We start from the raw sequence: 55,791 nt of genomic DNA on the forward strand, positions 1-55,791 counted from the left end.
TTCGACTTCAAGCCGGTACGCACCGACGGCATCGACGGGGTCTGGGAGTCCGCGAAGAACTGCATGCGCAACTACCTCATCCTCAAGGAACGCGCGGCCGCCTTCCGCGCCGACCCCGCCGTCCAGGAAGCCCTCACCGCCTCCCGCCTGGACGAACTCGCACAGCCCACCGCCGACGACGGCCTCAAGGCCCTCCTCGCCGACAGGTCCGCCTACGAGGACTTCGACGCGAACGCCGCCGCCGAACGCTCCATGGCCTTCGAAGCCCTCGACCAGCTCGCCATGGAACACCTCCTCAACGTCCGCTGACCCACCCACCGGGGCGCCCACCCGACCACCGGGCGCCCCGGGGCACCACCAGGGCCCGCCGTCAGGAGTCCACCGGCGCCGGCAGGGCGTACGCCGCGGGGTCGGCCAGTACGTCCTGCATCACCAGCGCCGCCGCGCCCCGCGCCGCGTCGCCCGCGACGGACGAGGCGCGCAGCCTGTCGCCGCCCCGGGACCAGAGGCCGGACACCACCCGGCCCGTCAGCTCCTTGTCGGCGGGCGGCGACAGCCACGGCATCAGGCCGCGGTAGATCCCGCCGAGCACCACCGCGTCCGGGTCGAACAGATTGACCGCGCCGGAGAGCACCTGCCCCAGCATCCGGCCCGCTTCCGCCACGGCGGCCAGCGTCACCGGGTCACCCGCCTGCGCCCGCCGCTCCAGCTCCATCACTCCCGCGGCGCCGCCCGCGGACTCGTCGATGCCGGCCGCCCGGAGCAGAGCCGACTGGCCCGCGTACTGCTCCAGGCAGCCACGCGAGCCGCACCGGCACTCCGGGCCCGCCGGGTCCACCACCACATGGCCGATCTCCCCGGCGAACCCGTGCGCGCCGCGCAGCAGTTCACCGTCGAGGACCAGGGCGCCGCCCACACCGATCTCGCCCGTCAGATAGAGGAAGCTGCGGACCGCGTCGAGTCCGCCGAACCACAGCTCGGCCAGCGCCGCGAGATTCGCCTCGTTCTCCGAGCGGACGGGCAGCGGTGCGGTGCCGGGACGCAGACCGGCGAGGGCCTGCGCGAACAGTTCCTCGGCCGCGACCTGGTTCCAGCCCAGGTTCGGGGCCTGGCGCACCGCACCGCCCGAGACGAGTCCTGGCAGCGCCAGCGCCGTACCGACCGGGTACAGATCCTGCTCGCGCGCCGAGTCCAGGGTGCGCGCGGCGATCCCAGCCGCCCGCGCCAGGACCTCCCCGGGCGGTGCGCCACGGTTGTCCAGGTGCTCGGTCTGCCGCACGCGTCCGGTGCCCGCCAGATCCACCACGCACACCGACACGTAGTCGATGTTGATCTCCACGCCGAACCCGGCGGGCCCCGTGCGCGCCACCTTCAGTGCCGTACCCGGGCGCCCGGCCTGACCGCTGAAGGTCTTGCCGGTCTCGGTGACGAAGCCGCTCTCCAGCAGCTGCTCGACCAGCGAGGACACCGCGGCCCTGGTGAGTCCGACGCGTGCCGACACTCCGGCCCTGGTCGCCTCACCGGCCTCACCCTCGTCCCGCACGGCGCGCAGCACGAGGCTCAGGTTGTGGCGGCGCACGGTGTCCTTGTCGGCCTTGGACCCCAGGGGTGCGAGGTAGCTCTTCATATCGGCGACGAGCCTATGCGATGCCTGTCGCGGACCACGCGCCACAGGGGCTCAGGGCTTCGCGCCCCGGGCCTTCAGCATGTCCGCCATCAGCGAGATCTCCGACTTCTGGGCGCGTACCATCCCCGCAGCCAGACCCCTGATCTCGTCCGTGCCCGCGGAGCCCGCCGCAGCCTGCGCCATCTCGGCCCCGGCCCGGTGGTGGACGGTCATCAGCCGCAGGAACAGCACATCGGCGTCCCTGCCAACGGCGGCGCGCAACCGGTCCAGCTGGGTGTCCGTCGCCATGCCCGGCATGAGGGAACCGTCGGACGGGACGACCGGGTGGCCCATCCACTCCATCGGCGGCCGGTCCGAGCTCCTGGGCCTGCCCCAGGTCTCCAGCCAGCCCAGCATCATGCCCCGCTGGTTGGCCTGGGTGTTGATGACGTCGTACGCGAGCCGGCGCACGTCCTCGTCCTTCGTACGGTCCCGGACGATGAAGGACATCTCCACCGCCTGCTGATGGTGGACCGACATGTCCCGGGCGAACCCCACATCGGCGGAGCTCTCGGCAGGTGCGGCGGGCACCGCTGCCGCCGACGGCCGCAGGACCATCAGCAGTACGAGTCCCACGGCCACTGTGGACACCGCGGCCCCCGCCCACACCAGTGAACGGGGCCCGCGCGTGGCCGAAGTCATTCGGCGACCCCGCCGGAGCAGGCGGCACCGAGCTCAGGGGTCTGCGGACCCTGGACGTACTTGGTGAAGAGCTGCGCGACGCGGGCATCGGTGGCGCTCTTCACGGTGAGCTGCTTGCCCCAGGCGCTGAGCATCAGCGGCTCCTTCTGGTCGGCCACGGGGCTCATCAGGGAGTAGGGCGTCCTGCCGACGCGCTCGGAGAGCGCATCGACGTCGGCGGCCTTCGCCTTGTCGTTGTACGTGACCCAGACGGCGCCGTGCTCCAGGGAATGGACGGCGTTCTCGTTCGGTATCGCCTCGGTGTGGACATCGGCGTCGCAGTTCATCCAGACCGGGTCGTGGTCACCGCCGACGGGCGGGTTCATCGGGTAGTCCACGGGCGTCCCGACGTGGTCCTGGGTCAGGTCGTCCCAGGACTTCTCACCGGTGACGGGCGAGGTCCTGGCCTGTTCATCGGCCTTGTCCTTCTTGTCGGTGGCCGACATCAGATAGCCGCCACCGGCGACGAGGCCGGCGACCACGGCGACGGCCGCCGCGATGGTGATCACGCGGTTGCGGCGCTCGCGGGCCCGTTCCTTGCGGCGGGCGTCCTCCAGCTTGGCGCGGCGCGTGGCGGCAGGGTTGTTCTGCTTCTTGGCGGAGGGCATGACAGGTCCTCGGGTTCAGCGGATCGGGAAGAGGGCATACGGGTGTGCCGCCTCCCGCGCATCGGCGGCGCGAAGGGCGGATCCGGCATGTCCTAGATCCGTTGGACCTGGAGAAGCAGTTGGTCGACTGCGCCCACGCTGTCGTTCGACGGGCCCCTGATGGCCGAGGCGCCGGTGAGCGGGGCGGTCCTGACTGCCACCGAAGGGCAGGGCGGGGACACGGGCGCGGGATGACCGGGGAGCACGACGGCCGTTGAGTGGTCCACCGTTCCATGACAGGAAGTGCCGCCCATGCCCCGTTCATCCGGGGAGTCCACGACGACGACCGAAACGGTGGCCGCGGGCGCCGGGGCGAATGCCGTCGTGGCCGTCGTGGACGGGGCCTCGTGGGGTGCGGCCGTGGCCGCCGGTGACCAGCAGAAGAACGCCGCCACGAGCAGCAGTGCCCAGACCGGGGCGACGAGCGGACCGTTGCCGCTCCGTCGCCGGTGGGTCCATCCGCTCGCGCTGCTCATCCCCGTCATCGTAAGGGGTGGATGAACTTTCAAGGAGTTCGGCCCACAGGTCGGCGCGATACTCTGCCCCGGTGACGACGCAATCGAACGTACCAGCGGGCTGGCATCCGGACCCCCACGGCGCGCCTCAGCTGCTGCGCTACTGGGACGGCTCCCGGTGGACCGAGCACACGCACCCCGCCCAGGGACAGGCACCGGCTCAGGGGCAGGCCCCCGCCCAGGGGCAGGCCCCCGCGCAGGCCGGCCGGCCGAACTCCGCCGTGCCGCCGCAGCAGTTCGCCCCTCAGCAGGCGGCTCCGCAGCAGGCGCCCGCCCAGCAGTTCGCGCCCCAGCAGGCCCAGCAGCCCCAGCAGGGCGTGCCCAGCGGCGGCTCGCTGTTCAACCAGCAGGTCCTGGTCGTGAACCAGAAGGCCAAGCTGATCGAGGTCACGAACGAGTACAGCGTCTTCGACCAGCAGGGCAACACCATCGGTACGGTCGTCGAGGTCGGCCAGAGCAGCATGCGCAAGGTGCTGCGGTTCGTCTCCAGCGTCGACCAGTACCTCACGCACCGCCTGGAGATCCGCGACGCCTACGGGCAGCCGCAGCTGCTCCTGACCCGCCCGGCGAAGTTCATCAAGTCCAAGGTGATCGTCCAGCGCCCCGACGGGCAGCCCGTGGGCGAGATCGTCCAGCAGAACGCCATCGGCAAGATCAACTTCGCGATGATGGTCAACGGCCAGCAGGTCGGCGCGATCAAGGCCGAGAACTGGCGCGCGTGGAACTTCGCCATCGTCGACCACAACGACGCCGAGGTCGCCAGGATCACCAAGACCTGGGAGGGCCTGGCCAAGACCATGTTCACCACGGCGGACAACTACGTGCTGCAGATCCACTACCAGCTCCCTGAGCCGCTGCTGAGCCTCGTCGTGGCGACGGCGCTCACCGTGGACACCGCACTCAAGCAGGACTCCCGCGGCCTCGGCTGAGCCGCCACGGAGATGACGGGAGGGCGCCCGGCCGGGACCGGGCGCGCCCCGGGGTACTTCCGGGTGCCGGAGTAGGCCGGGCGGTCACCCGGGCGCGCCCGCCGGCCTGAGGTGGTGGGCCCTCAGGGGGTGTGGATGCCGAACCTCGCACCCTGGGCATCGCGGAGCTTCGCGACCCAGGGCCCGCCCGGGATGTGCGTCGGGGGCGCGAGCGGCTCGCCGCCCGCCGTCAGGGCCCGTGCGGTGGTCCTCTCGGTGTCGCTCACCGTGAAGTACGGCAGCCAGTGCGGGGGCGTCTCGGCCCGTTCGTCGTCGTCCTGCTCCTTCATGCCGCCGAAGTCGGCGCCGTCCACCCCCCAGTGGGTGAAGTGCTCGGACGCGCTGACCGTCCAGCCGAACACCGCGGGATAGAAGGCGAGCGCGCTCTGCGGGTCGGGGGTGTGCAGCTCGGCCCAGCCGAGGGTTCCCGGGGCGTTGAAGCGCCCCGCGCCCGGGAAGGCGCGGGCCTGCCAGAGGGAGAAGACCGCGCCGGACGGGTCGGCGACCACCGTGAATCTGCCCTGGTCGAACACGTCCATCGGTCCCATCAGTACCGTGCCGCCCGCCGATCGCACGGCGTCGGCCGATGCGTCGGCGTCCTCGGTGGCGAAGGAGACGGTCCAGGCCGGCTCCTGCTCCGGCCGGTAGAGGGGGCTGAAGGCGGCGACGGCGTCCTCCCCGACGCTCGCCATCGTGTAGCCGCCCGCTTCGGGCCGCGGATCGGTCCGGGAGCGCCAGCCGAAGAGCCCCGCGTAGAACGCCTGCGCCGCCTGCACGTCCGAGGTGCTCAGCTCGACCCAGCAGGGTCCGCCCGGTACCGGTTCGGTGAGCTTCATACGGTTTCCTCCCGAGGCGCACCAGCTGTCACATTCCTAGGCTGTTGTGCAGCACGCTAGGACGGTGCATGGGTGGCGGCTACCGGAGCGCCGGACGGGACCGCGGAAAGTAATTTACGTGTGTAACACCTGCTAAAGTAAATGAGTGAGTGATACAGCCATGCGACCCCGGAAGCCATCCGTCCACAAACTGCCGGTCACCGGTGTCCTGCGGCTGAACAGCCCCGCGGAGATCTGGTACAAGCCCGCGCTGAGCGTGGTGGTCGCCTCGGCCGTCCCGAATCTGCTGCTGTACTCCCTCGACCGCCTCGACCTCGTCATGTATACGATGGCGGGTTCACTCTGTGCGCTCTACGGGCACAACCTGCCTTATGCCCGCAGGGTCCACACCGTCCTCCGCGTGGTCCTGGGTATGGCGGCGGGCTTCGCCGTCGCGCTGGTCACCGCCTCGCTCACCGACTCGACCCCGGTGCTGATCGCGGTCGGCGCATTGCTCGCGGCCGTGCAGAAGACCTTCTGCGACGCCACGCGCATCGGCCCGCCCGGCAACGTGATCTTCACCTTCGTCACCTCGGCCGCGCTCTTCGCGCCACAGGAGATCGGGCAGGTGCCCGGCCATCTGGCCCTGATGCTGGCCGCCGGTGCCTTCTCCTGGCTGGTCAGCACCGGACCGGCCCTGTGGCGCAGGGAAGGGCCCGAGCGCCTCGCCACCGCCCGCGCGCTCGACGCCGCCGCGGCGTACGCGACGGCTCCCGACGCCCGGACCCGGCACGCGGTCGCCACCGCGGTCCAGGCCGCCTGGCAGTCTCTGCTGGCCGCCGGGCGCCCCACCCCCGTACGCCAGGAACTCGAACGGCTCGTCGTCCACGCCGAGCGGACCCTCGCCACCGTCACCACCGACAGCCACTTCCCCGGCGGCGGCCACGTCCCCGGCGCCGGCCCGGACGAGCTGCGCCGGTGGGCGGCGGACACCCGCTCCCGCGGCCCCGTCCCCAGCCCGCCCCTCGCACCCGGCACCGTCGAGCAGCTCTTCGGGATCGACGCCGAGCGGGCCGGGCAGCGCATGCGCAGGGGGCGGCGTGAGGCCCGGCGCAGGCTCCTGCGCGCCCTCGGCCCCGGTTCCCCCGTGCTGCCGGTCGCCTTCCGCACGCTCCTCGGCTGCGCACTGGCCGGCTACGTGTCCGCCGCGCTCGGGGTGGGCCACCCGTACTGGGCCATCGTCACGGCGGCCGCCGTCTACCAGCCCAACCTCGCCCTCTCCTGGAGCAGGGCCGTGCAGCGGACCGTAGGCAACCTTCTCGGTGTGCTGGCCTTCGCCGCGGTCATCCCGCTCGCCCGGGTCAGCTCGCTGGCGCTCGTCCTGTGTGTCCTGTTCTTCAACTTCGCCGCCGAGGCTCTGATCACCCGCAACTACTGGCTCGGCTCCATCGCCGTCACCCCGATGGCCCTGCTGATCCTCGAATTCGGCGGGTTCCAGCCGGCGGGTCAGCTCATCGCCGACCGCACCCTGGACACCCTCGTGGGCGTCGCGGTCGGCTTCCTCGTCGCGATCGCCGTCACCAACCGCCGGGCGTCCGGACGCGTCGAACTGGCCATCGCCGCGGCAGCGGACGCCCGGAGCCGGGCCGAGCGTGCGGTCGCCGACCCGGCGGCCGACGCCCTGGTGCTCGAGACGGCGCGCAGGAGGCTGACCGCCTGCCTCGTCGAGCTGCGCGACGCCAGTGACGTCGCATCGGGCGAGTGGTGGCAGCGCGCCCTGCCCGAGCAGGAGCTGCTGGCCGCCGAGCAGGCAGGACACCGTACGCTCGCGGCGACAGCACAGCGGCAGGGGCTGATCACCCTGCCCCCGACGAGCGGAGCGGTGTGACCGACGACATCGTGGCCTCGGTGGTACGGCAGTGGCAGGCCGTCAGCCCGGGGCTCGACACGGAGCCGATGGCACTCATCGGCCGTATCAACCGGTGCTCGGCCCTTCTTCAGCAGGCCGAGGACGCCCCGCTGCGGGCCGCCGGACTCACCCGTGCCGAATTCGACCTGCTCGGCGCGATGCGGCGCACCGACCGCGAGCTCACCCCGGGCGAGCTGGCCCGCGAGACCTTCTCGTCCGGGGCCGCCGTCACGAAGCGGCTGCGCGCCCTCCAGGAGTCCGGTCTGATCGCCCGCCGCAGCGACGCCAGGGACCGCAGGGTCGCCCATGTCGGACTGACCGAGGCGGGGCGCGGGCTGGTCGACCGACTGCTGCCCGAACAGCTCGCCTACGAGCGGTCGGTGCTCTCCGGGCTCGACCAGGAGACCCGGAGCGAGCTCAGCGAACAGCTCGGCGAGCTGCTGGTCCAGCTGGAGGGCCGGCTCGGCGGCCGCCTCTGACGTCTCCACGGCTCCTGCCGTCACCGTCGTCACCGCTCCTGTCGTCCTCACCGACCGTGAGGACGACAGGGTGGGTCATTCCCACGCGCTGCCCGCCGGTGCCGGCCGGCGCGAACTTCGCGCCGCATCGGTCGCACACCCGTCCGTCGCTCAGGAATCTGCGAATTTCGATCCGATTCGATCACATGTGCCCTCGTCCCGTTCTGAGGTGCAGATTGAATCGTATGAAGCGGCGGCACTCGCTCGTATGTGCGTACTATTTCGTATTCCTGCTGGGAATTCACCGGCCGTCATGAGTGACCACGGAGAACGACTGTCCCGCAGAGCCGGACAGGCGGGTCTGCTTTCTCCCGATTTCCGCATCACGTCACTCCCCGCGCACGTCCGACGGCGCTGAGTGCGAAAACTGGCGAGTGTATTACCGCCGGCGTGCTCGCGCAGGTGGTTGGGCGAATATGCCGAGGCACTGTTCTGATCTGGTTAGGCTCACGCGCAGTGAAGTCGAGTTGAGAAGAATCCGAGCACTTGTTCACAACTGTGCGCACAAGTGCGTGTACCTCCCGAATACCTTCCCGAATCAACCGCCAGAGGGTTTAGATGGTCCGTGTTGAATCACCGCCGACCAACAGAGACATCCCCGTAGTGCGCGCCGCGCTCCCGCCCGTTGTGCTGATGGCCGCCGCGACCGCCGCCGGTGCGGTGCCGGTCGCCGGAGCCGCACGGGTGGCAGTCATCTGGTGCGGGGCGATCGCCACAGTCGTGGTCGCCACGCTCGCCGTCGTGCTGAACCGCCGTCGCCGTGCGACGCGTGTCCAGCGCGCCGAGTACGAACGGCGCATCGCCTACCTGGAACACCGCATCGCGTCGTACGACCAGGAGACCGAACGGCTCAGCAAGGAACTCCTGCCCACCGCGATCCGCAGGCTGCGCGCCAGCAACTCGCCGCAGGAGGTGATGCGTGACGTCGTCGACGCCGACGCGTCCTACCGCAACCTCCCCAAGGCGCAACGCGCCCTGGTCCTCCAGGTCCTCGACATCATCGACAACGAGGAGGCCATGCGTGACTCCGCGCAGCGCGCCTTCGTCAGCGTCGCCCGCCGGGTCCAGGCCATCGTCCACCGACAGGCCAGTGAACTCCGCGAGATGGAGGACCACCACGGTCGCAATCCCGATGTGTTCGACGACCTGCTGCGCATCGACCACGGCACCGCGCTGATCGGGCGGCTCGCCGACTCCATCGCCGTGCTCGGCGGTGCCCGGCCCAGCCGCCAGTGGCCCAAGGCCGTACCGCTGTTCAGCGTGCTGCGCGGCGCGATGTCGCGGATCCTGGAGTACCAGCGCGTCGATCTGCACTCGATCGCCAAGGTCGCCATCGTCGGCACCGCCGTCGAACCGCTCATCCACGCCTGTGCCGAACTCCTCGACAACGCCACGCGTTACTCGCCGCCCCAGACGCGGGTGCACGTCACCGCGGTCGAGGTGCAGACCGGCATCGCCATCGAGATCGAGGACGGCGGCGTCAGCCTGAGCGAGGAGGCCCGGGTGCGGGCCGAGAACATGCTCGCCCAGGCCCAGGCAGGCATCAACATGAACGACCTGGGGGAGTCCCCGCGCCTCGGCATGGCCGTGGTCGGCCGGCTCGCCCGCATGTACCAACTCCAGGTCTCCCTGCGCCAGTCCGCGTACGGAGGGGTCCGCGCCGTACTCATCGTGCCGCGCGACATGATCACCACGGGGCCCGCACCGGGCATCGCGCACGGCATCGGCGCCACCTCGCGGCCGCAGAGCTCGCTGGACATGTCGCAGATGCAGCACGTCGTGCCGCCGCGTGGCAAGCACAAGGCGCGTCCCGCCGCGACCGGCCCCGTCCCCTCGCTCGCGTCACCCGCCGCCCCGCCGGCACCCGTGCCTGCCCCGGCGCCGTCCGCCGCACGGCCCGCGCCCCCCGCCGCGGCCATGAGCGACGACGAGATCGTCGTCACCGAGTGGACCGAGGGCGGACTCCCGCAGCGCCGCAGCCGCGGGCGCGCACCCCTCGGTTCGCACAACCTCCCGCAGCAGTCGGCGCCGGCCGCTGAACCCGCCGCGCGCAACGGTCACAACGGACAGGGCGGCGGCGGTTCGGCACCTCCCGGTCTCTGGCTCGAGGCCTTCACCCAGGCCGTCAACGGTGTGCCCAGGGGACCGCAGCACGAGACAGAGTCCGATGACGCGTGGGACAAGGGAGACGAGAAGTGATCCAGCAGCGGGGAAACATGGACTGGATGCTCAAGGAACTCGCCGACGACGTACCGAGCATCCATCAGATCGTGGTGCTCTCCGCCGACGGCCTCCGCATCGCCCGGCACGGCGGCGACCCCGACGTCGCCGACCGTCTCGCCGCGGCCTGCGCGGGACTGCAGAGCCTGGCCGCTGCGGTGGCCACCGAAATCCCCTACAGCGACGGCCTGATGAAGCTCGTCGTCATCGAGGTCACCGGGGGCTTCTTCTACCTGATGGCGGCGGGCTCCGGCGCCTACCTCGCGGTCCTGGCCGGCGAGACGGTCGACGCGGGACTTGTGGGCGCGCGGATGCGTGACATGGTGGTCCGGATCGGCGCGCACCTGACGAGTCCTCCGCGCCACGACGGGCAGGCCGGATGAGTCCTCCCCGACGAGAACGCCGAAAGGCCGACCCGGAGCTGAGCGACCCGGAACGGCTGTATGTGATCACCGGGACCCCCGACGGCGAGCGAGCGGCACTGGACCTCGTCACGATGGTCGTGGCGCAGGCCGAGCCGTCGCCCACGGTCCAGCCCGAGCAGGCCGCGATCCTGCGGCTCTGCAGGGCGCCGCTGTCGGTGGCCGAGATCTCGGCCTATCTGAGCCTGCCCTTCAGCGTGGTCACCTCGCTCCTGACAGAACTCCTGGCGACCGAACTGGTCGAATCGCGCGCGCCCATCGTCCGCGCCTCGCTCCCGGACCGGTCCCTCCTCGAAGCGGTGATGCATGGACTTCAGAAGCTCTGACACGATCACGGGCCCCCGCAGTGAGGACGTCCTCCCCAGCACGGCCACGGCCGCGGTGAAGGTCGTCGTCGTCGGCGGGTTCGGGGTCGGCAAGACCACCATGGTCGGCTCGGTGAGCGAGATCCGGCCCCTGACGACCGAAGAGACCATGACCCAGGCCGGCGTCGGCGTGGACGACAACGTGGGTGTGGAGACCAAGACCGCCACCACCGTCGCCATGGACTTCGGCAGGATCAGCCTCAGCGAGGAACTGATCCTCTATCTGTTCGGCACCCCCGGCCAGGAGCGTTTCTGGTTCCTGTGGAACGGGCTCTTCGAAGGAGCGCTCGGAGCGGTCGTCCTCATCGACACCCGCCGTCTCCAGGTCAGCTTCGACGTCATCGGGAGGCTGGAGGAGCGCGGCGTACCGTTCGTCGTCGCCGTCAACACCTTCCCCGGCGCACCGCACCACCCCGTCGAGGCGCTCCGCAGCGCCATGGACCTGCCGGACGAGGTGCCGATGATCGACTGCGACGCCCGGCTGCGCACCTCGAGCCGCGATGTGCTGATGACCCTGATGCGCTACCTGCACAGCCTCGCCGTGCCGCTCGCCTGACGACGGCACGCACCTCTGCCTCTGAACGGGCCCTGTCCCCAACTGGCCCGGTCTCGGACCCGCCTTACCTGGAGCCACTGTGACAACCCCCTTCCAGCATGAACCCGGATCGGTCACCGGTCCTGTGCCGCCCCCGCAGTGCCCCGCGCACGGCATGGGGATCGGGCCCGGCGGACTGCGCCGGCTGTACGGCCCCGAGGCCGAGGCGGATCCCGAGGGCCTGTACGACAAGCTGCGCGCCGAACACGGCACGGTGGCGCCCGTCCTGCTGCACCAGGACGTCCCCGCCTGGCTGGTCCTCGGACACAGCGAGAACCTCCACATGACCCGCACCCCCTCGCAGTTCTCCCGCGACTCCCGGCGGTGGCGTGGACTGCAGGACGGCAGCGTGGCCCCTGACCACCCGCTCGCCCCGCTCTTCACCTGGCAGCCGGTGTGCTCCTTCGCGGAGGGCGCCACCCACGAGCGGCTGCGCGGCGCGGTCACCGACAGCATGGCGCGCATCGACAACCGGGGCGTGCGCCGGCATATCAACCGGTACAGCAACCGGCTCGTCAACGACTTCTGCCAGGCGGGCCGTGCCGAGCTGGTCACCCAGTTCGCCGAGCGGCTCCCCATGATGGTGATGTGCGCGATCATCGGGATGCCGGAGGAGTACAACGACCGTCTGGTGCAGGCCGCCCGTGACATGACCCGGGGCTCGGAGACCGCGGTCGCCAGCAACGCGTACGTGATCGGCGCACTCGACCGGCTGGTCCAGCGCCGCCGGGAGACCCCGGCCGAGGACTTCGCGACCTGGCTGGTCGAACACCCCGCCGACCTCACCGACAAGGAGGTCAGCGAGCATCTGCGGGTGGTCCTGATCGTCGCCTACGAGACGACCACCAACCTGATCGCCAACGTGCTGCGGATGGTCCTCACGGACCCCCGATTCCGGGCCAGGCTCAGCGGCGGGCACATGACCGTGCCCGAGGCCGTCGAGCAGACGCTGTGGGACGAGCCGCCGTTCACGTCGGTACTCGGCCGCTGGGCGGTGGGCGACACCGAGCTGGGCGGGCAGCAGATCAAGGCGGGGGACGCCCTGATCGTCGGCATCGCGCCGGCCAACACCGACCCCGCGGTGCGGCCCGACCTCTCCGTCAGTATGGAGGGCAACCGCGCTCACCTGGCGTTCAGCAGCGGCCCCCACGAGTGCCCGGGCCAGGACATCGGCCGCGCCATCGCCGACGTCGGGGTCGACGCCCTGCTGATGCGCCTGCCCGACCTGGAGCTCGGCGTCGACGAGGAGAGCCTGCACTGGGCGGGGAACTTCATGTCGAGGCACCTGGTGGACCTGCCGGTGACCTTCGCGCCCACCCCGCAGCAGGAGATCGACGCCGAGCCGCTGCCCGCGGTGTCACGGTCGAAGGCACAGGCCGACTGGCAGGTGTCGTCACCCGCCGCCCCCCGGCGCCCCGTACCCGCACCGGCGGGCCACGTCCCGGCCGGAGCCGCCGGGCCGTACACGGAACCAGGGGAGGGAGCCGCCATCCCGGCGCAGCGGAGCCGGCCGACGCTCTGGCAGGCCGTCGCGCGCTGGTGGAACGGCCACTGACTCCGTCGTCGTTCACCGTTACGGGTGCCCCGGGTCTCCGGGGCCGGGGCGCCCGGCCGTCCGCCCCGTACCATCGAGCAGCGTGAAGCTGACAATTCTTGGCGGCGGCGGATTCCGGGTCCCTCTCGTGTACGGGGCACTGCTCGGTGATCACGCCGAAGGCCGCGTCTCGCGGGTGACCCTGTACGACACGGACGCGGGCCGGCTGACCGCCGTAGCCCGGGTGCTGGCCGAGCAGGCCGCCGGTATCGACGACGCGCCCGCCGTCCTCGCCACCGGCGATCTCGACGAGGCGCTGCGGGGTGCGGACTTCGTCTTCTCCGCCATCCGGGTCGGCGGTCTGGCAGGCCGCGCCGCCGACGAACGGGTCGCGCTCGACGAAGGCGTACTCGGCCAGGAGACGGTCGGGGCCGGCGGTATCGCCTACGGGCTGCGCACCGTCCCGGTCGCCACGGACATCGCCCGTCGCATCGCCCGGCTCGCCCCCGACGCCTGGGTCATCAACTTCACCAATCCGGCGGGCCTCGTCACCGAGGCCATGGCCCGGCACCTCGGCGACCGGGTCATCGGCATCTGCGACTCGCCGGTGGGGCTCGGCCGCAGGATCGCCAGGGTCCTGGGCGCGGACCCGCAGAAGGCATGGATCGACTACGTCGGCCTCAACCACCTCGGCTGGGTCCGTGGCCTGCGCGTGGACGGCCGCGACGAACTCCCGCGGCTGCTCGCCGACCCGGCGCTGCTCGGTTCCTTCGAGGAGGGCAGGCTCTTCGGCCCCGACTGGCTGCGGTCGCTGGGCGCGATCCCCAACGAGTACCTGCACTACTACTACTTCAACCGGGAGGCGGTCCGCGCCTACCAGGACGCCGAGCAGACCCGTGGCGCCTTCCTCCGCGACCAGCAGGAGGGCTTCTACGCCCGGATGAATGACCCGGACGCACCGCCGCTGGCCACCTGGGACCGTACGCGTGCCGAACGGGAGGCGACGTACATGGCCGAGAACCGGGACGTCGCCGGAGCCGGTGAGCGCGAGGAGAGCGATCTGGAGTCCGGGGGGTACGAGCAGGTGGCGCTCGCCCTGATGCGCGCCGTCGCCCGTGACGAACGCACCTCGCTGATCCTCGACGTCCGCAACCGGGGCACCCTGCCGGTGCTCGACGAGGACGCCGTCATCGAGGTGCCCTGCCTGGTCGACGCCAACGGCGCGCATCCCGTGGCCGTCGATCCGCTCCCGTACCACGCGGTCGGCCTGGTCACCGCGGTGAAGGCCGTGGAACGGGCGGTGCTCGAAGCCGCGGAGAGCGGCTCACGGGCGGCGGCCGTGCGGGCCTTCGCGCTGCATCCGCTGGTCGACTCCGTCTCCGTGGCCCGCCGGCTGGTCGACGGCTACACGAAGGTCCACCCCGGGCTCGCCTACCTCGACCGGCTCTGACCGGGAGGTCGCCCGACAGGCTCTCAGGGGGCGGGCACGGCCCTCGGCCTGCCGGAAGGGCCCCAGGACGGCGCGACGCCGGTGACCTGGCACACCATGAGGAAGAGCGGAATGGGCGGTGTGTAGGGCGTACGGCTGTCCGGCGCGTGGATCAGCCGGGGGCGCCCCGCGGGGACGTAGGCCCCGGCGGCGTACGACGCCTGCTGCGGCCAGTCCAGGTCGAGATCCGAACCGGAGGGCACGATCCACCACCACTGGTCGGCGTCGGCGAACACGCAGCCGGCGCGCGGCAGATGAGACATCAGCCGGAAGCCGTACCGCGCGGGCACCCCCACCGCGTCGCAGCCGAGGCTCGCCGACAGCGCGGGCGGCAGCGGAAGCCTCACCCGGCCGGGTGCGAGGCCGTCACCCACCGGCCGGGGGCGGCGGGCACCGAGGAGCTGTGACAGCGCGTTCCTCAGCATGCCTGCTCCGAGCCGTACGGCAGCTCGGCCCACACGATGCGTCCCGAGTGGTTCCCGGCGTCGTGGGATCCCCAGGCGCTGCTCATGGAGTCGACGAGCAGCAGCCCGCGCCCGTGCTCGCCCTCGGCGGTCAGGGACAGCCGGGGGCCGCCGGGCTGATGTCCCTGGTCCTGCACCGATATGCGCAGCCGGCTCTCGTCGCACCGGAGTTCGCAGACGACCCGGGCACTGGCCGTGTGCACCACCGCGTTGGTCACCAGCTCGGAGACGATCAGCACCGCGGCGTCATGGGTGTCCCCGGCCTGCCGCCAGTCCGCCAGCCAGGCCCGCGTGAGACGGCGGGCGCCGGCCACCGACTCGGGGTGCGCCGGCAGCGCGAAGCAGTAACGGAGCGCTTCAGCCCCGGGGCTGAGGTCCATGAGCCGGGGGATGAGCGCACTGCCAGGTGCCACGACCAATTCCTCACAGTGGGGGCTGCGTCACGCTTCGCACCGGCCCGCATCTGGCGGGCAGGATCACGCGAACTTGGTTCGGATACCAACTCTCCCTCTGACAAGAACACTTGGCAAGGGGCACTCTGAAAAATTCAGAGTGGCTGTGTCCCTGGAGCCGTGCGCATGGCACACTGCTCGCACATAGCGCATCGGGAGGTCTGAAGTGAGCGAACCGCGGTCAGCCCCGACCGTGGGTCAGGTCGTTCTCGGTAAGCGCCTGCAGGATCTGCGGGAGCGTGTCGGCCTGAGCCGTGACCAGGCGGCGAAAGTGCTCCGTGTCGCCCCGGGCACCATACGCAGGATGGAGACCGCCGAGGTCGGGCTGAAGATCCCGTACGTCCAGCTCCTCCTCAAGGCCTACGGCATCACCGACGACGAGACCGACGCCTTCGTCGAACTGGCGGAAGAGGCCAACAAGCCGGGCTGGTGGCAGCGCTTCCACGATGTGCTGCCCGACTGGTTCAGCATGTACGTCAGCCTGGAGGGCGCCGCCGCCCTCCTGCGCATGTACGAGCCGCACTTCGTCCCCGGCCTGCTCCAGACCGAGGACTACGCGCGTTCCGTCATGCGCACCGGCGCGGTCGGCCAGACCAGGCCCGAGGACATCGAACGCCATGTGGCGCTGCGGATGGAACGCCAGTCGCTGCTCACCAGGGCGGACGCGCCGACGCTCTGGGTGGTGATGGACGAGACCGTCCTGCGCCGGCCCGTCGGCAGCCCGGACGCCATGCGGGCCCAGGTCGACCGGCTGCTCGAAGCGACCGACCTGCCCAATGTGACGCTCCAGATCGCGGAGTTCTCGACCGGGCATCACCCGGGCACGTACGGCCCGTTCGTCCTCTTCCGCTTCGCGGTCCCCGAGCTGCCCGACATGGTCTACAGCGAGTACCTGACGGGCGCCGTGTACTTCGACGCGCGCGCGGAGGTGGCCTCCTACCTCGAGGTCATGGACCGAATGGCGGCTCAGGCCGCAACTGCACAACGCACGAAGGAAATCCTCAGGGACTTCCGCAAGGAGCTGTGATGAACCACATATACAACGGCATGCCGTCCGCCGACCTCGGCACCGAAGGCTGGTACAAGCCGTGGAGCGGTGGTAACGGGGGTAACTGCATCGAGGCCATGAAGCTGGCCGACGGCAGGGTGGCGGTCCGTCAGTCCGCGGACCCCGACGGCCCCGCGCTCATCTACTCCAACCGCGAAATCGCCGCCTTCATCCAGGGCGCAAAGGCCGGACAGGCCGATTTCCTTCTCACCTGACACACGGCTCACCTATCGTCGCACCACACGCTGTTCGCCGAAGTTCCCGACCAACGGAGTGCGTTATGACCGGGCAGAACCCGAGCGACATCGAGATCGACACCAGCAAGCCGCATCCGGCACGGATGTACGACTGGTTCCTCGGTGGCAAGGACAACTACCCGGTCGACGAACAGATGGCCCAGCAGCTGCTCGCCCTGGACGCCCGGGGCCGTGACATGGCCCGGGTCAACCGCGCCTTCATGCACCGGGCGACCCGCTGGCTCGCGGAGAACGGCGTGCGCCAGTTCCTCGACATCGGCTCCGGCATACCCACCGAGCCGAATCTCCATCAGGTCGCCCAGCGGACGGCTCCCGACGCGCGCGTCGTCTACTGCGACAACGACCCCATCGTGCTCGCCCACGCCGCGGTGCTGCTGCGCTCCACGCCCGAAGGTGTCACCGAATACATCCAGGCCGACGCCCGCCGGCCCGACACCATCCTGGAAGCGGCGGGCAAGATCCTCGACTTCGACCGGCCGATCGCGCTCTCCCTCCTCGCCCTGCTGCACTTCGTGGACGACGAGGACGGGGCCGCCGAGCTGGTGGACCGGCTCGTGGAGCGGCTGCCGTCCGGCAGCTATCTGCTGCTCTCGCACACCACGGGTGACTTCGACCCCGAGGGTGCGGCCCAGGCCCGTGACATGTACAAGGCGCGGGGGATGACCCTGCGGCTCCGCTCCCGCACCGAACTGACCGCCTTCTTCCACGGCCTGGAGCTCATCGAGCCGGGTGTCGCGCTCTCGGCCGAGTGGCGTCCTGAGCTCGGCGAGGTCGTCGACGTGCCCGGCGACGAGCCGATCCCCGGCTACGCGGGCGTGGCGCGCAAGCGCTGACCGCCGCGGGTCAGCCCCCGGTGAGCAGCAGACGGTCGACGAGCTTCTCGACATGGGCGTCGTCCATGCCGCCGGCGTTGAACAGCACGCGCAGATAGACGGGCGCCAGCACCCCGTCGAGTACATCCTCCAGGGTCGGCCCGTCGCCGGGGTGACGGTCCAGCATGGCCTGGATCTCCGTGCCGCGCCGGTGCAGATGCTTCATTCCCGCGCCCTCGGACTTCCCGGTCAGATCGCACGCCGAGACGACCGCGTGCAGCAGCGCGAATCCCTCGGGTCCCTCGGTCGCCGCGAGCGTCCGTCGTGCGTAGGCGAGCAGATCCCCCCGTAGGCTGCCCGTCGCGGGCACCTCGGCGGCGGCGCCGAGCCGGTCCAGCGCCACATCGAGCACGAGGCTCACGGAACTGCCCCAGCGGCGGTAGATCGTCGAGGCGTGCACCCCGGAACGCTCGGCGACATCCGGAACCTGGACGCGAGCGGCGCCCCCCTCGGCGATGAGGGCGAGCACCGCCCCGTGGACGGCTTCGGTGGTGCGCGCCGTCCGACCCCCGGGGCGCCGCCTGGGCTCCTTGGTCGCAGTCATACATACATCTTAACGCTCCGAGGGTTGCGTTACGTGTAGCGTTAATGCGTCCAGGATTGCATTAATGGCGCGGCGGCGCTTACATTGATAATGCAACCCAGTATGCATTAGGGACTCGAGCGCTCCCCTGAAAGGCAGCCGTCATGGCTCTCACGCCCACTCTCGACACCGCTCGACCGGCAGATCAGTCGCACAGGAGCCGATGGTGGGTCCTCACCGTCATCGCCCTGGCCCAGCTGATGGTCATGCTCGACGCCACCGTCGTGAACATCGCGCTGCCGTCCGCCCAGACAGACCTGGGGTTCGCCGACAGCAGCCGGCAGTGGGTGATCACCGCCTACGCGCTCGCCTTCGGCAGCCTGCTCCTGCTCGGCGGGCGCATCTCCGACATGTTCGGCCGCCGCGCTGCCATGATGACCGGCCTGATCGGTTTCGCGGCCGCCTCCGCGCTGGGCGGCGCCGCGCACACCTTCGGCTATCTGATCGCGGCGCGCGTCCTCCAGGGAGCCTTCGCCGCCCTGCTCGCACCGGCCGCCCGCTCCCTGCTCGTCACCACCTTCACCGAACCGGCCGAGCGGGCCAAGGCGTTCGGTGTGTTCGGGGCAGTCGCCGGCGCCGGCGGAGCCATCGGCCTGCTGCTCGGCGGCGTCCTCACCCAGCAGCTCGACTGGCGCTGGACCATGTACATCAACGTGGGCTTCGCCGTCGTCGCCCTGGCCGGAGCGCTGACCCTGCTGCGCCCCGGCGTCCGCGACCGCTCGGTCCGCCTGGATGTGCCCGGAACCCTGCTCGTCTCCAGCGGCCTGTTCGGCATCGTCTACGGCCTCGGCAACGCCGACTCCCACTCCTGGGGCGCCCCCGAGACCTGGCTGCCGCTCACGGCCGGGGTCGTGCTCCTCGCCGTGTTCGCCCGGTGGCAGACCCGGGCGCGCCAGCCCCTCCTGCCGCTGCGCATCATCGTCGACCGCACGCGGGGCGCCTCGTACCTGACGATGATGGTGATCGGCGCCGGCATGTTCGGCGTGTTCCTCTTCCTCACCTACTATCTGCAACAGACCCTGGGCTACAGCCCGATCCGTACCGGGCTCGCGTTCCTGCCCATGGTCGTCGTCATGATGATCATCTCGATCGTCACCACGACCGTGCTGATGCCGCGCGTCGGCCCCCGGCCCCTGGTCCCGCTCGGCCTCGCGCTGTCATCGGCGAGCCTGATCTGGATGACCGCCCTCGGCGTCCACAGCACCTACGCCGCCGATGTGCTGCCGCCCCTGCTGCTGGCCGGACTCGGCACCGGTCTGGCCATCGCTCCCGCCATCAGCCTGCCCACCCACGGGGTGAGCGAGCGCGACGCCGGAGTGGCGTCCGCCGCCGTCAACGTCATGCAGCAGATCGGCGGTTCGGTCGGGACCGCCCTGTTCAACACCATGGCGACCACCGCTGTCAGCGCCTACCTGACGGACCACCCGGGGCCCACACCGCAGGTCCTCGCCGAAGCAGGCGTCCACGGCTACACCACCGCCTACTGGTGGGCAGCCGCCGTGTTCGCCCTCGGCGCCCTCGCCACGCTCGTCCTGTACCGCTCCGGCCAGGTCAGGGGCAAGGCACTCAGCGGCTGAGCGGATGCCTCGGAGCGGATGCCTCGGAGACGGGCGTTGAGCCGGGCGGCCTGACGCGTCAGGTGGTCGCGCTCGGCGAGGTTCGGGGCCTTGCGGGCCGCCTCGGCGTACAGACGTGCCGCCGTCGCCAGGTCGCCGTCCCGCTCATGGAGATACGCCGCCACCGCGTCGTGGCGCGGGACGGAGCTTCCCCCGCCCGAGCGGGGCCGGGCCGGGAGCCCCCGGACGCGACATCCAGCGCGTCGGTCTCCTGGGCGGTGGGTGCGTCGGCGTGGAGTGCCGCGATGGCGGCCGACCGCCGATGCCGCGGTCAGCGACGGGTGGGCGCACAGGAAGTCGAGCTGAAGCGTGTCGTCCACCGAGACCGCCTGCCCGGGAGCGGGTTCCTCCTCGAAGCGGTACTCACGCCGGCGCCGGGCGGCGTCGGCGCGCGTCGCGTCGCGTCGATGAACTTGTGCCAGGCCACGGTGATCAGCCAGCCCCTGGCATCCCTGACGGGATCCGCGGTGTCCGAGCGCGGCGCCGCGACCAGAGCGTCCTGCACGGCGTCCTCGGCCGCCGCGAAGTCGGCTCCGCGGCGGACGAGGACGGTGAGCACGCTCGGAATGAGGCTTCTGAGCATGACCACGTCCATCGACGAGGTCACTCGGTGATGGTGGGGGGCGCGGTCAGGAACGGGCGCACCTCCAGCCACTCGTGGATTGGCCTGCCGCCCGCCCCGGGGGCCGCAGACAGCTCACCGGCCAGCTCGACGGCACGCTCGTAGCTGTCGACATCGATGATCATCCAGCCGGCGATGAGGTCCTTGGTCTCCGCGAACGGTCCGTCGGTGACCGGCGGGCGCCCCTCGCCGTCGTAGCGGACCCACGCTCCCTCGGGGGCGAGCGCCTGACCGTCGACGTACTCGCCCGTATTCTCCAGCCGGGCCGCGAAGTCGTTCATGTGCTGCATGTGCGCCGAGATCTCGTCCGGGCTCCACCGGTCCATCGGCACGTCGTTGACCGCGTCCGGGGCGCCGCGGTAGTGCTTCAGCAGCAGGTACTTCGCCATCGTTCTTCTCCTCGTGCGCGTGCGGCCCATTGTGGTCGCGTTCACCCCTGGGACGGAGACGGACGGGGGTTCTCGACATCGCCGCCCGAATTTCTTTTTTGGCTTTCGTCGATCAGCCTCATCCACAATGGACGCATGTCACGACGCACCTCACGACCCCGCCGGCCTGCCGCTCCCCAGGCGGGGCCCCCGCGGATCACCCCGGAGGCACCGTGCCCGTGCGGCCTGCCCGCGGCCTACGGGGACTGCTGCGGCCGTATGCACGCCGGCACCTTCGCGGCCCCGACGTGCGAGGCGCTGATGCGCTCGCGGTACGCGGCCTTCGTGGTCGAGGACGCCGGATATCTGCTGCGCACCTGGCACCCGGCGTCCCGGCCGCCCGCCGTCGACTTCGACCCGGCGATGCGCTGGAAGGGGCTGGAGATCCTGGAGACCACCGAGGGCAGCGCATTCCACTCCACCGGTACGGTCACCTTCCGGGCCCACTACACCGACGACGGCAGGCCCGACTCGCTCCACGAGAAGAGCCGCTTCGTCCGTGAGAAGGGTGCCTGGGTGTACGAGGCCGCGGTCTTCGTCGAGTAGCGGCCGGGCCCCGACGACCGGATCAGGCCGGGGTCAACGCGTGCTCGGACGGGGCCAGCTCCTGTTGCAGGTCCTCCGCGAGCAGCCGTTTGGCGATCATGTCCACCGCGGCGCGCAGCTCACGGTCGTCGGGCCGGGCGCCGTCCTCGGCCAGCCGCTCGTCGAGCCAGCGGGCCCAGGCGGCCGAGATCGTCGCCGCCTCGCGGCTGCCCGCGGCCGTGTGGGTGAAGATCCGGCCGTCCCCGGTGAGATAGCCCTCCTCGATCATCCGGTCGAAGACGGGCACCAGCACCTCCGGTGGGATCCGGTGCCGGGCCGCGATCAGCCGGAGCCCCGCGTGGCCGACCATCCGGGTGAAGAGGTCCACCTGCATCACGGCCCAGGCCCCCGCCGTGTCGAGCCGGGTGTCGGACTCCGCGACGATCCGCCGGGCCGTATCGGGACCGGCCTGGTGCAGGATCCTGGCCACGGCGGATTCGAGCACGTTCGCCGGGTCCCCGGTCTTCGGCTGGGCGAAGCCCTCACCCATGTCCGTGGAGCCGGCCCGGGCGCTGTCGCGCAGCTTCACCTGCTTCAGGAACAGCGCGACGACGAACCCCAGCAGAGCCACCGGCACCGTCCAGAGGAAGACCGTGTGCAGGGTGTCCGCGTATGCCTGGGCCAGGGGCGCGGTCTGTCCCGCGGGCAGGGCGTGCACGGTCTTCGGGTTCTCCGCCACCCGTGCGAGCGTGGCCGGATCGCCGCCGGCCCGCGCCGCCTGTTCGACGCCCTGCGCCAGATTCGGCCGCAGGGAGTTCGCGTAGATCGTGCCGAAGACCGCCGTGCCGAACGAACTGCCCAGCGTACGGAAGAACGTCACACCGGACGTCGCGGTCCCCAGGTCCGAGTAGTCCACCGTGTTCTGCACGGCGATCGTCAGCACCTGCATCGACAGGCCGATCCCGATGCCCAGCACCAGCATGTACAGCGACTCCAGCCAGGTGCCGGTGCCCGGGCCCATCCTGGACAGGAGGTAGAGGCCCAGCGCCATCACGAGCGAACCGGCGACGGGGAAGAAGCGGTAGTGGCCGGTCTTGCTCACCACGTTGCCGCTGAAGACCGAGGCCGCCAGCAGGCCCACCACCAGGGGCAGGGTCCGCACCCCGGACAGGGTGGCCGAGTCCCCGTCGACGTACTGGAGGTAGGTCGGCAGATAGATCATCGCGCCGAGCATGGCGAAACCCACGATGAAGCTCAGGATGGAGCAGACCGCGAACACCGGATTGCGGAACAGCCGCATCGGCAGCATCGGCTCCTTCGCCCGTGTCTCCACGACGCAGAAGAGTGCCAGGGCGACGAGCCCGCCGATGAACAGACCGATGATGACCGGTGAGCCCCAGGCGTACTCGTTGCCGCCCCAGCTCGTGCCGAGGATCAGCGCGCTGGCGCCGACGGCGACGAGCGCGATGCCCAGGTAGTCGATGACGGGGCGTCCGGCCGCGCGCACGGAGGGGATGGTGCGGGCGGCCGCGATGACCACCACGATCGCGATCGGCACATTGACGTAGAACGCCCAACGCCAGGTCAGATGGTCGGTGAACAGCCCGCCCAGCAGCGGTCCGACCACCGTGGCGACACCGAAGACCGCACCGATGGCCCCCTGGTACTTGCCCCGCTCGCGGAGCGGGATGACATCGGCGATCAGCGCCATGGCGGTGACCATGAGCCCGCCCGCGCCGATGCCCTGCAGACCGCGCCAGATGATCAGCAGCAGCATGTTGGACGCGAGGCCGCAGAGGAACGAGCCGGTGATGAAGATGACCGCCGAGATCTGGAAGATCAGCTTCCGGCCGAAGAGGTCGCCGAACTTGCCGACCAGCACCGTCGCCACGGTCTCCGCCAGCAGATAGGCCGTCACGACCCACGACATGTGCTCCGCACCGCCGAGGTCCGAGACGATGGTGGGGAGCGCCGTGCCCACGATCGTCTGGTCCAGCGCGGCGAGCAGGATCCCCAGCACGATCGTGGCGAAGACGATGTTGCGGCGTCTCGGGTCGAGGACGGGTGGCGCTGCGGCACTCTGCGTGGCGGGGGCGGTCTCGCTGGCAGTGGTCACCTTCGCACCCTCACACCCCGCCCTGCCCCGCGCATGCGGGAACGAGCCGGACGGGTCAGGCCAGCAGCGCCCGCAGGGAGTCCTTCATCCGGGCCACGAACACCTCACGCACCTTCTCCGTGACGAGGTCGAGCGACAGATACGGATTGAGGTCCTCCAGCTCGACGAGCAGCAGGCCGCCCTCCGGCGTCCGGCAGGCGTCCACCCGCTGGATGCCGTGCGCCAGGGTGTTCCACTCCACGAAGCGGCGTGCGAAGTCCAGGTCCTCGGGGCTCGGCGCATACGGTTCGAGCATCCAGCGCCTGTCCGGACGCGGTGCGTGGAGTGCGTACTGGAAGTCGTGGTCGACGAAGTAGAAGGACACCTCGTAGCGGAAGTCGATCCTGGGCTGGACGAGCAGCGTGCCGTCCGCACCCTCGGGATACTCCGGCTCGTCGGTGAACCTCAGCCCCACCGAGTCCGCGCCGAGCTTGGGCTTGAGGACGTATCCCGCCGAGCGGGGGAGCAGCCCGAGATCCGCCGCGCGGTCCACGGTCGGGATCACCGGGAAGCCGGCCCGGCCGAGATCGACGAGATACTGCTTGCCGGCCATGTCCCCACGCCCGTCGAGGGAGTTGTAGACGCGTGTCCCCGACTCCCGCGCCCGGATCCGGAAGGCGTCGTACGCCTCCCGGTGGTACAGGACCGGTCCGCTGTTGCGGACGACGACCACGTCGAAACCGTCCAGCAGCGCCGCCGCGTCCCCGGGGTGGCAGAGCGCGACGTCGAAGTCCTCGCGCAGCCGCGCCGTCAGGAAGATGTCCTCGTCGCAGTAGCGCCGCCCGCGCGCCTCGTAGGCGAGATCGGTGACGAAGAGGACGGACGGACGTAGGGCGCCGGGCGTGACGGTCAAGAGATGCTCCCAGGGGGGTACGACAGCGGACGGAGGGTCAATAGCCTTGGGTGCAGTACGTCCACCATCCTGATCTCTGCCCCCACAGGAGTCACCCGTGTCCCAGGCCTCCTCACCGCCCGACATTCTCTCGCCCGCCTTCGCCGCCGATCCCTACGGGGCCTACCGGACGATGCGGGAGTCCGAACCCCTCATCCACCACGAGGCAACGGGGAGTTATCTCGTCTCCCGCTACGAGGACGTCGAGCGCGTCTTCAAGGACCGGGCCCAGGAGTTCACCACCGAGAACTACGACTGGCAGCTGGAGCCCGTCCACGGCCGGACGATCCTCCAGCTCAGCGGCCGGGAACACGCCGTACGCCGGGCCCTCGTCGCCCCGGCCTTCCGCGGTGCGGACCTCCAGGAGAAGTTCCTGCCCGTCATCGAGCGCAACGCCCGCGAGCTCATCGACACCTTCCGGCACACCGGGGAGGCCGATCTTGTCGGGGCGTTCGCGACCCGCTTCCCCGTCCTGGTCATCGCCGACATGCTCGGCCTGGACAGGGCGGACCACCAGAGCTTCCACGGCTGGTACACGAACGTCATCGCCTTCCTCGGCAACCTGGCGGGCGACCCGGCGGTCGCGGCGGCGGGGGAGCGGACCCGCCAGGAATTCGCCGAGTACATGATTCCGGTCATCCAACGGCGCCGGGACAAGCCCGGGGACGACCTGCTCTCCGTACTCTGCGCCGCCGAGGTCGACGGCGTGACCATGAGCGACGAGGACATCAAGGCGTTCTGCAGCCTGCTGCTCGCAGCCGGCGGGGAGACGACCGACAAAGCGATCGCCTCGGTCTTCGCCAATCTGCTGGCCCACCCCGAGCAGCTCGCCGCCGTCCAGCAGGACCGGTCCCTTGTCGACCGGGCCTTCGCGGAGACCCTGCGCTACACCCCGCCGGTCCATATGATCATGCGCCAGACCGCGAGCGAGGTGGTGCTGTCCGGTGGCACCGTCCCGGCCGGTGCCACCGTCACCTGTCTGATCGGCTCGGCCAACCGGGACGGCGCTCGCTACACCGACCCGGACCGCTTCGACCTGTTCCGTGACGACCTGACCAGCACCACGGCGTTCTCCGCCGCCGCCGACCATCTCGCCTTCGCCCTGGGCCGTCACTTCTGCGTGGGAGCGCTGCTGGCCCGGGCCGAGATCGAGACCGGGGTGAACCAACTGCTCGACGCGATGCCGGATCTGCGGCTCGCCGACGGCTTCAGCCCGGTCGAGGAGGGCGTCTTCACCCGGGGGCCGGTATCGCTTCCGGTCAGGTTCACGCCCGTCGGCGTCTGAAGGGCCGATCCCCGCGCGGGTGGTCGGCCACCTGACGGACTGCGGACTCCCTCCCGGCCCGTGCGGTCCGGGCTGCCGGGGCGTAGAGGAGCGCCACCGTGGGAACGCTCACGTCAGGGGGCCGGCACAGTTGGAATCCTTCCCACCGTGCGGCCCTCCGCTCCGGACCCGCCGCTGCGGCCCGGTCAGCTCGGACCGCCGTAAGTCCGTTCCGTACGGGGGCGGTTGGGGCCGTCGAGAGGGCGCCGCCGCGGTCCGTCCCGAAGCTATAGTGGCGAGGGCATCGAAAACGGGGGTTGCCTCAGTGTCGCAGGAAGAGTCTCAGGCTCGCGCGGTGAAGACGGCCTGGCAGATCCATGCCGCGCTCCATGATTCGACCCGCACGGTCGATGCCAAGGCGTCCTTCGCCCTGGCCATGGAGTCCGCGGTGCTCGCAGGCATCGCCGCGCTGTCGGGCAGTGGCCGCGCGCTCGGGCGCGTGGCCGGTTTCGCGGAGGTCGTCCTCTGGTCGGGTGTAGTCCTCATCGGTCTCTCGGCGATCCTCGCCGTACTCGTCGTCCTGCCGCGCCACAACGGTGAAGGCCGCACGCCAGGCCCCGGCCCGGACGAGTTCCTCTTCTACGGCCATCTGCGCCATTGGGCCCCCGACGACCTCGCGCGGCGGCTCGCCGACACGGACGCCCTGCCCACCCTCAGCAGACAGCTCGTCGTGATGAGCGCGATCGCCTGGACGAAGCACAGGCGGGTCCAGCAGTCGCTGGTGCTGGCCGTCGCCGGCAGTCTGCTGGTGGCCGTCGTCATCGCGTTCGCCTGAACGGCCGCTGTGGACAGGGCGCCCCTCCACCACACGCACCGGATGCCCTTCTGGTCGTTGCTCGACGACGACGCCAGGGCCCGACTGCGCGCGGTCGGGACCATGGTGGCCTTTCCGCCCAAGGAAACCCTGCTGCGGCAGTACGACCTCACCGATCACCTTCTCGTCATACGGCGCGGCTGCGCCAAGGTCGCCGCCAATTCCGCCGCGGGCTACCAGGCTGTACTCGCCATCCGCAGAGCCGGGGACCTGCTGGGCGAGCAGGCCGCACTGGACGGCGGGCCCCGCTCCGCCACACTCACCTCGCTCACCCGGGTCGAGGCCCTGATGATTCCCTCGTCAGCGTTCCGTGAAGTCGCCAGGTCCGCGCCCGCCATCGCGCTCGCGCTCCAGCAGGTGCTCTCCGCGCGCCTGCGTGAGTCGGACGGCCATCGGGCAGCCGCCGGTTCGGAAGCCGTCCAGTCCCGGCTGGCAACACTGCTGCTGGAGCTCGGCGCGGAGTACGGGCGCCCGGAGGGCAACGGAGCGGTTCTCATAGCTCTGCCACTGTCCCAGGACGACTTCGCCGGTCTCGTCCTCAGCTCGCGGCGGACGGTCAGCCGCGTCCTCGAACAGTGGCGTGGGCACGGCTGGGTGACGACAGGGCGCAACAGACTGACCATCGACCGGCCGGACGAGCTGAAACGGCTGAGCGTCTCAGGGCGTTGAGGTGCTTCGTCCGGCTCCTGGCGGGCAGGCCGGGCATGCGATCACACCTCGTCCCAGGACAACGTGGCCAGTCCGTGCTGTTCGGCCAACGGGTTCCAGGCGGCCACGAAATCCTTCTTCGCGCGTGTCGCGCGCGTGCTGGCGCGGGAGGCGTCCTGCCAGTGCGACGAGGACATCACGGCCTGGGACGTGCACCCGCCCATCGCCTCCTCGGCCAACAGCGCATAGGCGCGGTCGGCGTCGGCCGACGCCTGCCAGCCGGATCGGAGGTCCGCGGTCATGGAGGAGGACAGCAGGTCGGGATCCAAGCCCTTCAGATCCCGCACGAGCTCGTCCCGCTCGGTGGCAGCGTCCTCGAACACCTCCTTGACCTCGCGGAGTCCGGAGCTGCCCGGACAGGTGGTCATGCGGCTCACCGCCTCGCCCACATCGCCGCGGTTGCCCTCGTTGCGTTCCAGCAGGCCGCCCAGGGACCGGAGCTGATCGCCCTCGGTCTCTTCGGCGGACGGGTCCGGGCTGCTGGATCCGAGGCTGTCTTCCGAGAGGCCGGTGCTACCGGAGTCGGCGGACCGGCTCTCCTGCTTCCACGTGTCGTAGAGATCCGGACCGTAGACGACGGCCAGGACGATCAGTACCAGCGCGGTGAACCGCCGCCCGGCCTTTGACTTACCGGTTCTGGGCACAGCGGTCCTCGTGGTGGCGCCGGGAGGCACCGGAGGAGGGGTGTTGGGCACGGGAGACGGTGGCTGTTGCGGCTGCCCGGCGTTCGACGACGCCGGAGCCGTGCCCGCCGACGGCCCGAAGGGGGGCCGGGGCAGCGTCGCAGGCGCGGTGGTGACCGCAGCGGCCAGTACGCCCAGCCACTGCTCCATCACCGGCCGCCTGGCGGGATCGTCGGACAGACTCTGCTCGGCGAGCCGTCCCACTGCCTGGTCCGCGGCCCGTAGCAGTGTCACGTCCCGGCCGTCCTGCTCTCCCGCGAAGAGCCGGGCCGCGAGCAGCGCGAACTTGTACGTGTCGCCCGTCGTGGCGCCCATCCGCTCGCCCGACGGCAGGGCCCAGTTGGGCGTTTCCACGGCTGGGAGCGCCCACTTGCCGTGCAGCGACATCGCGTCACAGTCGATGAGGAAGCAACTGGCGGTTCCGTCGAGACAGAAGAGCACGTTGTTCGGTGACACGTCGCCCACGACGACACCGAGGGAATGCAGTCGCACCAGCGTGCCGGCAAGATCCAGAAGCAGCTCGAACCGCTGACGCGGCGTGATGTCGAAGCCCGCCCGCACGAAGTAGGCCGGGGGATTCAGCAGGTACTGGAAGCCGGCGGGCTGCGGTTTGTCCGGATCGAAGGCGAACCGGCGGAAGAACCGCTCGGGGATCTGCCGCATCAGGAAGCCGCTCACCCCGGCGGAGTCCGTCACCAGCACGGCCGGCCAGGCGGTGCACCCGGCCAGCCACCGGCCGACGCCGCGTGGCAGGGACGGAACGAAGCCGACCATCTCGGAGAGGACGTCCGCCTTCAGATCGGGCCGCATCCTGGCGTGGTATTCCTTGTAGGCCACCGGCCAGCACCCGTTGATGGTCCGGCCCTCGACCGCCCATACCGAGCCCTGCCCGCCGGCGTTGAACTTCTTCCCCTTCGCCACGCGGCCGACGTCCATGGCCTGCGGATCGGCCCCGGTCATCTCACTGCCCCGCCGGCTTCGTCAGGCCAGGCGGTCGCGGCTCCCGGGCTGCCGCTCTCGTCGAGCCGGTGACGTGGCCAGATGGCGAGCAGCGTCCGGTCGTCGTCGAACGTCTCGCGCGAGAAGTCGAGGAGCTGCGCGACGGCCTGGGGCTCTCGCGGCGGGCGGCCCAACTCGTACGCCATCAGTGCTCCGATCCTCCCCGTGCCGTCACCCAGCGGATCACCGAACCCGTCCGTCCCGATCAGCAGCACTCCGTCCTCCGGGAACGTGTACCAGGTCCCTTCGATCTGTGGCGGAAGCCACGGCAGCGCGGACACGGCGGAGGAGAAGATCCCGTCCGCACGCTTTTCCTTGCCGCCCACCAGGGGATGAAAGCGGTCCTTGTGGAGCATCCAGGCGCCGCTGTCCCCCACATGCACCAGATTGACCTCGAGCCGGCCGTCCACGGTCAGTCGTACGACGCCCGTCACCAGGGTCGTGGCCAGCAGGACCTGGGCCTCGCGCTGCTGTTCGGGGGTCGGCTCCGAGCCGCGGGTCACCCGCATGAAGAGCTGGTACGCCGCCGCGGCAACGGTCCGCTTCCAGTCGACCTGAGGCCGTTCCTCGTCGAGTTGTTGCAGCACGTCGGCGACGGCGGTACGGCAGGCAAGTGCCGCGCCCACGTGCGACTGGGGGGCTGACGAGACCCCGTCAGCCACCGCGAACACCACTGATCCGGTCGACTCGTGCGGCGCCACCACGATGTCGTCCTGGCGCGGCTGCCCACCGAAGCGGTGCGCGTCACCGCGTACGGAAGCGAGCCGGACGGTGAGCCCCGGTGTGGACCAGCCGTCGAACAGGGTGTCGGGGCGGTAGGGGTCCGCCGGAGGCGGCTTCGGCTCGAACCGGGCAGCCGGCCGGCCCAGGATGAAACGTGACCAGGCCGGAGTCCGCGCCCCCGGGAGCCGGGGCTCCCGCGTCTCCTGGGCGGCTACGGAGGCACCCCGGGCCTGCCGCCGCTGCGGCGGTGACGACGGCACCCGCTGTTCCCGGCCCGCCGGATCCCGATCGTCCGGTGTCCGGTCCTGTCCCGGAAGCACAGGTGCACCTGACGGCCCGGCAGAGCCCGGGGGCCCCTCCTCCTCGTCCTCCCGTCGACGCCCGAGGAATCGTGCCACGCTCACACCTCGTCAATCGCGAGCCGGAAGCCTTCCGGCCGCTCCACCACCAGCTCGGGACGTCCTGACGCCATCGCGTTGCCGGACTCCACCACACTCTTGGTCAGCGCGGTGAAGAAGCCGGCGATGGAAGCGCCAAGTTGGGCCCCCGGTACGGAGATGAAGGCGAAGTCGGAGTGTGTGGCGACGCTCACCATCGTCTCGGCCTCAGCCTGTCCGATGCCACACGCGATGATGTTGGGTGCCGCAGTGGTCACCGAGCGGTCGGTGAGCTCACGGTGCTTGTCCCGCCACGCATCACCGAAGTTGGGCTGGCCGTCGCTGAGGAAGAACACCGCAGGCCGGTGCACGCGGTAACCCTGGCCCTTGAGCGTGTCCACATCCTGCGGAATCCGGCGCAGCAGTGAGTCGAAGGCCGCCTCGTAACTCGTACCGCCGCTCGCCGACAGGCGGGGTAGTGCGTTCTCCGCCCGAAGATCGGCGAGTATCAGCCGCTCGGTCACGCTGTTGGCGAACCCCAGCACGGAGAACCGGACCTTCGCCGCGGCCATCGGCTCCCCGAGCAGGGACCGGTGGAGCGAGGCGAGTCCGGCGTTGAGGTCACCGACATACGGATGCATGGAGCCGGACTCGTCCGCAAGGACGTACACCGGCAGTAACTGCCCCTGATTTTCGGACATTTCGTCTGGGTCTCTCTACTCGACATCTTCGATGGGCCGTAGCCCCTGGGGGCGTTCCAGGTCGATCCCGGAAGAGCCCGCGACCGCGCTACGCCCCAGGCGGAGCACGGTGTTCTGGACCAGCACCGAGAACTGCGCCACCGACTCGGCGAGGCCCGCCTCCGGGCTCGCCGCTACAGCGAACTCGGCGGGGCTGGCGATCCGTGCGACCGTCCGCCGGTCGGTCGTGCCGATACCGCAGGCGACGATGTTGGGCCGGTAGCGGTGCCGCATCAGCTCCTCCCGTGCGGCCTGCCACTCGCCGCCGTCCTCCGGATCGCCCACGGCGAGGAAGAAGACGGTGGGGCGCTTGACCCGAGCCTGCTGCTTGAGCCGTTCCGTCTCCAGGGGCAGGAGCTCCAGCAGACTGCGGAAAACGGGTGCGTACCGGCAGGCGTCCCCGGTCTGGAGATCGGGGACGCCGGTCTGCCACGAGACCTGGGTCAGCGGCAGCCGGACATCGGCAGTGCCGGAGAAGGTCAGCACGGACAGCCGCACGGCCGAAGTCACATCGGGGCTGTTGGCGAGTACGGTCTGCAACGAACGCAGTGCGTCACGGAGTTCGGTGATACAGCCGGCCGTGGCCGACGAGGTGTCCAGCACCACGTAGACCGGCGCCAGGCCGGCCACCGCCGGGCCGTCCGACGGCGCGGCGGACTGAGCGTTGCCCGGCACCTGTGTGCTGTCGGGAGGCGTACCGCCCCATGGAGGGGCCGGCTGCGAGGGTGTGGAAGACGGGCCCGCAGGCTGCGCCGACGACGGCGGGATCACGTGCGCCGCCGTCGGCGCCGGCTGCGCGGACTCCCCGGTTCCCGGCGGGAGCATCCCGCCGAGGGCGACGGCCGACGACCCGAGCACGCCGTCCCGCAGGCCGGGCACGTCCACCTCCCGCACGATGCCCTTGTCGATCATGTACCGGACCATCTCGACATGGCGCTGCTCCTGGTCCAGGGCCTGTGTCTGCCGTCCCTCCTCCCAGCGCAACAGCAGTTCCATGGACTTCTCGGTGTCCTCCGGATGTTTCGCCAGGTGCTCCAGGACGAGGCCGTGGAAGTCGAACCGTACGGAGGACAGAGCGGCGCGCTCCCGCTTGTCCCGGGCTATCCGGGCGTCCTGCTCGATGTCCTTGACCGCCTCCTGATGACGAGTGCTCCCAAGGGCCGCGTGGTGACGCAGCCGGCCCATCTCCGAGGCTCGGCCCGCCTTGGTGCGGCTGCGGATGAAATCCCGCGCAGCCTCGTCGGGTTCCAGCTGCACATCGCAGTAGTAGAGCGTCATGCCCTCGGAGAGCGGCATGGGCAGCACCAGAGCGCCGTTGATCCTGGCCTGCGCCTCGAACGCCTCGTCGATCGCGAACCGCGCCGCAAGCGGCCGGATCTTGCTGATCAGATATGGATAGACGGCGCTCAGCACATCGGGGAGATTGCCCCGCACCACCGCCACCGGGTCGTGAACCCGGAATCCGACGTCGATGGTCGCTTCGAATCGGTGTGCCTGATCCTTGCAGGTCAGCGGAGTCCTGGTGAGTTTGGCCGTGCGCCGGTGGTCACCCAGGTCCACGACGTAGCAGAGCTTGTACCTGTTCTGCAGCCGTCCGGTGACCGTCAGATGCCTGGGCGACTCGATCTCCCATCCACCCGTCTTCAACGCATAGACGACCGCGAAGTTCGGGGGCAGGCCGGGCAGGGTGGCGAGCTGTGAACGAGGCACCGGCTTGTTGTTCAGGATCAGTGAGACTGACATGTCACACCCCTTCCAGGTCGAGCTGCGCATGGACGACGGCGGAGGCCAGGGGCAGTGGTGCCAGCTCGTCCCGGTCGACCCAGTCGGCCGCACACCGTCGCAGGATCCGGCCCGTCCGCGGATCCCTGTACGCCATCGCGCCCACCATCAGCCGGAACATCTCCCGCAGGAGCCCGTCGCGTTCGACGAGCGCGGCCCAGTTGCGCAGCACCTGCTGCGCCTCCTCACCGAAGTCTGCCTGGTTGAGGGACTCACGCCACAGGGCGATGAACGGTGCGCGCAACTCCTCGTTGTGGTGGGCCAGATAGAGGAGGGCGGGCCACTGCTCCACTTCGCCGCCGGTCTGCCACTCGGCCTTGTCCACGACCACCTGGGCCGCGACGATCAGGAACGAGACCAGGGCCGTCGGCCTGCTCCGGTGGTCGGCGGACCGCTCGTGGAGAATGTGGAGCACCGTGCCCGTCGTGGCCACCGGGTCCACCCGGTCCTCCGGGTCCTGTTTACGTGCGAGCAGATCGGTCAGGCTGCGGCCGATGGCCACGGCCACGGCCGCGTGGTCGACGACGGCGAGACGAACCAGCGCCGAGACGGCAGGCGCGGCGTCCTTTCGCATGCCGTACACCCGTGCCGCCGTCGCCTGTGCGAACGGCAGACTGCGGTCGGCGAACCAGCCCTGCACCAGTTCGTCGGTCTTCTCCTCGATCCAGGGGTCGCGTGAGGCGACCCGCAGCGCATAGGCGGCGGCGTCGCGGTACAGCCAGTTCTCACTCCCCGCCCAATCGTGGAGGAGCTGGTCGCAGAGGTAGGTGTAGGACTCGGCCGTGATCACCCCCAGAGCCACGGCCGCGTAGACCCGCACCTCTTCCGCCAGGTCCACGACGAGGTCGGAAAGCCAGCCGAGCAGTTCCCCCTGGATCTCGTACTGGGTCCAGGCGTGCCGGATCACCCGTCGTGGGTACGAGGGGTCCTTGTACTCCAGCGCGCGGCCCGGCTCGCCGTCCTTCTTCGCCGTGTCCCGGGCGCGCAGCCGGGTCAGCTGGGTGCGGCGCGGTGCGGCGAAGGGGTTCTTGGCGCGCGGCAGGTCACCGTCGGGGCCGGCCATCAGCACCTGTGGGCGGTCGCCCTCCAGCCTCTCGCGAAGGGACCTGGCCGCAGTGGCTATGTACTCCTGGGGGAGGCCGTTGAAGACGGCGAGCGCCAGAGCCAGGCTCCGGACCGCGGGCTCCCGCAGACTCTCCACCCAGATGTCGAAATCCTCGTCGGCCTGCCGGGCACGGCGTTTCTTGATGTTCTCGGGATCCAGCCGACCGGTGTCCCACTCCTCCACGATCGCGGACGCCAGATCGGCAGCCATTTTGCACGCGGGGTCGCCGTCGAGCAGTTCGTCCAGCAACGTCCCGATGTCGGCGTCGGCGAGCAGACGGTCACGAACGGCGTCGCCCAGTCGCCAGCGCAGATGTGCGGAGACGACGCCACGCTGGTCAGGCGCCTCGGTGACGTCGACTACGGCCGTCAGTAACTCGCTGTCCGCAACCTCGGTGCTGGAGACGGTCATGACCAGCCAGGCGCCCGCCACGGCCAGTGCGCCCTGGACCTTCTCGTACGCCTCTCCGCGCAGCCCGGCGATGGCGGACGGCTGATTGAGCAGGAAGGCCGCACCGCGCTCGATGGAGTCCGTGCCCCGCTCCAGGAGATCGGCGAGGGAGCCGAAGTCGACGTCACTGTCCAGGTGATACTTGGTGGTGGCCCCCATGCCCTGGAGCAGGCGCACGGCCATGGCCGTCTTCCCGTAGCCGGGAGCGCCGCGGAGGATCAGCAGGTGCCTGTCCGCCAGTGCCTCGCGAGCGGCAGGCAGGCCAGGGGGCTCCTGGTAGGCGAAACGCACCCGCTCGTCCATGAGCGGGGAGATGGTCCGCAGGCGCCGTTGGGCACCACCGAGGACCAGAACGTACTTGTCGCCACCGACGACATCGCCCTCGACGTTGGCGAAGGCGTTGCGCACCCGGTCGTGGCGCAAGGACCCCTCTCCCATGCGGCCCGTCGCCTCGAAGGACTCGGCACCCGGGCCGGACCGGGGCGGTTCGCCCGGGGCTCCGGCCCCGCCGGCCGGGGGCTGGGCCGGTGTACCAGCACCCGGACCTGGTGGCTGTGCCGGGCCGGACGGCGCAGCGGCGTTGCCCGCCGCCCCGCCCGGCCCGCCCCCCGTACCGGCTGGGGGTGCCGCTCCCACGGCACCCCCGGCCGGGGCTCCCCCCGTCGGCGTGGTCATGGCCGGACCGGCCCCGTCGTGTTGACGTTGACGGTCTTGTCGCCCTGGAACACGTCTCCGTGGACGGTCTCGACGCTGATGCCGCCTCCGTTCGCAGGACGGCGGCCACCCCCTGCCCGCCCCGGCCCGCCCGTGTCGGTGTGGACGTCACCGGGCGCGGCTCCACCGTCCCCGGACGGCCCGGCGGGCCGCACCTGTCCGTCCTGAGCGGGTGAGGCGGCCGGGAGCCCCGGGGGCGCCGGCGATCCGGGGACGGTCACCCAACTCTCTATGAGCTCGCCGTGTTTGGTCCGGAAGGGCATGGGCAGGTAGGCGGCCGGGTCGATGGAGCGGTGCCCGTGCCGGACGACGGCCCGGTAGATCTCGTCGGACACGACGAACACCATCCGCGACGAGGAGGCGGCGGCCAGGACCTCGCGTAACGGACCCGCGTCCACCAGTCGGCAAGCGGTGTTGACCGCATCACCGGACCATCCCTCACCGTCCCGTGCGGCGAGCCCCTGGTGTAGAGCGACCCGGAACCGCATCGCGTGGGCGACGCTGTAGACGGCGGCCTTCTGCCGGAGTTCGTCGTCGAGGGCGCGTACGAGCGGTCCGGCCAGGACAATCGGGGAGATGGCCGCGGGGACGATCATCAGGACACCGTCGCCACGGTCCTCGGTGACCACATCATCGGCCGACAGCCCGGCCAGCCGGAGCGCTTCACCGAGCACCTCGTACATCCCGGCACGCAGGGAACGTTGGATCGGATCGGACCGGGAACTGAAGTTCTCGATGTCCAGCACCACTATGCAGCAGTGCGTGGCCTCACCGGACATGGCGCTCCCCCTACGGGCTCTCAACGGCAACGGCTCAATCACTGGCCTCAGTTGTATGACATGGACGACCCCCGGTCTACGCCACTTGACACACAAGGAGAATCCGGCGCGCGCTGTTGGACGGCGACGCCGGGGCCGGACCGATTCGAGAGGCTGTGGAAGCACAGTCCACACGGAACCCGGCGGTCATCAGGGGACCGGCGGAGTCACCGGCCTTCTCCTGACACCTGCTCCATGCCCTATGCGGCGTCCTTCATGTCCGTCCGCACCGCGGTCGCCCACTCGACGAGGAGCCGCTCGTACTCCCGGCGTGCCTCGGGGGAGCCCAGGCCACCGTGCACGAGCGCGCGGATCGCCGCGTTCAGCTCGGTGAGCGAACGGGCCGGCGCAGGCTCCGCGGAGGATATCGGCATAGGACGACTCTACGGGGGCGGGCCGGGAACAGCTCCTCCCGGGTTGAAGCCGGGCGAAAGCCGTACGGGGCCGGGCCCGGCAACAGGCCGGCCCCGGCGCCGTCGGACAGCTCACCCGGGAGTGCTTCCGACCCCTTGGACGTTCTCCTGCCGATCGGCGGGAGCCGATGTGGAGGTGCTACCGGGCAGGGGGTGCGGCAGGCTCAGCCGATCCGTGCGCAGAGGTCGTCGGCGGACCCGTGGACCAGGTGCACCGTCTTGTAGCCGGTGGCGCTGATGTCCATGGTGTACACGCCGTCCAGCACGTAGAGACCCCGCGCCAGGTTCCCGGCGTTCTCGCCGACGCCCGCCAGCACGGGGCCGACGACGTACCACTTCTGCGAGCCGTCCGCGTGGTAGTCGACGACGGCGCTGCCGCTGACATCCGCGTCGTGGAAGGAGCCGGTGTCCGTGTCGGTGACGCGGACGACGAGGTCTCCGCGGTAGGCGACCCGGGAGGGAGTGCCGTCCGCCCGCCGGTCCAGGACCCGCTGCACCACCTCGTCCACCACGGGCTCGGTGTGGACGGGGACATCGCAGCGGGCGCCGGCCGGCATGTCGTACGGGGGAGTCGGCGCCGGCTCCCATCCTCCGGGCCAGGACCCGGACCCCGACGACGCATGTGCGGGGGACGTCGTCAGGGCCAGGGCTACGAGAGCGGTTGCGGCAAGGAACGCGCGTCGCATGGGACCTCCGTCGGGGAGGCGGGAGCGGCACGGCGGACCCGCCTCCCCGCACGGCCCGCCGCACCGCACGATCGTGCCGTGTCCGGCGCCCGCTGTCAGCGGATGTGACGCCCCGAGATGGCCCGGGCGATGACCAGCCGCTGGATCTCGCTCGTACCCTCGAAGATGGTGTAGATCTTGGCGTCGCGGTACATCCGCTCCACCGGGTGTTCCCTGCTGTACCCGGCTCCGCCGAGGATCTGGACCGCCTTCTCCGTCGCGGAGACGGCGAGTTCGCCCGCACGCAGCTTCGACATGGAGCCCTGTCCGGCGTCGAAGGTCCGGTCGTTGCGGGCCATCCAGGCCGCCTGCCAGATCAGCAGGCGTACGGCCTCGATCTCGGTACGGATGTCGGCGAGGGCGAACGCGATCGACTGGTTCTCGATGACCGGCCGGCCGAACGCCTCGCGCTGTCCGGCGTACTCCAGTGCGTACTCGTACGCGGCGCGCGCGATGCCCAGGGCCTGCGCGCCCACGGTGGGGCGGCTGACCTCGAAGGTCGCCATGGCCGCCTGGCCCTTGCCGGCGCCGCCCTCACGGGCACGGGCGAGCCGCGCGTCCAGTTTCCCCTTTCCGCCCAGCAGGCAGTGCCCGGGTACGCGTACGTCGTCGAGGAAGACGTCCGCCGTGTGCGAGGCGCGCAGGCCGAGCTTCTTGATGGTGCGGCTCGCCGCCAGACCTGGTGTGCCGGGCGGGACGATGAACGCGGCCTGTCCGCGCGCGCCCAGCGAGGGGTCGACCGAGGCGACGACCACATGGATCTCGGCGATCCCGCCGTTGGTGATCCACGCCTTCTGGCCGGAGAGCACCCACTCGTCCTTGGCCTCGTCGTAACGGGCCTTGGTGGCCATCGCGGAGACATCGGACCCGGCCTGCGGTTCGGAGACGCAGAACGCCGCGACCTTGGGGTCGTCCTCGTCGCCGTAGCACTGGGGGACCCACTCGGCCAGCTGGTCGGGGGTTCCGGAGGCGAAGATCCCGGCGACCGCGAGCGAGGTGCCGAACAGCGCCATGCCGATCCCGGCATCGCCCCAGAAGAGCTCCTCGTTGGCGATCTGGAGGGAGAGCCCGCTGGGGTCCCCGTACATGTCGGCGAGCGACTCGAACCCGTACAGGCCGATCTTCGCGGCCTCCTGGATGACCGGCCACGGTGTCTCTTCGCGCTCGTCCCACTCGGCGGCCGCGGGGCGTACCACCTGGGCGGCGAAGCCGTGCACCCAGTTGCGCAGATCCTGCTGTTCCTCGGTCAGGGCGAGGGAGAAGTAGCTCATGGGCTCAGGCCTTCGGGATGTCGAAGTAGCGGGTCAGGCCCGAGGCCAGGCCGACGTCGCCGGCGACCTTCAGCTTGCGCATCATGAACATCGTCACGGGATTGCCGTTGCCCGAGACCAGCTTGAGGAACTCGGCGTCGCCCATCACCAGCGTCGTGCGGGGCTCGGCGTCGGAGCGGCCCTGGCGCACCGTGCAGGTGCCGTCGGCTATGGAGGTCTCGTAGACCTCCTCGCACTCACCGGTGATCTTCCAGCGGATCAGGGCCTTCAGCCCGCCGGCCGCTTCCGGGCGGAACTGCTGCCGCATCCGGCCGAAGACCTCGCCCAGCACCCGGGTGCGCAGGTCACCGTGCATGACCTCGCCGAGCTGCTTGGCCGACAGGCCCTTGACGATCCGTGCGAACTCCGCGGGGGAGACGGCCGCGAAGTCGAGCCCGGACAGTTCGTCGGTGAGGTTGCCGCTGCTGTTGTCGGCCACGCCAGATCCTTACTCCAGAGTAAACTTACTTCTGGGTAAGGTAGGGCGGTCGTCGCCGTGGCGCAAGGAAGCAGGCGTCACCAGCTGCCGTCGGGGTGCACCGCGAGTCGCGGATGATGGGCGGACAGCACCTTGTTGGCCCAGGCGAGCTCGGACAGGGCCTGCTCGCGGTCGGCCTGGTCCTCGATGCCGAGCCTCGGTCCGCGGAACCTGCGCACCTCGCGGGCGGCGCAGTCGGCATCGAACTCCGCCTGAAGGATGTGCGGCGGGGTGCAGGACCCGATCAGCGCGGCGACCCGGTCCGGGATCGGCACGGGGACAAGGAGGTGCGAAGCGGTCATGGGGGGTTCCCTCTCGGATGGTTGGCCAGGAGGTGGTGCTCGGCGACGGCCGATGGGCCACCGCTCCTCCCTATGTAACGGGACGCAGTTCCGGGTTTCTCGTTGAGAACGTCTCCGTGTCGCAACCGTTTGGGACTGACCGTCTATTTCGCGTTACCTGGAGGTAAGTTGACTCGGTGCGGGCTGATGTGATGCGCGATCAGTTCAGCGACTGGCCGCCGCGGGCCCGCAGCCGCGCGGCGCGCAGCACGGCCTCGGTCGAGAAGCGGCTCTCGGGGTCCGTGAGCTGATCGCCGAAGATGGCCTCCAGGCTGCGCATCCGGTAGCGGACCGTCTGGGGATGGACGTCCAGCAGCTCGCCCATCCGGGCGGCCGTCCCGCGGGTGTCCAGCCAGATGCGCAGGGTCTCGATCAGCCGCTCGCGCCGTGCGGTGCTGATGCCGGAGACGGCGGCCAGTTCACGCTCGGCGAGCTGGTCCAGGAGGGCGGGGTCGGAGAGCAGCCACAGTGTGACGAGGTGGTCCTCGCAGAGGATGACGGGCGCGTCGTCGACGACTCCCGCGTCGACGAGTTCGACGACCCGGCGGGCCCAGCGGACCGAGTCGGCGGCGAGCGGCGTCGGCACGGTCAGTCCGACGACCGCGCGGGTGCCGGTCAGCGCGCGCTCCAGCATCTGCCGTCGTGCGTCGTCCAGTGGCCCCGGCACCAGCATGTGCGGCTGTGGTCCGCCCAGGTCGGCCAGTACGTCACGGGCGAGGTCGGCGGGGTCCACGACGGCGGGCGCGCGTACGGCGATCAGCGTCACCTGTTCGGGCAGCGCCCAGCCGGTCTGCTCGCACAGCTCCGAGATCGCGGTGCTCGGCACCGGACGGCCGGACAGGATCAGGTGCAGGAGCCGGCGGCGCATGGCCTCGCTCTGCTGGTCGGACCGGTCCTGCACCTCCACATAGCCCTCGCGGGACAGCGACTCCAGCTCGTCGACGTAGGCGAACAGCGCGTCGGCGAAGCTGAGCATCAGGGTCGGTGAGAAGTTGTAGCTCCGGCCGACCTTCTTCGCCCGGCGCAGGGCGACGCGCGCGCCCAGCCGGTAGGCGCCCTGGAGCGTGTCCATACCGCGCCCCTCGTACGCCTCGAAGCGCCCGAATCTTCGGCACATGTCGTCGCGGAGCGTCGTCGACGTGGTCGGCTCGGCGACCAGGTCGACGAAGGAGGACAGGCTCTGTTCGACGCCGACCCGGATGGTCTGGCCGTTGGGGCCGTTCAGCAGCCGCGCGTACTCGGGATAGGCGCGTGTGACTTCCATGCCGATCTCTTTGATCAGGCTGGGCAGTTCGGGGCGCATGATCGCGGCGAACTCCTGCGGGAGCGGCCCCAGCGGATCGCCGGTGTCCAGCGGCTGTATGAGTCTCGGCATGCTGTCCCCCTTGCTTCGGCGACGAAGGTAGACCAACTCGCTCGAACTGCCCACCACTTGAGCAGGACTCAGATGCAAGGGGCACACATGGGAGTTTCATTGTGGTGCTCCGGTGCAGGTGGGGGCGGTATTGCTCACTTCCGGACAATATTTTCGGACGCCGGATCTCCGGGAGGCGGGCCGCGGCGCTCCGCACGTGCGTTCCGCCCCGGCCGGCGGGGTGAAGATCGCGGCGGCGAGCAGGGCCTCCGGAGTCCGTGGCAGTGAATTTTGCGCACCAAGTGACAAGTGTGGTGCGTCGATTAGTGACCCCCGGATGAGGAAAAAGAATGCCGGTGGGCAATTTCGACTCCGGGATTGTGCTCCAAGTTTCCCGCAAGTAACGTCACGCCCTGTCACAGAACGTGTGTGGCTGAATCGGCAGCACGGTCCCCCACACCACTCGGTTCATCGTCGCGCTCCCTGCGTCTATGCAGGATTCGGCGCGCGAATTCCCGCAACAGTGCACCCGCATTGTCGAATCGGAGGAACTCACTGTGCGCAACACCCTCAGAAAGATCGCCATCGCCACGGGAGTGGCGTCCGCCGCTCTCGTGCTCGGCACCACCCAGGCCATGGCCGCTCCGGCCACCACATGGACCGTCTCGCCCGACCCCGCGCCGTTCACGGCCGTGTCGACCAACACCGTCCTCGAAGCCGGCGGCATCCCGATGACCTGTCCCGAGGCCGGTGCCGGTGGTACCGGGTTCAGCGCGACGGGCAACCCGGGCCATGTCGCCGACATCGAATCGGCGTACTTCGGCACCTCGGCCGCACCCTGCACCAGCATCCTCGGCCCCGTGGCGCCCGTCACGAGCACCTCCCCGCCGTGGCGGATCCAGGCCGTGGACTACGACGACGCGACAGGCGTGACCACCGGCTACATCGACAACATCAGCGCGGAAGTCACCGTGCTCTCCTGCACCTTCACGGTCAGCGGCGAGGTCAACGCGACCTACACCAACGACACCGACGTGCTGTCGGTGGAGGCCGGTGGCGACCACGTGCTGAACGTCTCCGACGCGACGGCGGGCTGCGCGGGTCTCGTCGAGGACGGCATGAACCCGTCGTTCACCGGTGACTACGCCGTGGACGGCGTGGACGGCATCGTCGGCAGCTGACCCGGCCCCGGACACAGCCGCCCCGGTCGGGCCGTGCGACGGGCAGCCCGCCGCACGGCCCGCACGCCCGACGGAAGGGAACCAGGAGGATGACGATGCGCGGCGTACCGGAAGGGCGACGTGGACGGCCCACCGCACGGAGCGTGGCGGTTCTGGCCGCGGTCCTCATGGCCGGCATGATCCCCGGAGCCCAGGCGTCCGTCGGCAGCCGGGACATCGACGTGGAGCTCGGCTACACCTGTGACTTCCCGTCGGGGGAGCGACCGGTGAAGGCCCGGGTCTCGGCCACCTTCCCGGAGCAGGGCAGGACGGGCGAGGCGGTGCGGCTCGGCACCGTGGGCACCGAACTGGTGCTGCCCGAGGCTGCCTCGGCCGAGCTGACGGGGCCGGATGCCGTACGTGTCGAGGCGGAGACGCGGCTGACGGTCGACGTGGCGCAGGACGGTCACTCGGCCGAGGCCGAATGGAACGGCAGGACCGAACACGCGATCCCCCTGCCCGAGGAGGGGGATCTCGCACTCGCCGTCTCGGGAGACGTCCCTCAAGTCACGGCCTCGGGGTCCGGCGAACTGACCTTCACCGCGGCGAAGCTGGCCGTTGTGCTGAACGGTACGAAGGAGGACGGGAGTCCCGTCGCAGAGGCCGCTCCGGAACTGGTGTGCACCCCGCAGGACGGGCAGGATCCGAAGCTGGGATCTGTGGACATCCAGGGTGAAGCGCCGGAGACCGAGCCGTGGCCGTCCCGGACGGCGCAGGGCGCCGATGCCGGCGGGGAACCGCGTGACGCGGCAGCACCCCAGGTCGAACCGGGGGCACAGGCGCCCGCGGCCGGCGAGGCTCCGCCCTGCGCGGGCGACCCCACCAACTACCGCAGCATGGTCGCCTACGTCACGGGCTACGCGAACGTCACCAAGTTGAACGGCGCATCGAAGTTCCCGGTCGCCTGCGCGCAGATCACCCAAGGGCCCCAGCGCACGGAGCGGGACGCCGACGGGCAACTGCACCTGTACCAGGACTCGAGCGTCGTGGTCGACTACGAGGGGCGTCCGCAGCTCCCGCCGTCCACCGCGACATTCCTGACCTTCGGGTTCATGCCGACGACCGCGAAAATGGAAATGACCCAGAAGGCGCCCCCGGTGGGCGACGACGGGCTCCCGGAAATGAACATCCATTCCGATCTCGTGCTCTCGCCCCCGCCGCAGCACGGATACACGGCCATCTCCATGCAATTCAGCCTCCGTCTCTATGACGTGAAAGTGAACGGCGTGCCGTTGGACGTCGGGCCCGACTGCCGTACGGCCGACTACTTTCCCCTCGCCGTGCGCGGTGAAGTGGTCCAGACGGCGACGGGGTTCTCCGGATACCAGCTCACGACCGGAGGCCCCCTCACGGGGCAGGCGACGATTCCCCCGTTCGACGGGTGCGGCGCCGGTGAGGATCTCGATGACCTCTTCACCGCCTCCATCTCCGGGGAGTCCGGCTATGTGAAGCAGATGCAGGGAGCCGTGTGCGTCCCCGAGCGTGAGCTTCCGCCCAAGCCGCAGATCAAGTGCACGCCCAGTCTCGAGCCCGTCGACGTGCCGACGGCGGAACGCTGAAAGACCAAGGAAAACCCCAGTATCGGACAGGAATTGAGGATGCGATGAGAGCTGTCCCGAAGAGACGGTACGCAGGTCTGGCCGTGGCCGCCGCCATGGTCGCCGTCCCCCTCAGCACCGGCCCCGCCGCCTCCGCGGCCACGGCCAGGGCGGAGCTCAACGGTGACTGGGCCCCCTTCTCGCGGTGCCCCGTCGACGATCCCGCCATGCTCGCGGCGGACGGCGAGGTGCTGGTCGCGACCTGTGTGTCCTCGTACTCGCCCAGCGGCTCGATCAAGCTGGGCAGCACCGAGGCCACGACCGGGGGCAACGACATGCAGTTCGGTGTCATCCAGGACACCGCCGCCGGTACGTTCACCGTCGTACCGCCGGACGGCGGCGCGCTGGTCGGGGCGCCGACCGAGATCCCCGGCGGGCTGCTGGGGCTGATGTGCCCGGACGACGACATCCCGGTGATCAGCGATCTGTGCGACAGCATCACCGATGCCAAGCTGAACAAGGTCACGGCCACCGTGGAATCCGCGGGCACCCCCACCGAGTTCAACCTCACCTCGGGACTCGTGACCGGTCAGCAGATCGTGAAGCTGCCCATCCGCATACGCCTGGAGAACCCGCTCCTCGGCTCCACGTGCTACATCGGATCCGAGAGCGATCCGGTGGTCCTGCGGCCGCAGAACACCACGCCGCCGGCCGTCGAAGTGCAGCGCTTCGACGCCGACGGCACGCGCGCCACCACCGGCGCGATGCTCAGATTCGCCCTCACCGGGAACGACCAGGGCGACAGCGCCTTCGCCGTGCCCAAGGCCACCGGCTGTGGTCCGTTCGGCAGCCTGAGCTGGGCCGTGAACCTCAAGACGGGACTGCCGTCAGCCGCGGGGAACAACAACCTGGTGCTGAACAACGCCTCGACGTACAGCGGCGGCCTCACCGCGCCCGGTCTTGTCCTCCCGAACGCCGGCAAGGTGCTCTCCGAGTACTGGCACTCCGCGGCGAACTGAGCCCCCGATCGCCGGACCTTCCAAGGGCTGTCCCGGCTTTCGCACCCTGAAGATTGCGCAGAATCCGACAAGGCCAGGGAACGGGTTTGTCATTCGGTGACAAGTGATCCATCCAGAGATCGATGTCCTGCGATTCCCGCTGCTCAACGGCTTGTCCAGGCGGTTTCTGCGGACATAACGTGCGCCTCCTGGTGCACGTGTGCCGTTCACCACCACTTCGAAGGAGGGCCGATGGGAATCGAAGTAGTCGTCGAGGGCCTGACGAAATCCTTCGGCAGGCAGAACATCTGGCAGGACGTCAGCCTCACACTTCCGGCCGGTGAGGTGAGCGTGATGCTCGGCCCTTCAGGCACCGGAAAGACCGTTTTCCTGAAATCCATCATCGGATTACTGAAACCGGAAGAAGGCCGCGTCCTCATCAACGGTGTCGACATGGTCAACAGCCCCGAGCGGGAGATCATGGAGACCCGGAAGCTCTTCGGCCTCATGTTCCAGGACGGTGCGCTCTTCGGGTCGATGTCGCTCTTCGACAACATCGCCTTCCCCTTGCGTGAACACACGCGCAAGAAGGAATCCGAGATCCGGCGCATCGTCATGGAGCGGATCGACATCGTGGGTCTGCTCGGCGCGGAGGAGAAGCTGCCGGGCGAGATATCCGGCGGTATGCGCAAGCGCGCCGGTCTCGCCCGTGCTCTCGTCCTGGATCCGCAGATCATCCTCATCGACGAGCCGGACTCCGGACTCGACCCGGTGCGCACCGCCTTCATCTCGCAGCTGCTCATCGATCTCAACGCACAGAGCGACGCGACCATGCTCATCGTCACCCACAACCTCGACATCGCGGCCACCGTCCCCGACAACATGGGCATGCTCTTCTGCCGCAACCTCGTCACCTTCGGACCGCGCGAGGTGCTGCTCACCAGTGACACACCCGTCATCGCCCAGTTCCTCTCCGGCCGGAAGGAGGGCCCCATCGGGATGTCGGAGGAGAAGGACGCGGCGACGCTCGCGGCCGAGCAGACCAACGGTGCCGACTACGTGTACACCGTCCCGACCACCTTGCCGGCGCAGCTGGAGCCCTCGTCCGGAATGCCCGCACGGCAGGCCGCCCTGCGCCGCAGGGAGCGGGTCGTCTCCATGATGGGCGGGCTGCCGGAGGCCGCCCGTACGGCCATCGTGAACAGCTACACGCCGACCTTGGACGGTGGGCGCCGATGACGGCGCCGCCGCCCGTACGGCCACCCGGCGAGGCCACCGGGGAGCCGGGGGAGAAGACGCGAAGAAAGAGACCGCCCTCGCGGCTGCTCGCCCCGCTGCGGCAGACCGGGCAGCTCTTCGCCCTCGCTCTGGCCGTCGCCCGTGCCGTCTTCCGACGCCCCTTCCAGGTGCGGGAGTTCATCGAACAGTTCTGGTTCGTCGCCAGTGTCACGATCCTGCCGGCCGCACTCGTGTCCATCCCGTTCGGCGCGGTCATCGCCCTCCAGGTGGGCTCCCTCACCGAGCAGCTCGGTGCCCAGTCCTTCACGGGCGGCGCCAGCGTCCTCGCGGTGATCCAGCAGGCCAGCCCGCTCATCGTGGCGCTGCTCATCGCCGGGGCGGCGGGATCCGCCATCTGCGCCGACCTCGGCTCGCGCAAGATCCGCGAGGAACTCGACGCCATGGAGGTCATGGGCATCTCACCCGTCCAGCGCCTCGTCGTCCCTCGTGTGCTGGCCACCATGTTCGTCGCCGTCCTGCTCAACGGCCTGGTGTCCGTGGTCGGCACGCTCGGCGGCTACTTCTTCAACGTGATCATGCAGGACGGCACGCCGGGCGCCTACCTCGCCAGCTTCTCCGCCCTCGCCCAGCTGCCCGACCTCTACATCGGCGAACTCAAGGCGCTGATCTTCGGCTTCATCGCGGGCATCGTCGCCGCCTACCGGGGACTGAACCCCCGTGGCGGACCCAAGGGAGTGGGCGACGCCGTCAACCAGTCCGTCGTCATCACCTTCATGCTCCTGTTCGCGGTGAACATGATCCTCACCGCGATCTACCTCCAGATCGTCCCCCCGAAGGGGGGCTGACCGATGTCGATGCTCGGCTGGCTCGACCGCTCGGGGGAGCAACTCACCTTCTACGTACGGGCGCTGATCTGGATCCCCCGGACTCTGCGCCGCTACCTCAAGGAGGTGCAGCGGCTGCTCGCCGAGGTCGCCTTCGGCAGCGGCGGCCTCGGTGTCATCGGCGGAACCATCGGCGTGATGATCGCGATGACGCTGGCCACCGGCTCGGTCGTCGGACTCCAGGGGTACGCCGCCCTCGACCAGATAGGCACCTCCGCCTTCACCGGCTTCATCTCCGCCTACTTCAACACCCGGGAGATCGCCCCGCTCGTCGCAGGGCTCGCGCTCTCCGCGACCGTCGGCGCCGGCTTCACCGCCCAGCTCGGCGCGATGCGGATCAACGAGGAGGTCGACGCACTCGAAGCGATGGGCGTGCGCTCCATGCCCTACCTCGTCACCACCCGGATCATCGCCGGTGTCGTCGCCATCATCCCGCTGTACGCGATCGGCCTGCTCTCCTCCTACCTGGCGTCCCGCTACATCACCGTCCTGTTCAACGGGCAGTCGGCGGGCACCTACGACCACTACTTCAATCTCTTCCTCGCTCCGGAGGACGTGCTCCTGTCGGTGCTCAAGGTGCTGATCTTCAGCGTGCTGGTGATCCTCGCCCACTGCTACTACGGCTTCCACGCCACCGGCGGTCCGGCCGGCGTCGGCGTGGCCGTGGGCCGGTCGGTGCGCAACGCCATCGTGCTGATCAGCGTCACCGACTTCTTCCTCTCGCTCGCCATCTGGGGCGCGACGACAACGGTGAAGGTGGCCGGCTGATGCACTCCTCCACGGCGCAGACGGTGCGCCGCAGACTCGCCGGCGTGGCCTTCGTGCTCGTGCCCGCCCTGCTCATATGGCTGTCGGTGTCCGTGTACCGGAAGGACTTCACGCACGACGCCACCGTGACCGTACGCACCACGAGCGTCGGCAACGAGATGCACGACAACGCCGAGGTCAAGCTGCGCGGAGTCGTGATCGGAGAGGTGCGCGACATCGAGTCGGAGGGGGACGGGGCACGCCTGACCCTCGCCATCGAGCCCGACCGGCTCGGACGGGTCCCCGCCGACGTCACCGCCCAGATGCTGCCCACCACCCTCTTCGGCGAGCGGTTCGTGGCCCTCGTGCCGCCGTCGGTCCCCTCGGCGCAGACACTTGAGGCCGGTGCGGAGATCCCGCAGGACCGTTCGAGCAACGCCATCGAGCTGGAGGAGGTCCTCGACAACGTCCTGCCGATGCTGACCGCCGTCAAGCCCGAGAAGCTGGCCGCCACCCTCAACGCGGTGTCCCAGGCGCTCGAAGGACGCGGTGACAAGCTCGGCGACACGCTGGTCACCCTCGACGCCCACCTCAAGGAGTTCAACCCGCAACTCCCCACACTCAACGCGGACATCAAGGAACTCGTCAAGGTCAGCTCGCTCTACGCGGACGCCGCCCCCGAGGTCCTGGACGCGCTCACCGACTTCACCACCACCAGCGGCACCATCGCCGAACAGCAGGCGGAACTCGCCGACCTGTACGGCTCCACCACCGCGTCGGCCCAGGACATCACGTCCTTCCTGCGCAAGAACAAGGACAACCTCATCCGGCTCTCCGCCTCGGGCAGGCCGACCCTGGAACTCCTCGCGAAGTACTCGGACTCCTTCCCCTGCACCCTGCGCACCATGGCGGGCTTCGTGCCGGCCATGGACAAGGCGCTCGGCAAGGGCACCGGTCAACCCGGCCTCCACGTCACGCTCAGGCCCGTGGAGTCCAGGGGGAAGTACGTGGCGGGCAAGGACACCCCGGTGTACGACGCGACCGGCGGTCCGCACTGCTACTCGGTGCCGTACACCGGGACCCCGGTACCGACCGCCGGCACCCGGACCGCTTCCGGCAAGGACGGCGCCCAGGGCAAGGACGGCGTTTCTCGCACCGACGAGGCAGGGGACACCGACACCGCCCTCGGCATGCCCAACTCCCCCGAGGAGAGCCGGCTCGTCAACGAGCTGGTCGCCTCCTCCCTGAAGGTGCGGCCGGAGACCCTGCCCGACTGGAGCAGCGTGCTCATCGGTCCGGCCTTCCGCGGCGCGGAGGTGAAGCTCAAGTGAAGCGTCGCTCCCTCGCGGGCCCCCTGGTCAAGTCGATCGTCTTCGTCGTGGTCACGGCCCTGGCCACCACCGTCCTCGGTCTGTCCATCGCCGACAGGGGCGTGGGCGACACCACGCCGTACAAGGCGAGGTTCACCGACGCGACCGGGCTCGTCGTCGGCGACAGTGTCCGGATCGCCGGCGTCAAGGTCGGCCAGGTCGAATCCATCGAGGTCGCCGACAAGCGGCTCGCCGAGGTCGGCTTCGCCGTCCGCAAGGGCCGCAAGCTGCCGGCCTCGGTGACCGCGTCGATCAAATACCTCAACATGGTCGGCCAGCGCTACATCGACCTCGACCAGGGAGCAGGACCCGTCGGTGAGAGCTTCGGGCAGGGATCGACCATCCCGCTCTCCCGCACCACACCCGCCCTCGACCTCACCCAGCTCTTCAACGGTTTCCAGCCGCTCTTCGAAGGACTGTCGCCCCCCGACGTCAACCAGCTCGCCGGATCGATCGTCCAGGTACTGCAGGGCGAGGGCGGCACCGTCGACAGCATCCTCTCCCACGTCGGATCGCTGACCGGCACCATCGCTGCCAAGGACAAGGTGATCGGCGAGGTGATCAAGAACCTCAACACGGTCCTGAAGACCGTCAACGACCGGGAGGCGGGCTTCAACGACCTCGTCGTCACCCTGCAGAAGCTCGTCACGGGCTTCTCCGGCGACCGAAAGCCGCTCGGCGAGGCCGTCACGGCGATGGGCGCGCTCACCACCGTCACCGCCGACCTCGTCGAGGACGGCCGCAAGCCGCTCAAGGACGACATCGCCGCACTCGGGCGTCTCAGCGGGCAGCTGGACAGGAACGCTCCCCAGATCGAGAGCTTCCTGGAGAAGACCCCGGCCAAGATGGAGGCGATCACCCGGCTCACCTCGTACGGGTCATGGCTCAACCTCTATCTCTGCGAGGCGAAGGTCAGCGGTGTGACGACCGAGGACGGAAGCGCACCGCCCACCGGCGTCACGATCGGCGGACCGAGGTGCCAGGCATGAGGATCAAGCCCGTACGGGAACGCAACCCGGTCGCCGTCGGCATCGTCGGACTGCTCGTCCTGGCCCTCGTCGGTCTGGCCGCCTACCGCGCCGACGCACTGCCCTTCATCGGCGCGGGCACCACCTACAGCGCCGACTTCAGCGAATCAGCCGGCCTCGACGAGGGCGACGAGGTGCGGATCGCCGGAGTGAAGGTCGGCGAGGTCACCGGCGTCTCGCTCGACGGCGCCAAGGTGAAGGTGGACTTCAAGGTCAAGGACGCCTGGATCGGCGACTCCTCCACCGTCGGCATCGCCATCAAGACGCTCCTGGGCGAGAAGTACCTCGCCGTCGATCCGCTGGGCAACGCCGCCCAGGACCCCGGCTCCCGCATCACCGCGAGCCGCACCACCTCCCCGTACGACGTCACCCAGGCGTTCAACGGGCTCGGAGAGACGATCGAGGAGATCGACACCGCCCAGCTCGCCGAGAGCTTCGAGACGATCTCCGACACCTTCAAGGACTCACCGGCCGATGTGCGCAGCGCCGCCGAGGGGCTGTCCGCCCTGTCGAAGACGGTGTCGGGGCGCGACGCCCAGCTCGCCACCCTCCTCAAGGGCAGCAAACAGCTCACCAAGACACTCGCGAGCAAGAAGAGCAGCTTCGAGACCCTCCTGGAGGACGGCGATCTGCTCCTCGGCGAGATCCAGGCGCGCCGGGACTCCATCCATCTGCTGCTCACCGGGACCCGGGACCTGGGAACCCAGCTCACCGGGCTCGTCAAGGACAACAACAAGCAGCTGGGGCCCACCCTGAAGTCGCTCGGGCGGGTCACCACCGTCCTGGTGAAGAACCGCAAGAGCCTGGACAAGGTGCTCTCCCTGGCCGGCTCCTACAACCGTCTCGTCGGCAACACCCTGGGCAACGGCCGCTGGTTCGACAACTACGTCTGCGGAGTCGTCCCGAAGAACTACCTGCCCGCGGACACGCCCCCCACGGGCGACTGCATGCCACCGAAGCAGGGAGGGCGCTGACATGAGACGCACACGCGTCGTGGGCATCGGCGCCGGGCTCGCCGTCGTGGCGGTCGCCGCGACCTCGGGTGTGATGGCGACCGACGACCGAGGGAAGACCACTGTCACCGCCTACTTCGACCAGGCCACCGGCGTGTACGCCGGATCGGACCTGCGGATCCTCGGGGTGAAGGCCGGCACCGTCGAGTCCGTCGAACCGCGCGGCAAGGAGGTCGAGGTCACCCTGCGGCTCGACGAGGGCGTAGAGGTCCCCAAGGCGGCGCACGCCGTCGTCGTGGCCCCCAGCCTCGTGGCCGACCGGTACGTACAGCTCGCGCCGGCCTACAGCGGGGGAGCGCGGCTGGGGGACGGCGCCGTACTGCCGGCCGAGAACAACGCCACTCCCGTCGAGGTCGACCAGCTGTACGAGTCGATCACCGAGCTCTCCACGGCGCTCGGCCCGGACGGAGCCAACGCGGACGGGGCGCTCGCGAGACTCCTCGACACCGGGGCGAAGAACCTCGACGGCAACGGGAAGGCCATCGGGGACTCCGTCGAACAGTTCGGCAAGGCGACCAAGACACTCGACAAGAGCAGCGGGAACCTCTTCGACACGCTGTCCTACCTGCAGACCTTCACCACGATGCTGAAGGACAACGACGGCAATGTGCGGGCGGCCGAGCAGCAGCTGAACACCGTCACCGGTTTCCTCGCCGACGACAAGAAGAACCTCAGCGCCGCCCTGAAGGAACTGGGCAAGGCGCTCGGCCAGGTCAAGGGCTTCATCCAGAAGAACCGAGGCGCCCTGAAGGAGAACGTGGACCTGCTGGTTCCGCTCACCCAGACCCTGGTCGACCAGCGCGCCTCGCTCGCCGAATCCCTCGACACGCTGCCTCTCGCCGCGGGCAACGTCCTCAACGCCTACGACCCGGCGAACCGCACCCTCAACGGCCGCACCGATCTCAACGAACTGTCGATGGGCGGCCCCCTCACCGCGTCGGGGACCGCCACGGGCGGACTGCGGGGTCTCGCCCCGGTGGACACCGCCCGCCGGAAGGCACTGCCCGCACTGCCGCTGCCCGCCGTCGGCACCGTCTACGGCACGCCGGAGAAGACAGCGACGAAGAAGAAGGCCGCGCCGGACACGAAGAAGGAGGCGACCCCATGAGCCCCGCCCTGCGCAGACCCGGCACCCGCGCGCTCACGGGCCTCGGCGCCCTGACCGCCGCCTGCGTCGGCCTCGTGCTCCTGATCACGACCACCGGCCTGCCGTCGTTCGAGGGCCTCGACCAGGTGCCCCTGCCCGGCGGGGCCGACCTCGGGGACCACCCGTACGAGATCACCGCCGAGTTCGGCGACGTCCTCAGCCTCGCCCCTCAGTCGTCCGTCAAGGTCAACGACGTGGCCGTGGGCCGCGTCACCAAGATCTCCCTCACCCCGGGCAGCTGGACCGCCAAGGTCACGATGCGGGTCAACGGGAAGGTCGGCCTGCCCGCCAACGCCTACGCCCACCTCGAACAGTCCAGCCTCCTCGGCGAGAAGTTCGTCCAGCTCTCGCCCCCGAGCGCCGGCACGGCCCGGGGCGCACTCGCGGACGGCGACCGGATCCCGCTCGCCCGCACCAACCGCAACCCGGAGGTCGAAGAGGTCTTCGGTGCCCTGTCGCTGCTCCTCAACGGGGGCGGGGTCAGCCAGCTCAAGACCATCACCACCGAGCTCAACAAGGCACTCGCCGGCCAGGAACCGCAGATCCGCTCGATGCTGAAGCGGGTGAACACACTGGTCACCGACCTGGACGACCACAAGGAGGACATCACCCAGGCCCTCGACGGCGTCAACCGGCTCTCCGCCACGCTCGCCACCCGTAAACAGGACGTCGGTACGGTCCTCACCGGGCTCACCCCGGGCCTGAAGGTCCTGGAGAAGCAGCGCGGCTCGCTCCTGACCATGCTCCGCTCGCTCGACACGCTCTCCACGGTCGCCGTCGACACGATCGACAGGAGCAAGGCCGACATGGTCGCCGACCTCAAGGCCATCGCACCCACGCTCACCGCGCTCGCCGACTCCGGCGACGACCTGCCCGACTCCCTCCAGGTGCTCTTCACCTACCCGTTCACCGACGAGGTGCTCCGCGGGGTGAAGGGCGACTACCTCAACGTCTATCTGGACGTGACGGCCCAGCCCGGTACCCAGCTCATCCCCGCACTCACCCCGCCCACGACGTCAGGCGGCCAGGAGACGGGGGCGGCGCTGCCCCTGCCGCTGCCCTCGGTCACCACGACGGAGGGCACCCGCTGATGATCACTACTGCCATCCGGCTCAAGAACATCGCCTTCCTCGTCGTCGCCGTACTCGTCCTCGGCTTCCTCGGGGTGCGCTACGCCGACCTCGGGCACTACGTCGGGCTGCGCGACTACTACACCGTCACGGTGCGACTCCCACAGACGGGCGGTCTGTTCACCCATTCCGACGTCAGCTACCGAGGTGTGTCCGTCGGCAGGGTCGGTTCGATCGAACTCACCGACGACGGGGTCGAGGCCGAACTGCGCATAGAGAAGGACGCCCCCCTCATCCCCGACGACCTCCACGCCGTCGTCGCCGGCCTCTCCGCGGTCGGCGAGCAGTACATCGACCTGCGGCCCACCCGCACCGACGGCCCCTACCTGGCGAACGGCTCGGTCATCGGCCAGGCCGACACCACGATCCCCGCACCCGTCACCGACGTCCTCACCAGCGTCAACGACCTGACGGCGTCCGTCGACACGGAATCCCTGCGCACGGTCGTCGACGAATTCGGCACCGCCTTCAGCGGACGCGGCGACGACCTCCAGGTCCTGCTGGACACCGGAAGCGAGTTCGTCGAGGCCGCCGACGAGGCACTGCCGACCACCAGGAAGCTGATCACCGACGGAGAGACCGTGCTGCGGACCCAGAACGAACAGGGCGAAGCGCTCAAGGGCTTCGCATCCGGCGCCGCCGAACTCGCCGCCGAACTCAAGGGATCCGACGCCGATCTGCGCCGCCTCATCGCCGCGGCGCCCGACGCCACCGAACAGATCAGCGGACTGCTGCGCGACCTCGACCCCGCCTTCGGCGTGGTCGTCGCCAACCTCCTCACCACCTCGGAGGTCGCTGTCACCCGCCAGCGCGGACTGGAGGAACTCCTCGTGAAACTCCCCGCGGTCGCGGCGGCCGGCGCGAGCGCAGTCGACGCGGACGGCGCCAGGTTCGGCATGTCGGTCACCTTCTTCGAACCTCTGCCCTGCACCGCCGGATACGGCGACACCACCTACCGCCCCGGCACCGACGTCTCGACCGCGCCCGCCACCAACACCAAGGCGCGCTGCGCGTCCTCGCCCGGCACCGGCATCAACGTCCGCGGCAGCGCGAACGCCCCCAAGGGCGGCCCCGTACCCGAACCGTTCGAGCCCGGCTCCGGCCTCCTCCCCGACACGTCACGCAGCGCCACCGGAGCCACCGCCACGCCGCGGGGCGACGGCATGGCGGGACTGCTCGGCCTGGGGAGCGGCTCATGAGCGACCGTACGAGGACCTGGACAGGCCGGGCCGCACTGCTCGTCGCTGTGCTGGTCTGCGCGCTCGGCACCTGGTCGTACACCCAGGCCAGGGGCGACGACAGCCTGGCGTACGCGAAGAGCCGCGACGCCGCGCTCACCGAGGGAAAGCAGCACCTCACCCGGCTGACCAGCATGGACGGCACGAGCACGGCCAGGGTGAAGGACGGGCTCAACGCCTGGCTCACCGCCTCGGCCGGACCGCTGCACGACCGGCTGGAGAGCACCCGCACGAAGGACGCACGCGAGCTCACCGAGTCCGGCGCCACCGTACGCGGCAAGGTCACCGACGCCGCGCTCACCGCGCTCGACGACCGGGCCGGTACGGCGGCGCTCATCGCCACCGTCGACGTCGAGGTCACCCCGCGCACCGGCAAGGCGGGCACGGAGCGCAAACGCTTCGAGGCGACGCTCGCCCGCACCGGGGACGGCTGGAAGATCAAGGCGCTCGACGCGCTGCCGGTCGGGGGTGCCTCATGAAGCAGAGCACGGGAACAGCGACCGTCGCGCCGGACGACCCCGGTCCCGTGGCGGACCCCGAGCCCGATCTGCCCCCCGCCCGCCGGAGGTGGACCCGCCCCGTCGCGGTGCTGCTGACCGTCGTCCTGCTGGGTGTGGGCTGCACCCTGTTCGTCCAGGGGCGGCAGCTGCGGGACACCCCCGCCACGTCCGACCGCGCCCTCGCCGACTCCGCCGCGACCAGCCAGGTCGCGGGCGAAGTGAGCAGCGCCCTGGGCAAGGTCTTCTCGTACAGCCCGCAAGCCACCGGCGCCACCAAGGAGTCGGCGAAGCAACTCCTCGCGGGCCGGGCGCTCCAGCAGTACGCGGCCCTGTTCGGCCAGGTCGAGAAGCAGGCCGCCGACCAGAAGCTGACACTCACCAGCCAGGCCGTCCGCACCGGAGTCACGCGGCTCACCGGCAGCAGCGCCCACCTCCTCGTCTTCCTCGACCAGGTCTACGAGCGCGAGGGGAAGGCCGCCACCACGGCGGCCGCACAGCTGTCCGTGACCGCCGAACTGCGGGGCGGGCACTGGCGGATCGTCGACATCACCTCCAGGTAGGGGAGAGCACCGATGGCACGGGTACCCATGACAACCGAACCGCTGCGGGTGGCAGCGGTCGCGCTGACGGTCGTGGCCGCCGTCGCCGCCGGCTGGGGAGGGTGGTCCCACTACGACGCCGGGCACGACGACTCGGCGGCGTACGCACAGGCCCGCGACGACGCACTGGCGGCGGGGGAGCAGGCCGTGCAGAACATGAACACGCTCGACCACGCCGAGCTCGACGAAGGGCTCGACAGCTGGGAGGAGTCGACCACCGGTGATCTGCACCAGCAACTCGTCGACGGGCGGGACGCGTTCGCCAAGCAGATCGAGTCGGCCGGGACGGTCAGCACCGCCAAGGTGCTGTCCGGAGCCGTGACGGAGCTGGACGAGCGGCAGGGGAAGGCCGGCGTGATGGTGGCGCTGCGCGTCACCGTGACCGCTCCCGAGGGCGAACCCGCGGTCAAGGAAAGCCGGATGCTGGGGCAGCTCACCCGCACCCCCGGCGGATGGAAGCTCAGCGCGCTCGGCCAGGCGCCCGTCGGCAACACCGCCGGCTGATCCCGACCGACCGCCTTCGAGAGGACCACCGACATGTCGACGACCCGCCATCTGGTCAACCGCCGCCGCAGGCTCGCCACCGTCGCCGCGACGACCGCGCCGCCGCGTACGACCACGGCACCGCAGCCGGCTCCCGGGGCAGCCGGAGCACACGGCGCACCCACGGAACCGGAGACGGAGCCGGAGACTGCGACTGCGCCGGAGACGGAGCTCGCGGATGAGGCCGGTCCAGGTGACGGGCCCCCGCGCGGACGCCCGCACCGCCCGCGCGTCCGGCTGCCCGCCGTCCTGTGCGCCGCGACACTGCTTCTCGGGGCCTTCGCCGTCTGGGCGTTCACCTCGGCCGGCACCCTGCGCGACGAGCCGAGCCGGCAGAACACGGCCCTCACCGACATCGGCAGCACCAGTGAGGTCAAGGGACAGATCACCGAGGCCGTCGGCGCGGTCTTCTCCTACGACTACGCCTCGCCCGCGAAGTCCGACCGGGCGGCGAAGAAACATCTGACCGGCAAGGCGGTCC

56 protein-coding genes and 3 pseudogenes (1 of these 59 only partly in view) are annotated in these 55,791 nt (G+C 70.1%); 34 read left to right on the plus strand and 25 right to left on the minus strand.

The window, feature by feature from the left end:
- Positions 1-309, plus strand: a pseudogene (locus tag AB0C75_RS27535) (xylose isomerase); the annotation flags it as partial.
- Between the two features lie 61 nt (positions 310-370).
- On the opposite strand, the gene AB0C75_RS27540 reads toward AB0C75_RS27535, so the two are convergent.
- The 4 genes from AB0C75_RS27540 to AB0C75_RS27555 form a co-directional block, all read right to left on the minus strand.
- Positions 371-1,627 (minus strand): ROK family protein, encoded by a 1,257-nt coding sequence (locus AB0C75_RS27540; protein WP_362894412.1) that lies wholly within the window; start codon positions 1,625-1,627, stop codon positions 371-373.
- A gap of 51 nt (positions 1,628-1,678) precedes the next feature.
- Positions 1,679-2,308 (minus strand): DUF305 domain-containing protein, encoded by a 630-nt coding sequence (locus AB0C75_RS27545; RefSeq protein WP_362894413.1) that lies wholly within the window; start codon positions 2,306-2,308, stop codon positions 1,679-1,681.
- Entirely contained in the window at positions 2,305-2,955 is a 651-nt protein-coding gene (locus AB0C75_RS27550) for a DUF3105 domain-containing protein (protein ID WP_362894414.1), read from the minus strand. The genes AB0C75_RS27545 and AB0C75_RS27550 overlap by 4 nt, the downstream gene beginning before the upstream one ends.
- A 92-nt stretch (positions 2,956-3,047) precedes the next feature.
- Positions 3,048-3,470, minus strand: a complete 423-nt coding sequence (locus tag AB0C75_RS27555) for a hypothetical protein (protein ID WP_362894415.1) — start codon at positions 3,468-3,470, stop codon at positions 3,048-3,050.
- 71 nt (positions 3,471-3,541) lie between these two features.
- Here AB0C75_RS27555 and AB0C75_RS27560 point away from each other — a divergent pair, with 71 nt between their 5' ends.
- Positions 3,542-4,438 carry a phospholipid scramblase-related protein gene (locus AB0C75_RS27560; RefSeq protein WP_362894416.1) on the plus strand — a complete coding sequence of 299 codons (897 nt, stop codon included), beginning with the start codon at positions 3,542-3,544 and terminating at the stop codon, positions 4,436-4,438.
- Positions 4,439-4,560: 122 nt separating this feature from the next.
- On the opposite strand, the gene AB0C75_RS27565 is transcribed toward AB0C75_RS27560, so the two are convergent.
- A complete protein-coding gene (locus tag AB0C75_RS27565; protein WP_362894417.1) occupies positions 4,561-5,313 on the minus strand; it encodes a VOC family protein in 753 nt (250 codons plus the stop codon).
- 160 nt (positions 5,314-5,473) lie between these two features.
- Between AB0C75_RS27565 and AB0C75_RS27570 the strand changes: the two genes are divergently transcribed.
- The 8 genes from AB0C75_RS27570 (at position 5,474) to AB0C75_RS27605 (ending at position 14,305) form a co-directional block, all read left to right on the plus strand.
- Positions 5,474-7,180 (plus strand): FUSC family protein, encoded by a 1,707-nt coding sequence (locus AB0C75_RS27570; RefSeq protein WP_362894418.1) that lies wholly within the window; start codon positions 5,474-5,476, stop codon positions 7,178-7,180.
- Entirely contained in the window at positions 7,177-7,680 is a 504-nt protein-coding gene (locus AB0C75_RS27575) for a MarR family transcriptional regulator (RefSeq protein WP_362894419.1), read from the plus strand. The genes AB0C75_RS27570 and AB0C75_RS27575 overlap by 4 nt, the downstream gene beginning before the upstream one ends.
- A gap of 597 nt (positions 7,681-8,277) precedes the next feature.
- A complete protein-coding gene (locus tag AB0C75_RS27580) occupies positions 8,278-9,918 on the plus strand; it encodes an ATP-binding protein (protein ID WP_362894420.1) in 1,641 nt (546 codons plus the stop codon).
- Positions 9,915-10,322, plus strand: coding sequence for a roadblock/LC7 domain-containing protein (locus AB0C75_RS27585; RefSeq protein ID WP_362894421.1), 408 nt, complete (start codon positions 9,915-9,917; stop codon positions 10,320-10,322). Before AB0C75_RS27580 ends, AB0C75_RS27585 begins: the two co-directional genes overlap by 4 nt.
- Complete coding sequence (locus tag AB0C75_RS27590) at positions 10,319-10,687, plus strand: DUF742 domain-containing protein (RefSeq protein WP_362894422.1); 369 nt, start codon at positions 10,319-10,321, stop codon at positions 10,685-10,687. The genes AB0C75_RS27585 and AB0C75_RS27590 overlap by 4 nt, the downstream gene beginning before the upstream one ends.
- Positions 10,668-11,282 (plus strand): ATP/GTP-binding protein, encoded by a 615-nt coding sequence (locus tag AB0C75_RS27595; protein WP_362894423.1) that lies wholly within the window; start codon positions 10,668-10,670, stop codon positions 11,280-11,282. Before AB0C75_RS27590 ends, AB0C75_RS27595 begins: the two co-directional genes overlap by 20 nt.
- Before the next feature lie 79 nt (positions 11,283-11,361).
- A complete protein-coding gene (locus AB0C75_RS27600; RefSeq protein ID WP_362894424.1) occupies positions 11,362-12,876 on the plus strand; it encodes a cytochrome P450 in 1,515 nt (504 codons plus the stop codon).
- 82 nt (positions 12,877-12,958) lie between these two features.
- Positions 12,959-14,305, plus strand: a complete 1,347-nt coding sequence (locus AB0C75_RS27605; RefSeq protein WP_362894425.1) for a 6-phospho-beta-glucosidase — start codon at positions 12,959-12,961, stop codon at positions 14,303-14,305.
- Between the two features lie 23 nt (positions 14,306-14,328).
- On the opposite strand, the gene AB0C75_RS27610 is transcribed toward AB0C75_RS27605, so the two are convergent.
- Positions 14,329-14,769, minus strand: a complete 441-nt coding sequence (locus AB0C75_RS27610) for a hypothetical protein (protein ID WP_362894426.1) — start codon at positions 14,767-14,769, stop codon at positions 14,329-14,331.
- Positions 14,763-15,221 carry an ATP-binding protein gene (locus tag AB0C75_RS27615; RefSeq protein ID WP_362894427.1) on the minus strand — a complete coding sequence of 153 codons (459 nt, stop codon included), beginning with the start codon at positions 15,219-15,221 and terminating at the stop codon, positions 14,763-14,765. Before AB0C75_RS27615 ends, AB0C75_RS27610 begins: the two co-directional genes overlap by 7 nt.
- A gap of 205 nt (positions 15,222-15,426) precedes the next feature.
- Between AB0C75_RS27615 and AB0C75_RS27620 the strand changes: the two genes are divergently transcribed.
- From AB0C75_RS27620 to AB0C75_RS27630, 3 genes are all read left to right on the plus strand, one after another.
- Positions 15,427-16,287 carry a helix-turn-helix transcriptional regulator gene (locus AB0C75_RS27620; RefSeq protein ID WP_362894428.1) on the plus strand — a complete coding sequence of 287 codons (861 nt, stop codon included), beginning with the start codon at positions 15,427-15,429 and terminating at the stop codon, positions 16,285-16,287.
- Positions 16,287-16,523: a DUF397 domain-containing protein gene (locus AB0C75_RS27625; protein WP_362894429.1), complete on the plus strand. Its 237-nt coding sequence runs from the start codon at positions 16,287-16,289 to the stop codon at positions 16,521-16,523. Before AB0C75_RS27620 ends, AB0C75_RS27625 begins: the two co-directional genes overlap by 1 nt.
- A 65-nt stretch (positions 16,524-16,588) precedes the next feature.
- Positions 16,589-17,398 (plus strand): SAM-dependent methyltransferase, encoded by an 810-nt coding sequence (locus AB0C75_RS27630; RefSeq protein WP_362894430.1) that lies wholly within the window; start codon positions 16,589-16,591, stop codon positions 17,396-17,398.
- Positions 17,399-17,408: 10 nt separating this feature from the next.
- Here the strand turns inward: AB0C75_RS27630 and AB0C75_RS27635 are convergent, their stop codons facing one another.
- Positions 17,409-17,981 carry a TetR/AcrR family transcriptional regulator gene (locus AB0C75_RS27635; RefSeq protein ID WP_362894431.1) on the minus strand — a complete coding sequence of 191 codons (573 nt, stop codon included), beginning with the start codon at positions 17,979-17,981 and terminating at the stop codon, positions 17,409-17,411.
- A gap of 143 nt (positions 17,982-18,124) precedes the next feature.
- On the opposite strand from AB0C75_RS27635, the gene AB0C75_RS27640 reads away from it, so the two are divergent.
- Positions 18,125-19,597 carry an MFS transporter gene (locus AB0C75_RS27640; protein WP_362894432.1) on the plus strand — a complete coding sequence of 491 codons (1,473 nt, stop codon included), beginning with the start codon at positions 18,125-18,127 and terminating at the stop codon, positions 19,595-19,597.
- Between the two features lie 23 nt (positions 19,598-19,620).
- Here AB0C75_RS27640 and AB0C75_RS27645 read toward each other — a convergent pair.
- From AB0C75_RS27645 to AB0C75_RS27655, 3 genes and pseudogenes are all read right to left on the minus strand, one after another.
- Positions 19,621-19,782: pseudogene (locus tag AB0C75_RS27645) on the minus strand (RNA polymerase subunit sigma-24); the annotation flags it as partial.
- Positions 19,783-19,890: 108 nt separating this feature from the next.
- Positions 19,891-20,231, minus strand: a pseudogene (locus AB0C75_RS27650) (sigma factor); the annotation flags it as partial.
- Positions 20,232-20,239: 8 nt separating this feature from the next.
- Entirely contained in the window at positions 20,240-20,647 is a 408-nt protein-coding gene (locus AB0C75_RS27655; RefSeq protein ID WP_362894433.1) for a YciI family protein, read from the minus strand.
- A 135-nt stretch (positions 20,648-20,782) separates the two neighbouring features.
- Here AB0C75_RS27655 and AB0C75_RS27660 point away from each other — a divergent pair, with 135 nt between their 5' ends.
- Entirely contained in the window at positions 20,783-21,232 is a 450-nt protein-coding gene (locus AB0C75_RS27660) for a YchJ family metal-binding protein (RefSeq protein ID WP_362894434.1), read from the plus strand.
- A gap of 22 nt (positions 21,233-21,254) precedes the next feature.
- Here AB0C75_RS27660 and AB0C75_RS27665 read toward each other — a convergent pair whose 3' ends face one another.
- Positions 21,255-23,327 (minus strand): MDR family MFS transporter, encoded by a 2,073-nt coding sequence (locus AB0C75_RS27665; RefSeq protein WP_362894435.1) that lies wholly within the window; start codon positions 23,325-23,327, stop codon positions 21,255-21,257.
- 55 nt (positions 23,328-23,382) lie between these two features.
- Positions 23,383-24,219, minus strand: coding sequence for a hypothetical protein (locus tag AB0C75_RS27670; RefSeq protein ID WP_362894436.1), 837 nt, complete (start codon positions 24,217-24,219; stop codon positions 23,383-23,385).
- A 97-nt stretch (positions 24,220-24,316) separates the two neighbouring features.
- Here AB0C75_RS27670 and AB0C75_RS27675 point away from each other — a divergent pair, with 97 nt between their 5' ends.
- The 3 genes from AB0C75_RS27675 to AB0C75_RS27685 all read left to right on the plus strand — a co-directional run bounded on the left by AB0C75_RS27675 (position 24,317) and on the right by AB0C75_RS27685 (position 27,065).
- Positions 24,317-25,543 (plus strand): cytochrome P450, encoded by a 1,227-nt coding sequence (locus AB0C75_RS27675; protein ID WP_362894437.1) that lies wholly within the window; start codon positions 24,317-24,319, stop codon positions 25,541-25,543.
- Positions 25,544-25,877: 334 nt separating this feature from the next.
- Positions 25,878-26,357, plus strand: coding sequence for a Pycsar system effector family protein (locus AB0C75_RS27680; RefSeq protein ID WP_362894438.1), 480 nt, complete (start codon positions 25,878-25,880; stop codon positions 26,355-26,357).
- A gap of 9 nt (positions 26,358-26,366) precedes the next feature.
- The gene (locus tag AB0C75_RS27685) at positions 26,367-27,065 is read left to right on the plus strand and encodes a Crp/Fnr family transcriptional regulator (RefSeq protein WP_362894439.1); all 699 of its coding nucleotides are present in this window, start codon (positions 26,367-26,369) and stop codon (positions 27,063-27,065) included.
- 41 nt (positions 27,066-27,106) lie between these two features.
- On the opposite strand, the gene AB0C75_RS27690 is transcribed toward AB0C75_RS27685, so the two are convergent.
- The 12 genes from AB0C75_RS27690 to AB0C75_RS27745 all read right to left on the minus strand — a co-directional run bounded on the left by AB0C75_RS27690 (position 27,107) and on the right by AB0C75_RS27745 (position 40,137).
- Positions 27,107-28,747: a hypothetical protein gene (locus AB0C75_RS27690; RefSeq protein ID WP_362894440.1), complete on the minus strand. Its 1,641-nt coding sequence runs from the start codon at positions 28,745-28,747 to the stop codon at positions 27,107-27,109.
- Positions 28,744-29,769, minus strand: coding sequence for a protein phosphatase 2C domain-containing protein (locus tag AB0C75_RS27695; protein ID WP_362894441.1), 1,026 nt, complete (start codon positions 29,767-29,769; stop codon positions 28,744-28,746). Before AB0C75_RS27695 ends, AB0C75_RS27690 begins: the two co-directional genes overlap by 4 nt.
- A gap of 140 nt (positions 29,770-29,909) precedes the next feature.
- Complete coding sequence (locus tag AB0C75_RS27700) at positions 29,910-30,587, minus strand: hypothetical protein (protein ID WP_362894442.1); 678 nt, start codon at positions 30,585-30,587, stop codon at positions 29,910-29,912.
- A gap of 15 nt (positions 30,588-30,602) precedes the next feature.
- Entirely contained in the window at positions 30,603-32,369 is a 1,767-nt protein-coding gene (locus AB0C75_RS27705) for a hypothetical protein (protein ID WP_362894443.1), read from the minus strand.
- A gap of 1 nt (position 32,370) precedes the next feature.
- Positions 32,371-34,401 carry a hypothetical protein gene (locus AB0C75_RS27710; protein ID WP_362894444.1) on the minus strand — a complete coding sequence of 677 codons (2,031 nt, stop codon included), beginning with the start codon at positions 34,399-34,401 and terminating at the stop codon, positions 32,371-32,373.
- A 233-nt stretch (positions 34,402-34,634) separates the two neighbouring features.
- Positions 34,635-35,456: a hypothetical protein gene (locus AB0C75_RS27715; protein WP_362894445.1), complete on the minus strand. Its 822-nt coding sequence runs from the start codon at positions 35,454-35,456 to the stop codon at positions 34,635-34,637.
- Between the two features lie 239 nt (positions 35,457-35,695).
- Positions 35,696-35,869, minus strand: coding sequence for a hypothetical protein (locus AB0C75_RS27720; RefSeq protein WP_362894446.1), 174 nt, complete (start codon positions 35,867-35,869; stop codon positions 35,696-35,698).
- Between the two features lie 203 nt (positions 35,870-36,072).
- Positions 36,073-36,594, minus strand: a complete 522-nt coding sequence (locus AB0C75_RS27725; protein ID WP_362894447.1) for a hypothetical protein — start codon at positions 36,592-36,594, stop codon at positions 36,073-36,075.
- A gap of 95 nt (positions 36,595-36,689) precedes the next feature.
- The gene (locus tag AB0C75_RS27730; RefSeq protein ID WP_362894448.1) at positions 36,690-37,904 is read right to left on the minus strand and encodes an acyl-CoA dehydrogenase family protein; all 1,215 of its coding nucleotides are present in this window, start codon (positions 37,902-37,904) and stop codon (positions 36,690-36,692) included.
- A 4-nt stretch (positions 37,905-37,908) separates the two neighbouring features.
- Positions 37,909-38,382 carry an SCP2 sterol-binding domain-containing protein gene (locus AB0C75_RS27735; protein ID WP_362894449.1) on the minus strand — a complete coding sequence of 158 codons (474 nt, stop codon included), beginning with the start codon at positions 38,380-38,382 and terminating at the stop codon, positions 37,909-37,911.
- A gap of 77 nt (positions 38,383-38,459) precedes the next feature.
- The gene (locus tag AB0C75_RS27740; protein WP_362894450.1) at positions 38,460-38,723 is read right to left on the minus strand and encodes a hypothetical protein; all 264 of its coding nucleotides are present in this window, start codon (positions 38,721-38,723) and stop codon (positions 38,460-38,462) included.
- A 199-nt stretch (positions 38,724-38,922) separates the two neighbouring features.
- The gene (locus AB0C75_RS27745) at positions 38,923-40,137 is read right to left on the minus strand and encodes a helix-turn-helix domain-containing protein (protein WP_362894451.1); all 1,215 of its coding nucleotides are present in this window, start codon (positions 40,135-40,137) and stop codon (positions 38,923-38,925) included.
- Between the two features lie 536 nt (positions 40,138-40,673).
- On the opposite strand from AB0C75_RS27745, the gene AB0C75_RS27750 reads away from it, so the two are divergent.
- From AB0C75_RS27750 to AB0C75_RS27825, 16 genes are all read left to right on the plus strand, one after another.
- The gene (locus AB0C75_RS27750) at positions 40,674-41,297 is read left to right on the plus strand and encodes a hypothetical protein (RefSeq protein ID WP_362894452.1); all 624 of its coding nucleotides are present in this window, start codon (positions 40,674-40,676) and stop codon (positions 41,295-41,297) included.
- A 95-nt stretch (positions 41,298-41,392) separates the two neighbouring features.
- Positions 41,393-42,895: a DUF6801 domain-containing protein gene (locus AB0C75_RS27755; RefSeq protein WP_362894453.1), complete on the plus strand. Its 1,503-nt coding sequence runs from the start codon at positions 41,393-41,395 to the stop codon at positions 42,893-42,895.
- A 44-nt stretch (positions 42,896-42,939) separates the two neighbouring features.
- A complete protein-coding gene (locus tag AB0C75_RS27760; protein ID WP_362894454.1) occupies positions 42,940-43,893 on the plus strand; it encodes a hypothetical protein in 954 nt (317 codons plus the stop codon).
- Positions 43,894-44,124: 231 nt separating this feature from the next.
- On the plus strand, positions 44,125-45,111 hold the full coding sequence (locus AB0C75_RS27765) for an ATP-binding cassette domain-containing protein (protein WP_362894455.1): 987 nt from the start codon (positions 44,125-44,127) through the stop codon (positions 45,109-45,111).
- Positions 45,108-45,956: an ABC transporter permease gene (locus AB0C75_RS27770; protein ID WP_362894456.1), complete on the plus strand. Its 849-nt coding sequence runs from the start codon at positions 45,108-45,110 to the stop codon at positions 45,954-45,956. The genes AB0C75_RS27765 and AB0C75_RS27770 overlap by 4 nt, the downstream gene beginning before the upstream one ends.
- A gap of 3 nt (positions 45,957-45,959) precedes the next feature.
- Positions 45,960-46,763 carry an ABC transporter permease gene (locus tag AB0C75_RS27775; RefSeq protein ID WP_362894457.1) on the plus strand — a complete coding sequence of 268 codons (804 nt, stop codon included), beginning with the start codon at positions 45,960-45,962 and terminating at the stop codon, positions 46,761-46,763.
- Positions 46,763-48,073 carry an MCE family protein gene (locus tag AB0C75_RS27780; RefSeq protein ID WP_362894458.1) on the plus strand — a complete coding sequence of 437 codons (1,311 nt, stop codon included), beginning with the start codon at positions 46,763-46,765 and terminating at the stop codon, positions 48,071-48,073. Before AB0C75_RS27775 ends, AB0C75_RS27780 begins: the two co-directional genes overlap by 1 nt.
- Entirely contained in the window at positions 48,070-49,101 is a 1,032-nt protein-coding gene (locus tag AB0C75_RS27785; protein WP_362894459.1) for an MCE family protein, read from the plus strand. The genes AB0C75_RS27780 and AB0C75_RS27785 overlap by 4 nt, the downstream gene beginning before the upstream one ends.
- Entirely contained in the window at positions 49,098-50,114 is a 1,017-nt protein-coding gene (locus tag AB0C75_RS27790; RefSeq protein ID WP_362894460.1) for an MCE family protein, read from the plus strand. The genes AB0C75_RS27785 and AB0C75_RS27790 overlap by 4 nt, the downstream gene beginning before the upstream one ends.
- A 1-nt stretch (position 50,115) precedes the next feature.
- Positions 50,116-51,261, plus strand: coding sequence for an MCE family protein (locus AB0C75_RS27795; RefSeq protein ID WP_362894461.1), 1,146 nt, complete (start codon positions 50,116-50,118; stop codon positions 51,259-51,261).
- Entirely contained in the window at positions 51,258-52,391 is a 1,134-nt protein-coding gene (locus AB0C75_RS27800; RefSeq protein WP_362894462.1) for an MCE family protein, read from the plus strand. Before AB0C75_RS27795 ends, AB0C75_RS27800 begins: the two co-directional genes overlap by 4 nt.
- Positions 52,391-53,629 (plus strand): MlaD family protein, encoded by a 1,239-nt coding sequence (locus tag AB0C75_RS27805; protein ID WP_362894463.1) that lies wholly within the window; start codon positions 52,391-52,393, stop codon positions 53,627-53,629. The genes AB0C75_RS27800 and AB0C75_RS27805 overlap by 1 nt, the downstream gene beginning before the upstream one ends.
- Positions 53,626-54,147: a hypothetical protein gene (locus tag AB0C75_RS27810; RefSeq protein WP_362894464.1), complete on the plus strand. Its 522-nt coding sequence runs from the start codon at positions 53,626-53,628 to the stop codon at positions 54,145-54,147. Before AB0C75_RS27805 ends, AB0C75_RS27810 begins: the two co-directional genes overlap by 4 nt.
- Positions 54,144-54,728 carry a hypothetical protein gene (locus AB0C75_RS27815; RefSeq protein ID WP_362894465.1) on the plus strand — a complete coding sequence of 195 codons (585 nt, stop codon included), beginning with the start codon at positions 54,144-54,146 and terminating at the stop codon, positions 54,726-54,728. Before AB0C75_RS27810 ends, AB0C75_RS27815 begins: the two co-directional genes overlap by 4 nt.
- A gap of 12 nt (positions 54,729-54,740) precedes the next feature.
- A complete protein-coding gene (locus tag AB0C75_RS27820; RefSeq protein WP_362894466.1) occupies positions 54,741-55,271 on the plus strand; it encodes a nuclear transport factor 2 family protein in 531 nt (176 codons plus the stop codon).
- A 33-nt stretch (positions 55,272-55,304) separates the two neighbouring features.
- Positions 55,305-55,791, plus strand: partial view of a hypothetical protein gene (locus tag AB0C75_RS27825; RefSeq protein WP_362894467.1) — the 5' portion only. It continues 257 nt past the right edge of the window; only the first 487 of its 744 coding nucleotides appear in the window; its start codon is at positions 55,305-55,307; the stop codon falls past the right edge of the window.

Origin of the sequence: Streptomyces sp. NPDC048565 (assembly GCF_040650935.1) — a bacterium.
In the GTDB taxonomy this organism is placed as follows: Bacteria; Actinomycetota; Actinomycetes; order Streptomycetales; family Streptomycetaceae; genus Streptomyces.

Excerpts from the sequence above, each read along its gene's own strand:
- AB0C75_RS27570 (WP_362894418.1), top strand. The coding sequence starts at position 5,474 with ATGCGACCCCGGAAGCCATCCGTCCACAAACTGCCGGTCACCGGTGTC.
- AB0C75_RS27745 (WP_362894451.1), bottom strand. The coding sequence starts at position 40,137 with ATGCCGAGACTCATACAGCCGCTGGACACCGGCGATCCGCTGGGGCCG.
- AB0C75_RS27590 (WP_362894422.1), top strand. The coding sequence starts at position 10,319 with ATGAGTCCTCCCCGACGAGAACGCCGAAAGGCCGACCCGGAGCTGAGC.
- AB0C75_RS27770 (WP_362894456.1), top strand. The coding sequence starts at position 45,108 with ATGACGGCGCCGCCGCCCGTACGGCCACCCGGCGAGGCCACCGGGGAG.
- AB0C75_RS27540 (WP_362894412.1), bottom strand. The coding sequence starts at position 1,627 with ATGAAGAGCTACCTCGCACCCCTGGGGTCCAAGGCCGACAAGGACACC.
- AB0C75_RS27740 (WP_362894450.1), bottom strand. The coding sequence starts at position 38,723 with ATGACCGCTTCGCACCTCCTTGTCCCCGTGCCGATCCCGGACCGGGTC.
- AB0C75_RS27595 (WP_362894423.1), top strand. The coding sequence starts at position 10,668 with ATGGACTTCAGAAGCTCTGACACGATCACGGGCCCCCGCAGTGAGGAC.
- AB0C75_RS27610 (WP_362894426.1), bottom strand. The coding sequence starts at position 14,769 with ATGCTGAGGAACGCGCTGTCACAGCTCCTCGGTGCCCGCCGCCCCCGG.
- AB0C75_RS27795 (WP_362894461.1), top strand. The coding sequence starts at position 50,116 with ATGAGACGCACACGCGTCGTGGGCATCGGCGCCGGGCTCGCCGTCGTG.
- AB0C75_RS27820 (WP_362894466.1), top strand. The coding sequence starts at position 54,741 with ATGGCACGGGTACCCATGACAACCGAACCGCTGCGGGTGGCAGCGGTC.
- AB0C75_RS27705 (WP_362894443.1), bottom strand. The coding sequence starts at position 32,369 with ATGTCAGTCTCACTGATCCTGAACAACAAGCCGGTGCCTCGTTCACAG.
- AB0C75_RS27545 (WP_362894413.1), bottom strand. The coding sequence starts at position 2,308 with ATGACTTCGGCCACGCGCGGGCCCCGTTCACTGGTGTGGGCGGGGGCC.
- AB0C75_RS27550 (WP_362894414.1), bottom strand. The coding sequence starts at position 2,955 with ATGCCCTCCGCCAAGAAGCAGAACAACCCTGCCGCCACGCGCCGCGCC.
- AB0C75_RS27580 (WP_362894420.1), top strand. The coding sequence starts at position 8,278 with ATGGTCCGTGTTGAATCACCGCCGACCAACAGAGACATCCCCGTAGTG.
- AB0C75_RS27780 (WP_362894458.1), top strand. The coding sequence starts at position 46,763 with ATGCACTCCTCCACGGCGCAGACGGTGCGCCGCAGACTCGCCGGCGTG.
- AB0C75_RS27760 (WP_362894454.1), top strand. The coding sequence starts at position 42,940 with ATGAGAGCTGTCCCGAAGAGACGGTACGCAGGTCTGGCCGTGGCCGCC.
- AB0C75_RS27810 (WP_362894464.1), top strand. The coding sequence starts at position 53,626 with ATGAGCGACCGTACGAGGACCTGGACAGGCCGGGCCGCACTGCTCGTC.
- AB0C75_RS27635 (WP_362894431.1), bottom strand. The coding sequence starts at position 17,981 with ATGACTGCGACCAAGGAGCCCAGGCGGCGCCCCGGGGGTCGGACGGCG.
- AB0C75_RS27710 (WP_362894444.1), bottom strand. The coding sequence starts at position 34,401 with ATGGGAGAGGGGTCCTTGCGCCACGACCGGGTGCGCAACGCCTTCGCC.
- AB0C75_RS27640 (WP_362894432.1), top strand. The coding sequence starts at position 18,125 with ATGGCTCTCACGCCCACTCTCGACACCGCTCGACCGGCAGATCAGTCG.
- AB0C75_RS27730 (WP_362894448.1), bottom strand. The coding sequence starts at position 37,904 with ATGAGCTACTTCTCCCTCGCCCTGACCGAGGAACAGCAGGATCTGCGC.
- AB0C75_RS27790 (WP_362894460.1), top strand. The coding sequence starts at position 49,098 with ATGAGGATCAAGCCCGTACGGGAACGCAACCCGGTCGCCGTCGGCATC.
- AB0C75_RS27715 (WP_362894445.1), bottom strand. The coding sequence starts at position 35,456 with ATGTCCGGTGAGGCCACGCACTGCTGCATAGTGGTGCTGGACATCGAG.
- AB0C75_RS27555 (WP_362894415.1), bottom strand. The coding sequence starts at position 3,470 with ATGAGCAGCGCGAGCGGATGGACCCACCGGCGACGGAGCGGCAACGGT.
- AB0C75_RS27660 (WP_362894434.1), top strand. The coding sequence starts at position 20,783 with ATGTCACGACGCACCTCACGACCCCGCCGGCCTGCCGCTCCCCAGGCG.
- AB0C75_RS27765 (WP_362894455.1), top strand. The coding sequence starts at position 44,125 with ATGGGAATCGAAGTAGTCGTCGAGGGCCTGACGAAATCCTTCGGCAGG.
- AB0C75_RS27625 (WP_362894429.1), top strand. The coding sequence starts at position 16,287 with ATGAACCACATATACAACGGCATGCCGTCCGCCGACCTCGGCACCGAA.
- AB0C75_RS27720 (WP_362894446.1), bottom strand. The coding sequence starts at position 35,869 with ATGCCGATATCCTCCGCGGAGCCTGCGCCGGCCCGTTCGCTCACCGAG.
- AB0C75_RS27700 (WP_362894442.1), bottom strand. The coding sequence starts at position 30,587 with ATGTCCGAAAATCAGGGGCAGTTACTGCCGGTGTACGTCCTTGCGGAC.
- AB0C75_RS27815 (WP_362894465.1), top strand. The coding sequence starts at position 54,144 with ATGAAGCAGAGCACGGGAACAGCGACCGTCGCGCCGGACGACCCCGGT.
- AB0C75_RS27800 (WP_362894462.1), top strand. The coding sequence starts at position 51,258 with ATGAGCCCCGCCCTGCGCAGACCCGGCACCCGCGCGCTCACGGGCCTC.
- AB0C75_RS27565 (WP_362894417.1), bottom strand. The coding sequence starts at position 5,313 with ATGAAGCTCACCGAACCGGTACCGGGCGGACCCTGCTGGGTCGAGCTG.
- AB0C75_RS27630 (WP_362894430.1), top strand. The coding sequence starts at position 16,589 with ATGACCGGGCAGAACCCGAGCGACATCGAGATCGACACCAGCAAGCCG.
- AB0C75_RS27775 (WP_362894457.1), top strand. The coding sequence starts at position 45,960 with ATGTCGATGCTCGGCTGGCTCGACCGCTCGGGGGAGCAACTCACCTTC.
- AB0C75_RS27755 (WP_362894453.1), top strand. The coding sequence starts at position 41,393 with ATGCGCGGCGTACCGGAAGGGCGACGTGGACGGCCCACCGCACGGAGC.
- AB0C75_RS27725 (WP_362894447.1), bottom strand. The coding sequence starts at position 36,594 with ATGCGACGCGCGTTCCTTGCCGCAACCGCTCTCGTAGCCCTGGCCCTG.
- AB0C75_RS27690 (WP_362894440.1), bottom strand. The coding sequence starts at position 28,747 with ATGACCGGGGCCGATCCGCAGGCCATGGACGTCGGCCGCGTGGCGAAG.
- AB0C75_RS27655 (WP_362894433.1), bottom strand. The coding sequence starts at position 20,647 with ATGGCGAAGTACCTGCTGCTGAAGCACTACCGCGGCGCCCCGGACGCG.
- AB0C75_RS27805 (WP_362894463.1), top strand. The coding sequence starts at position 52,391 with ATGATCACTACTGCCATCCGGCTCAAGAACATCGCCTTCCTCGTCGTC.